We start from the raw sequence: 47,377 nt of genomic DNA on the forward strand, positions 1-47,377 counted from the left end.
TCAGGCGCTTTTCTTAGATGTATTCCTTACGGGTCAAAAAAATTTCTTTCATCAAATTATATCCTCCATGTAAAATCTTTATTGCTAAATATATAATATATAAATTTGGATGGTATTAAAAATATGAGGCTTATGAAAGGAGTTTTAAACATGATTACCGAAAGGATGCAAAAAGAGCTCAATGATCAGGTGAGAAAGGAGTTTTACTCCGCATATCTTTATTTATCTATAGGTGCCTACTTCACTTCAATTAATCTTGAAGGCTTTGCAAACTGGTTTCGGATTCAGGCACAGGAGGAAAGAGATCACGCTATGATGTTTTTTGATTATATAAACAGAGTGGGGGGAAGGGTGCAATTAGGTGCAATTGACGCTCCGGACTTTGATTTTGAGTCCATTGAGCAGGCCCTTCGGCTCACCCTTGAGCACGAACAGCTTGTGACAAGATCGATTTATAATATAGTTGATGTGGCTATTGAAGAAAAGGATCATAAGACAAATCAGTTCCTGCAGTGGTTTGTAAATGAGCAGACAGAGGAAGAAGCAAGCGCTGACGCCAATCTTAAAAAGGTTCAGTTGGTGGGAAATGACGGAAGGGGAATACTCATGCTGGATGGGGAAATGGCTCAGAGAGTGTATACTCCTCCCACAGCGGCAGTATAAGGGCATCTAAAATTAAAGGCTGCCGTATTTAACGCCTGTTTTTGCGGCAGCTCCTTTTAATTATAAATAAATTTTATAAGGGGGATTCTTATGTCTTGCTATAACGTGATGGCAGTGCTTGTAAATCACAGGTCTAAAAAGGCGGTGGAAATGCAGGAGGTTTTGACTAAGCATGGCTGTAAAATAAAAATGAGGCTGGGGCTGCACGAGGCCGGAGATGTATGTTCAGAAGACGGGCTGGTAGTTTTACAGTTGTGTGGAAGTGATGAGGAAATTAAGGATCTGGAAAATGAATTAAACAGTATTGAGGGTCTGAAGGCTAAAACAATTACATTATAAAAAATGGGCTGCACTCGGTTTGAAGCGCAGCCCATTTTTTATTGTCACGGAATAATTACCGTCATCGTATAGCCTTTTATTAAGATGTTTGTTCATGAAATGTGGTTAAATATATGTAAAGGTTTAATTAAGTCTGTTGTTCTTATTTCCAAATTTGTTACAATACAGATGGGCTGCGTTGAAACACAACAGTTATTTAATAAATTAACATTCCTGCAGGGAGTGAAATGGAGGTAATCTTGAATGAAAAAATTTAAAAAGCTCAGTATCGTATTATCCCTTATGCTCGCTCTTTCCGTGATGATATCAAGCGTGGCATCGGCGGAAGAAATTTATGTGGTTAAATCAGGAGACGTACTATGGAAAATCGCAGAAAAATATGATGTGGATTGGAAGGAGCTAAGTGAATACAACAAGCTGAAGGATCCACATTTAATTTATCCTGAGCAAAAAATTAAAATTCCGAAAGACAGCTCTTCTAAAGGGGAAGCCGCTAAGTCGGTCGACATAATATCCTTCAATGATTTTCATGGGAATGTGGCGGAGGATGTGAGCCAGACGGGAAAAAACTTAGGAATGGCTAAGCTGGTGGCGGCCGCAAAGAGGGCTGTTTCTGAAAACCCCAATACAATTATTGTGTCGGGGGGAGATAATTATCAGGGCACGGCTATTTCAAACCTTACCTATGGGTCGCCGGTATCGGAAATGATGAAGGCTATGAATGTGTTTGCCTCGTCTGTGGGAAATCATGAGCTTGACTGGGGTACAGACAAAATTGAGCAATGGGCAAAGGACGGAAGCTTTTCCTTTGTCGCGTGCAATATATATGACAGCACAAGCGGACAGCCTGTAAAATGGGCAAGCCCATATATGATTGCCGATAAGGGCGGGGTAAAGATTGCATTTATAGGGCTGGCTCATCCCGATACTCCCTCGCTGACTAAAGCCGAATATGTATCGGAAATTGAATTCAGAGATCCTGCCCAATCAGCTCAGGAATGGATAGATTACTTACGGCAGGGAAAGGCGCCGGAGGGTAAGCCGGATGTAATTATTGCCCTCACTCACCTCGATTGTGAGCAGGATGCCCAAACAGGAGAAATTACGGGAATCGCGGCGGAGCTGTGCAAAAAGGTCAGCGGCCTTGACGGAGTTATTTCGGCTCACAGTCATATGACGGTTTCCGGGAAGGTTAACGGTGTGCCGGTTGTTCAGGCATATTATAACGGACGCACGCTGGCAAAGCTGTCTGTTGTCCTTGGCCCGGATGGAAAGGTTAAGGAGGTTGTTCCTTCTTTAAATGAGCTTTACAAAACGAAAAATGATATAACTCCCGATGCCTATGCCGCTTCGGTTTACCAGAAGTACAATAATGAGCTGGCTCCTATTCTTGGAGAAAAGCTCGGCACCGCCTCTGCGGAATTTACTCACGACAGAAGCACAAAGGGGACCGTCACCCTTTTGGGGAAATGGGCGTGCGATGTCATGAGAGTAAAAACGGGTGTGCAGGTGGCTATTCAAAACGGAGGCGGACTGAGAAGGTCTATGGCTGCGGGAGACATAACAATGGGTGACCTGTACGAGATTATGCCGTTTGACAATTATCTTGTAACCATGGAGCTTCCCGGAGCGGACTTAAAGAAGGCAATTGACCATGGTATAAATAACCAGTCGATTACAGACGGGCAATTTTCAGGGCTTAAGGTAATATATGATCCGGAAAGGGAGCAGGGAAGCAGCATTGTAAGCATAACCCTTGAGGATGGTACACCCATAGAGGACAAAGCATATTATACGGTGGTTATAAATGATTTCATGCTTACCGGCGGGGATAAATACGATTTTTCCGCAGCAAGAAATGTAAAGAATACATATATGCCTGTAAGGGATGCGCTTGTAGATGCCGTAAAGGAGTCAAAGACCATTGCTCCCGAACAGCCCGACTATATCAAGCAGGCGGAAAAGGCAGCCGCCGCGTTTAAGCCTGCGGCATAGGCGGCTTGAAAATGTAGTATAGGACACGATAAAGATTTTACATGGAGGATATAGTTTGATGGAAGAAATTTTTTTGACCCGTAAGGAATACATCTAAGAAAAGTGCCTGATGACAGACCCGTGAGACATTTCCCCGCAAGGCACCTTTTCGTTGCTATTAAAAATTTCTGTAAGCAATTATATCCTCTATGTTTGTAAAATCTTTATCGCTACATGTATAGTACAAAATGCGGCCGTAAATATTTATGCTGAGGCATAAATATTTACGGCCCTATGCTTGCAAAAAATAACGAGTCCTAAAAAGAGGGCTTGTTATTTTTTCTGCGCTCCCTCCTTCACTGCTATGCCAAAAAGTATGGCTCCTATTAAGAACATGAGGGCTATAGACGCGACACCGGCTTTGGAGCTTCCGCTGATTTGTGTGGACACACCCATAACGGTAGTTCCCATAAAGGCCGCACCCTTGCCGAAGATATCAAAAAATCCGAAATATTCGTTGGATTTTTCCTTAGGAATAATTTTGGCAAAATATGAACGCGACAGCGCTTGAATTGCTCCCTGAAAAACGGCTACACACACTGCCAGAAACCAGAATTCCCATGCCCTGTCAAGCTGAAGAGCAAAAATTGATATCAGAAAGTAGCCTATGATGCATATGCCAATCAACCATTCCGTGGGGAGCTTTTTAGAAAGCCTTCCGAAGAGGATAGAGCAGGGGAAGGCTACAACCTGTGTCAAAAGCAGTGCCAGAAGCAAATTGTTGTCACTTATTCCAACGTCTTTTCCGTATGAGGTTGCCATGCTTATAATTGTATAAACTCCATCTATATAAAAGAAAAACGCCAGAAGGAACAGGAAGATTTTTTTATTTTGGCGTATGCTTCCAAGGGATGAAGCTATGCGCTTCAGACCGTCTGTTAAGGGATTGCCGAGCTTTTCAACAAAATAGACCTGCTTGTAATTTTTAATAAGGGGGACAGATACCGCCACCCACCATACTGCGGTAATAATAAGCGCTAGGCTTGTGGCGGCAACGGAGCCGATGCCAAGCCGGCCGGAAAACAGAATGAGTGCAAGTCCGGCAGTAAAAGGTATGCAGCTTCCTATATATCCCCATGCATATCCGTGAGAGGACACATTGTCCATTCTTTTGTCGGTAGTGATGTCTGTAAGCATGGAATCATAGAAAACAAGACTTGTTGAATATCCTACCTTTGCGATTACAAAGACGACAAGGAAGGCCATCCAGGAGTATGGGAATGAAAGAGCGATGCACCCTGCCGCACCAAGTATTAAAGAGGCAGTGAAAAGAGGCTTTTTATAGCCGTTTGTGTCTGCAACGGCACCTAATACCGGCCCTAGAAGTGCAACAATTACAGTAGCTATGGAGGAAGCATACCCCCAGTATGCTGTCGAGTCCCAAAGAGGCACTCCGGCCTCACTTGCCATGTTCTTAAAATAAATAGGAAGAATAGTAGATACCATCATTATAAATGCTGAGTTTCCAACATCGTATAATATCCAGTGTTTTTCCAGTCTGGTCAGCTTGCTCATCATTTCACCTCATCCAAAATTATGGGAGAAGTATTCATTGAGCCCAGAGTTTTTTTCTATGCCGTAATAGTATTCGGATACAAGCTCTGCTGCCAGTGAAACCGACTCATTATAAAGGGCATAAAGCTTGTGGTTGGTATTGTCGCATCTTAAATCCGGCGTTTTATCCATAATCATTTCACCTATGGAGCTGTTATTTCCCGTGATTTTCATAAGACCCTTTACAATAAAGCGTACAATGTTTTGGGGATATGCAAGCAATGCTATGTAACGTCTCATAGAAACAATGCTTTTGTAAATTTGTTCACGGGTAATATTGACGTACAGATTTTCAATATGTGTCGCCAGACTCCGATCAGGCACGATATTCTCTCCGGGATTGAATTTAAGAGGATCCAGCCCAGCCTTCAGCATCAGGCTGCGGTCAAATTCCGTTTCGATTTTACTATGCGACAGGGTTGTGGCTTTAATTACCTCTTCAATGTACGGATGACACCTGCTGTCCAGCACAAAATGGCATATAAACCCCAGTATATAGACGAGGGATTTTTCATCCCCTGACTTGCGGATTGTCTTTGCCGCATGTTCCAGAAAGAACGAAGCAGGTTCCTTATGTATGCGGTGGCCTGTTCTGTTTACCGGGTTTTTTATAAGGGGGCTATAATAAAATAGTATATCCGGGCCGTGCAGCCCTATATGATATGCTGTCTCGTGCTGTGCTGCAATATTTTGAATGTCATGCGGCAGTTGTGACAATACTTTTTTTCCGAATGTGTAATGGGCATAGGTAGACGGCATGAATATTTCCCCATTCAATAATTAATTATAATGTGCTTTATGATATCATTTTTATGTTAAAGCAAGTTAATATCTTTGTTAAGTTTTAAAAATTAAGACAATAAAAAAATGCGGTTGCTTTGCCGTCTGTCATGTATATGTTCCCATAGCTTTAAAATTGGTGAGAACAAAAAACACATCTACCGTGCAAGCGGAAGGGATGCCCTTTGAGAGCCTTTAATAGGCAATCATAAGGACCCTTGTTGCTTGTCGCATGGTGAGATGAACAAAGGGAATGCTGTTGTGTATCTTAGCTATAGGCCTTTGACCTTATAAAACATATAATTGATTAATGTCCTGTAAAAACAAATTAAATAATATAAATCGTCTTTTGCTGCCTTTGAGCTGGATTTAAATAGTATTCTGCTATTAAAATATCTAACTCCCTGCTGATATTTAATATGTTTTCACTTTGCAAATTTTCAGGTATGGCAAGACTATTCAGCAGACTTTGTAAATTATCTATTTTTAGCTTCTTTTTTTCATCTGTCAACGGTTTACCCTCCTCCCCTTACGCCCTGTAACAGAAATTGCTTACCACTGTCTCAAGGCACTTGCCTCTTTTATCACTAACATTCATTAAAGGATTTAAAATATTCATGGGTACATTTTGTACCCATATTATACACTTAACGATTATTAATGTCAATAAAACTGCACCATAATCTTACAATCATACATAACAATGCAGACTATTTTATATATTTTAAAGGGAGAAGAAAAAATTAATGCTGTAATTATATGCTATATTATTTCTTTTTATAGGAAAGCCGGTTTTTTATAACATCAAAAAATCTATGGCCGAGGTCTGATACGGAAAACAGCTCCAACAGTACGCCAAGGCACAACGAAACAGCATACATATTAAGATTAAAGTATATGAGAGCCAATGTTACCGGCAGCCATACAAACAGATATATAAAAGACAGGGTTTTAAACCTTCTTTTTTCTGCGACATCTGTTATAGGCTTGTTGGGGGTATCTCTGGGAGCGTATTTGTTTACTGTGAGAAGGCCTGCAATAAAGGTTGCTCCCGCAAGCACAGCCATATGAAGCTGGCTCCAATACATATGTGTGTAACCTGCCAGCAGCCCAGCAAGCACAAACAGCACCATGGAAACGACAATGCATTTTCCGTAGCTGTCCATATGATATCCTCCCGCCAGCACTCTAAGCGCTGCAAAGCAAAGAGATATAAGTATAAGAGGATAAAGTATGCCGAGAAGAAGTCCTGTTGCTACAAGAATAATAATCTTAAAAACAGAGCCAAGAACAATTTGAAAGCCATAATAATATACCGCTCTTTTTTGATGATTTTCATTTAATGCCAAGGTTAGATTATTGGCACAGGCGTAAGAGCATTTTTGAATAATTCTCATAATTATCACTCCTTAGATTAAAGTATACATCATTTTACCGCATATTACCACATGTTTTTGTAATAATTATAATTTATTCCCAATTAAACCCTTCTTGACAATGTCGATGTGCTGTGATAATATTGTCATTGGAAAATAAGTCTTTAGACCTTTTAACATGTCCAGAGAGGCTGAAAGGGTAACAATTAAAAACGGATTAAGCGTAGATTTATAGCTTATTATCTACTTGTAATTGTTATGTTGAGTTTCTTGCCTCTTGGTAAGAAGCTTTTTTGGTTTTCAGGACATTTTATTTGTAACGTCGCCTGTGCTTTTAAAATATTCTATACGGAGTGAGAATTATGCCGGATAAAGCTGAAATAATGGATGAAAATGGTATAATGAGAGCTGTCACAAGAATATCCCATGAGATTATTGAAAAGAATAAGGGTGTGGAGAATGTCGTAATAATCGGAATACAAAGACGAGGAGTCCCACTTGCCAGAATGATAGCGCGAAAAATAAAGGATGTTGAGGGCAATGCCGTGCCTGTGGGCATACTGGATATTACTTTATACAGGGACGACTTGAGTACTTTGTCCGAGCATCCTATTATTAACGGTACTGAAATTGACTTTTCAATAACCGGCAAAAAGGTTATTCTTGTGGATGATGTTATTTTTACCGGGAGAACCATAAGGGCTGCCATTGATGCAATAATGGATATCGGAAGGCCCAGAATGATGCAGCTTGCAATTCTTATTGACAGGGGCCACAGAGAGCTGCCTATAAGACCTGACTATGTGGGGAAAAATGTACCTACATCAAAGAATGAAATTGTCCATGTCAAGCTTATGGATGTAGACGGAATAAACACTGTTACAATCAGTGATATGAAGTAATAAGAGTAGTAAGCATATATCTTTGTAATGGAAACGGAAGGGATTACAAAATGACGAGAGAAAAGATTATTAAGAAGATACTTTTACACATAAAAAAATACTCCTGTTTCTCTATTCTATTTTTATTTCCTTCTAAAACCAATATTGACAACTGTCTATTTTTAAAAAGTAAGGAAGCATATTCCTTACTTTTTTTAAAAGTTTAAGCAGTCTGGCAGCTTGATAGCTGTCTTAAGTAAATTTTTTAACAAACTAAGTAAAAAGGTGGGGTGTACGGTGATATTAAAATCAAAGGATGTACTGGGGCTTAAGGATATGACGGCGGAAGAGATAGGCTACATTCTGGAAACTGCTAAGACAATGAAATATATTCTTGCTTCAAAGAACAAAAAGACGCCGCATTTGCAGGGTAAGTCAATAATCACCTTATTTTATGAAAACAGTACCAGGACAAGACTGTCGTTTGAGCTGGCCTCTAAATACATGAGCGCCAGCGCGGCAAACATATCCGCATCCGGGAGCAGTGTGGCAAAGGGCGAATCTCTCATAGATACCGGAAAAACAATAGACATGATGGGAGCCGACGTAATTGTTATAAGACATTCCATGTCCGGTGCTCCGCATCTTCTCGCACAGAATGTGAATGCTTCTGTAATTAACGCGGGAGACGGTATGAACGAGCACCCCACTCAGGCACTTCTTGATATGTTTACCATACTTGAGAAAAAGGGCACGCTGAAAAACTTGAAAATAGCCATAATAGGGGATATATACCACAGCAGGGTTGCAAGAAGCAATATATGGGGATTGGTTAAAATGGGAGCGGAGGTCAGCGTTGCAGGCCCCGCGACACTGATGCCCCCCGGAATAGAGAACCTCGGAATAAGGGTATACAGCACAATACAGGAGGCGCTTATAGACGCCGATGTTGTAATGGGGCTCCGAATACAGCTTGAGAGGCAAAAGAAGGCCCTGTTCCCTACGGTAAGGGAATATGCTAGGTTCTTCGGTCTGGACGACAAGCGTCTTAAGTTTGCCAAGGAGGATGCTCTGGTAATGCACCCCGGCCCCGTCAACAGGGGTGTGGAATTGTCCTCTAAGGTAGTGGACTGTGATCAGTCCGTTATTAATGAGCAGGTAACCAATGGGGTGGCGGTCAGAATGGCACTTTTATATCTTTTAACAAGGAGGGGCAGCGGTGAGAATCTTAATTAAAAATGGACATGTTATAGGCAGCAGTCAAAAGAAAAGCGGAATACTGGATGTGGTTATAGAAAACGGCAGAATTACCGAAATAGGAAAGGATCTGCAGGAGCAGCCCAATTGTGACTTGATTGACGCCACGGGAAAGTATATCCTTCCGGGGCTTGTGGATGCACACTGCCATTTGAGGGATCCCGGCTTTGAGTATAAGGAGGACATTGAGAGCGGAACGAGGAGCGCTGCTATGGGAGGCTTCACCTCTGTTGCGTGTATGCCCAACACAAATCCTGTAATAGATAATCAGGCTATGGTTAAATATGTAATAAACAAGGGCAAGCACGAGGCTCTGGTAAATGTATACCCCATAGGGGCAATATCCAAAGGGCAAAAGGGCGAGGAGCTGTCTGAAATAGGCGAGCTTAAATTTGCGGGGGCTGTTGCGGTGTCGGATGACGGTAAGCCTGTAAGGAGTGCAGCCTTAATGAAGAAGGTGCTTCAGTACGCATCCATGTTTGACATGACGGTCATTTCACATTGCGAGGATCTTGAGCTTGCCGATGAGGGTGTTATGAATGAGGGCTACCAGTCTACTGTGATGGGGCTTAAGGGAATTCCTTCTGCGGCGGAGGAGGTAATGGTGTCGAGGGACTTAATCCTGGCCGAATACACAAAGACACCCATACACTTAGCGCATATCAGCACCGAGCTGTCGGTTGACCTCATAAGAAATGCAAAGAAACGCGGTGTAAAGGTTACCGCCGAGACCTGTCCTCACTATTTTTCCATAACAGAGGAGGCATGCAGCGGCTTTAATACCTATGCAAAGGTCAATCCCCCTCTAAGGACGCAAAAGGATGTTGATGCGGTGATTGACGGGCTTCGGGACGGAACCATAGATATAATAGCCACCGATCACGCCCCCCATCACTATGACGAAAAAAATGTTGAGTTTAATGCCGCGTTAAACGGAATGGTAGGGTTTGAAACGGCTCTTCCTCTTGCAATAACAAATCTTGTGAGGCCTGGTCATATTACTATGGAGAAGCTCGTGGAAAAAATGTGCGTCAACCCTTCCAAGATACTGGGTCTCAATAAGGGAGTTCTTGACATAGGAAGGCCCGCTGATATTGTGATTGTTGATGTGGAAGAGGAATACACCGTTGACATACAGAAATTCCAATCAAAGGCAAAGAACTCTCCGTTTGACGGATACCGCCTCTACGGAACAGTCAATTGTACTATTGTTAACGGAAAAATTGTTGTCAGAGAAAAGGTGCTGCTATAGCTGTTAAATTGCTTTAGTCCGCAGATAAACCTAAAAGGGAGTGCTTTAAATGTTTATAGATGAGCTTATTGACAAAATAAAGGAGAAAAACAACCCTACCGTTGTGGGCTTAGATCCAAGAATAGAATATGTGCCTTCGGTCATAAGGGCTTGTGCTTTTCATGAGCATGGAGAAAATATTAAGGGGGCAGCGGAGGCAATATGGATTTTTAACAGAAGAATAATAGATTCGGTGCATGACGTTGTACCTGCCGTGAAGCCCCAGCTTGCGTATTATGAAATGTATGGCGTTGAAGGCCTGCGGGTGTTTGACAGGACGGTGAAGTACGCAAAGGAAAAAGGACTTTTGGTAATTGCCGACGGGAAAAGAAACGACATAGGAAGCACGGCAGAGGCGTATTCCACAGCCTTTTTGGGCAAAACGCAGGTTGACGGAGGGGTTTTTGAGGAGGCCTTCGGAGCAGATGCACTGACTGTGAACCCATACTTGGGATGCGACGGTATCAGTCCCTTTATAGAGGACTGTAAAAAATATGAAAAGGGTATTTTCATACTTGTAAAAACATCCAATAAGTCCTCGGGGCAGCTTCAGGACATTGTGGCTCAGGATGGGAGAAGCATATATGAAATCGTAGCCGGGCATGTAGCCGAGTGGGGGCAAGGCGTGATGGGAAAATATGGCTACAGCAGCGTAGGGGCGGTAGTGGGCGCCACTTACCCCGAGCAGGCAAAGATTTTAAGAGGAATTATGAAAAATTCATACATCCTTGTTCCGGGATACGGGGCTCAGGGAGGAACAGCCGGAGATATTGCAAATTCGTTTAACAAGGACGGGCTTGGGGCAATAGTAAACGCGTCCAGAAGCATAATGTGCGCTTATAAATCCGATATATGGAAGGACAGGTACGGGGAGGATCGCTTTGACGAGGCGTGCAGAGCGGAGGCAATAAGGATGAGAGAAGATATAAACAGCGCAATTTAGGTGTTTATCTGATAATCTTGCTTATCTTACATAAGAAGGATTATCTTAAAGGGAGGAATTTGGATGAAAGCGGTTTTAGCTTTAGAGGACGGTACAATTTTTTACGGAAACAGCTTTGGGATAACAGGGGAAATAATAGGGGAAATAGTTTTTAATACGGGGATGACAGGATATCAGGAGGTTTTGACGGATCCGTCGTACTGCGGACAAATTGTAACAATGACTTATCCTCTTATAGGGAATTACGGTGTTAATTTAGAGGATATAGAGTCCAGCAAGCCTCAGGTAAGGGGTTTTATTGTAAGGGAGCTGTGCAGAACACCAAGCAACTGGAGATCGATAGAGTCATTAAATGAATATCTTAAAAGAAATAACATAATAGGGATAGAAGGAATAGATACCAGAGCCCTCACGAGGATACTGAGGGATAAGGGTACAATGAAGGGCATAATATCAACTTATGAGAACTTTGATCTGGAAAGCAGATTGGAAGAAATAAAGCAGTATACTATAAAAGACCCCGTGCATCAGGTGACGGCAAGGGAAGTAATTCACTACGAAGGAAAAGGCCTTAAGGTGGCTCTTTTGGACTATGGCATAAAACAGAATATAATCCGTTCACTGCTTAAAAGAGGCTGTGAGGTATACGTTTTCCCGGCATGGTCCTCCGCCGAGGACATACTCTCCGTCAATCCCGACGGTATAATGCTTTCAAACGGGCCGGGAGATCCTAAAGACTGTATTTCCGAGATAGAAACAATAAAAGCCTTGATGGGAAAGAAGCCCATTTTCGGTATTTGCCTGGGGCACCAGCTTACCGCCCTCGCAAACAACGCCGACACCGAGAAGCTTAAATACGGACATAGAGGCTGTAACCATCCTGTGAAGGATTTGGAAAAGGATTTGACATATATTACATCGCAGAATCATGGGTACACTATAATTGAGGATTCAATGGACAACAGCAGGATGGAGGTAAGCCACAGGAATATGAATGACGGCACTATTGAAGGGGTAAGGTACAAGGACGTTCCTTTATTTACGGTGCAGTTCCACCCCGAGGCATCGCCGGGGCCTACCGACACGGCTTATTTGTTCGACGGATTTATTGATATGATGAAAAAGCACAAGCAGAGCTAACAATATGTAATTGATATAAATGGGGGATGGATTAAAATGCCAAAGCGCAAGGATGTAAAAAAGGTACTGGTTATAGGCTCAGGGCCTATTATAATAGGTCAGGCTGCCGAATTTGACTATGCGGGAACACAAGCCTGTCAGGCTTTAAAGGAAGAAAATATCGAGGTGGTACTGGTAAACAGCAACCCTGCAACCATTATGACCGATACTAATATAGCGGATAAGGTATATATAGAGCCTCTTAAGGCCGAGGTGGTAAAGAAGATAATCGCCCAAGAGAAGCCCGACAGCATTCTGCCGACGCTTGGGGGGCAGACGGGGCTTAATCTGGCAATGGAGCTTTCCGAATCGGGATTTTTAAAGGAGCAGGGTGTCAAGCTGCTTGGAACCGCTACCGAGGCAATAAAAATGGCGGAGGACAGGCAGGACTTTAAGGACACTATGGAGCGAATAGGTGAGCCTTGCATTGCAAGCAAGGTTGTCAACACGATAGAAGATGCTCTGGACTTTGCGGATGAAATAGGCTACCCCGTAATAGTGCGCCCCGCGTATACGCTTGGCGGCTCGGGAGGGGGAATAGTTTATACCAAGGACGAGCTTCACGAAATAGGCACAAACGGCTTGCGTCTCAGCAGGGTTACGCAGGTATTGATTGAGAAGTGTATATCAGGGTGGAAGGAAATAGAATATGAGGTCATGAGGGACAGCAAGGGAAACGTAATCACGGTGTGCAATATGGAAAATGTTGACCCTGTGGGTGTGCATACGGGGGACAGCATTGTTGTGGCTCCCTCCCAGACGCTTGCCGACAAAGAATACCAAATGCTGCGCTCTGCTTCTCTTAAAATAATATCGGCGCTTGGAATAGAGGGGGGCTGCAATGTGCAGTTTGCACTGCATCCCACAAGCTTTGAGTATGCCGTTATAGAGGTAAACCCAAGGGTAAGCCGTTCATCCGCTCTGGCATCGAAGGCTACCGGCTATCCAATAGCCAAGGTTGCCACAAAAATAGCGATAGGCTATGGCTTGGATGAAATAAGGAACGCCGTCACAGGCAAAACATACGCCTGCTTTGAGCCCACTCTGGACTATGTTGTGGTTAAGATACCCAAGTGGCCCTTCGATAAGTTTGTAAAGGCTAAAAGGACTCTGGGGACGCAGATGAAGGCCACGGGTGAGGTAATGGCAATAAGCAGCTCCTTTGAAGCGGCTCTTATGAAGGCAATACGCTCTCTTGAGCTGGGGCTGTTCACGCTCCAGCAGGATTTATACAGCAAGCTGGACGGGGATGAGATATTCCGAAGGCTTAACGACGTTAATGACGAAAGGATTTTTGTAATAGCGGAAGCCATAAGAAGGAGCGTATCAATTGAAGAAATACATGAAATAACCAAGATAGATGACTTTTTCCTTTGCAAGCTAAAGGAGCTTGTGCTTATGGAGGAAAAGCTGAAGGCCCTCACACTGGAAAATGTGACGCCTGAAATTTTAAGAAAGGCAAAGAAGCTTGGGTTTACCGATGCCGTTATTGCCGGCTTTATAGGGTGCGACAAAAGAGATATCCGCATGAGAAGGAAGGACTTTGGCATAAATGCCGTATATAAGATGGTAGATACCTGTGCGGCGGAGTTTGAGGCTGTTACACCCTACTATTATTCAACCTATGACAGCTTCTGTGAGGTTAAGGAGTCGGATCGCAAAAAGGTGCTGGTTATAGGCTCGGGGCCTATAAGAATAGGGCAGGGGATAGAATTCGACTACTGCTCGGTGCATTCGGTCTGGGCTCTTAAGGAGGCTGGCTACGAGACAATAATTGCAAACAATAATCCCGAAACGGTGAGCACTGATTTCGATACCTCCGACAGGCTGTATTTTGAGCCTTTAACCGCTGAGGATGTTGAAAACATAGTGGAAACCGAAAAGCCTGCGGGAGCAATTGTACAGTTCGGAGGCCAGACTGCTATTAAGCTCACCAAGGCGTTAAGCGAGATGGGAGTAAAAATATTCGGAACCGAGCCTAAGTATGTGGACGCGGCGGAGGACAGGGAGAAATTTGACGAAATACTTCAGCAGCTTGACATACCGAGGCCCAGAGGAAGGACGGTGTTTACCCTTCCGGAGGCGCTGGACGCTGCCGGCGAGCTGGGGTATCCCGTGCTTGTAAGACCCTCCTATGTTCTTGGAGGTCAGGGAATGGAAATTGCATACAATGATAATGACGTTGCTGAGTTTATGGAAATAATAAACCGTGTCAAGCAGGAGCATCCCATACTGATTGACAAGTATATGGTGGGAAAGGAAATAGAGGTAGACGCCATATGCGACGGTGAAAACATACTTATACCGGGAATTATGGAGCATCTTGAAAGAGCGGGCGTACACTCGGGAGACAGTATTTCGGTATACCCCACTCAGACTATAGAGGATAAAATAAAGAGGGTTATAGTTGACTATACAGAAAGGCTTGCAAAGGCACTTCATGTGGTAGGTCTGGTCAACATACAGTACGTGCTGTCCAACGACGAGGTTTATGTTATAGAGGTAAATCCGCGCTCAAGCCGTACCGTCCCGTATATAAGCAAGGTTACGGGAATACCCATGGTGAATATTGCCACCAAGCTTATGATGGGTAAAAAGCTGAGTGACTTTAAATACGGCACAGGCTTATACAAAGAGGCCGATTACGTGGCTGTGAAGGTTCCTGTGTTTTCCTTTGAAAAGCTGCATGATGTTGACACCAGCTTAGGGCCTGAAATGAAGTCTACGGGAGAGGTGCTCGGCATAGCAAAAACTGTGGCGGAGGCTCTGTACAAGGGAATAACAGGTTCGGGAATAAAGCTGCCCCAAAAAGGCGGGGGAATTCTAATGACCGTCAGAGACACCGATAAGCCGGAGCTTATTGAAATAGCGGAAAAGTTTGAAAAGCTGGGCTTTGAGCTGTGGGCAACCGGCAAAACGGCAAAAATGCTCAACACTCAGGGAATAGCGACAAATGCTGTAAAGAAGATTGATGACGGCTCTCCCAACATTATTGACCTCATTGACTCAGGCAAAATAAGCTTGGTTATAAATACCCCCACTAAGGGCAGAAAGCCCGAGCGGGACGGATTTAAAATAAGGAGAAAGGCGGTGGAGATGTCCATTCCCTGCCTTACGTCACTGGATACTGCAAATGCGGTAATTGAATGTCTCAAGCTTGGCAAGGAGCCGGGGGATCTGGACATTGTAAATTTAAGCGTATTTGATATATAAAATAATAAAATTTGGAGGGGACAATGGCTAAGGCTTTAAAGGAGGAAATAGAAAGCATTGACAGGTTGGCTCCCGGCATTTTTAAAATGACGTTAAAGAGTAAATATGTGGCGGAGAACGCACTTCCGGGGCAGTTTGTGAACATTAAATGCAGTGAGGGGATAAATGCCCTCTTAAGGCGTCCCGTAAGCATTTGCGATATAGATCAAAGCAGAGGCACCTTTGACATAGTATTTCAGGTAAAGGGACTGGGGACGGAGTATCTTTCGCGAAGCCGTCCAGGCGACTTGCTTGACATAATTGCGCCGCTGGGAACATCCTTTGACCTGTCGCCCGAATATAAAAGGATTGCCGTTGTGGGCGGGGGCATAGGCATATTCCCCCTGCTGTACCTTTTAAAGAGCGTGAAGCACGCGGAAAAAACGGCATTTTTAGGCTTCAGGAGCAAGGAGCATATAGTTCTTGAGGATGAGTTTAAGAGTGCGGCAGACAGGCTTTTGATATCTACCGATGACGGAAGCTTAGGACATAAAGGGGTTATTACCGGCCTTCTGGATGGGGAGCTTTCCGGGCAGCCGGTTGATATAATATACACCTGCGGGCCGCTTCCGATGCTGAAGGAGACAATAAGGGAAGCGGATAAATACCGGGTAAAATGTCAGGTTTCCTTAGAGCAGAGAATGGGGTGCGGAATAGGGGCGTGCCTTGTATGCGCCTGCAAAACAAAGCATGGGGATGAATGGCAATATAGCCATGTTTGCAAGGACGGGCCGGTCTTTTGGAGCAGTGACGTTATACTGGATTAACAGTCAATTAATAAAACCTTTAAAGAGGAGGAAGCTATGGCAAATCTTAGCGTGGAAATAGCCGGCATAAAGCTTAAAAATCCTGTTATAGCCGCTTCGGGTACCTTTGGCTTCGGACGGGAATATTTCAGTTTTATGGATTTGAATAAGCTGGGGGGTATTTCGGTAAAGGGCTTGACGTTAAAGCCGAGGCAGGGGAATAAGCCTCCGAGGATTGCCGAAACGCCTGCGGGGATTTTAAACAGCGTAGGGCTTCAGAACCCCGGAGTTGAGTTCTTTATAAAGGAGGAGCTTCCCTTTCTAAAGCAGTTTGACATTGCCGTTATAGCCAACATTGCGGGAAGCACCATTGAGGATTACTGCGAAATGGCGGAAATACTGAGCGGCACCGATGTAGACGCGATAGAAATGAATATATCCTGCCCCAACGTTAAGGAGGGGTGCCTTGTGTTCGGCACAAGCAAGGGAGGCACAAGCATTTTAACGAGGAAGGTAAGGGAGTGCTGCAAAAAGCCTCTTATTGTAAAGCTTTCTCCCAATGTAACCGATGTGAGAGACATTGCTCTTGCCGCAGAGGAGGGCGGAGCGGATGCCGTTTCGCTCATAAACACCCTTTTGGGGATGGCGGTTGACATACACAAGAAGCGTCCCATACTGGCAAATAACATGGGAGGACTGTCCGGCCCCGCAGTAAAGCCTATCGCCGTGAGAATGACGTACGAGGTTTCACAGGCGGTCGGTATTCCCGTTATAGGCATGGGCGGCATAAGCAGCGGAGAGGACGCAGTTGAATTCCTCCTTTCGGGGGCATCTGCCGTCATGGTGGGTACGGCGAATTTTGTCAACCCGTCGGTGTGCGAGGATGTGAGCCGGGGAATAGAGGAGTATCTGGAAAGGTATAATTATAAGAGTGTCGAAGACATAATAGGTAATCTGGAGATGAATATTTAATTTTTGTGCGGAGGAGGGGATATTATCAAAACGAGACTTTTTTTTGTACGCCATGCGGAGGCGGAGGGGAATGCATCAAGGCGCTTTCACGGCTGGACCGACGGAGACATCACGGAAAAAGGCCATCGCCAGTCCGAGAGGGTGGCGGAGAGGCTGAGGGACGTTCCCATAGATGTTATATATTGCAGCAGCTTAAAGAGGACACTTAGCACATGCCAATACATTGCAAAGGCGAAGGGGCTTCCCATAATAAAGACCGATAAGCTTAAGGAAATAAACGGAGGGGATTGGGAGGGCGAAAGATGGGAGGAGCTTCCCGGAACATGGCCCAAGGAATATGACACATGGGAAAACAAGCCTCATATTCATACCATGCCAAATGGGGAAAGCATGGAGGCTTTTCAGGAAAGGCTGCTTTCGGAGGTTGAGTATATAGTAAAAAACAACGAAGGAAAAAACATATGCATCGTAACACATGGTACTGCGATAAAGGCAATGCTGTGCTCCTTCAGGAGCTGCAGCCTTGAGGAAATGGTTAACATCCCTTGGTTTGACAACACCTCTGTTACGGTAATAGATTATCAAGACGGCAAATTCAGTATAGTCTTGGAGGGTGATATCTCACACCTTGATAAGGAGCTCAGTACGCTTGAGAATCAGGAGTGGTGGAAGAAGTATATGGAGAGCTTTAATAAGGATAAGGGTTCTTTATAGTCATTCAAGACGCTTTTTAAGGAGGGAAATTATGAGCAATGCAAATGAAAGGCTTGCGGCGTGGCTGTTTGAAACCAACGCTGTGAGGGTATGCCCGGAAAACAGGCCCTTTTGGTATACCTCGGGGACTATAGGGCCTTATTACATAAACACTCATTTTTTATACGGAAGCGAAGAAAAGGCAAATGTTCTCCTTTCACTGATTGACGCAAGCAAGGGCGAAGTATATTCCTGCCCGTCTAAGGTGCTGGAGGCCACCTTGGGGAATTATGCCTCAGATGCTGTTTATAAGGGCCTTATAGATGAAATGTGCAGATTTATTAAAGAAAATATAGACTTAAACGAGGTTGACTATATATCGGGAGGCGAAAGAAGGGACTGGTTTTTTTCGCTCATCATTGCAGAGCTGCTTGAGAAGCCTCATATAACAATATATAAGGATTTGACATCGGTAATATGCCGCGGGGGAGAAAGCAAAAAAGCCTGCGGCTTAAGCGGAAAAAAGGTGCTTCATATAGCCGATCTTATAACAGAAGCCTCAAGCTATGAAAGAGCATGGATTCCAGCCATCTCAAATGCAGGGGGAGAGATGAAGTGGAGTGTTGTGGTAGTAGACAGAAAGCAGGGGGGAGAGGCTGTGCTTTCCGGGCATGGGGTGAAATCCTTTGCAATGGTGGGTATAGACCGCCCGCTTTTTGAAAAGGTTATAGCTATGGGTCTTATAAACATCGAGCAGTATAATATGATTATAGAATACATCGCGGATCCGGCAGGGTTTGTAGACGAGTTTTTCCGGCAGCACCCCGAGTTTCTGGAAAACGCATTAAATTCTGATTCAAAAACCCGTGAGAGGGCAATGCTGTATATGCAAAAGAGGAAATAGCACCGGCGGCATTAATTTGTATTCTGGGAAATAATACAATGTTATTTGGTTAATGCTATAATAGACATGTAGACTTATATGCTGGGAATGTATTTATATCAAGGAAAATGCAGGGCTTGATGTGTTTCTTATTAAAAAACAAAGGGGGATAAAAAATGCTGTTCAAAAAAAGCCTTTTAAAAAAAGCATGTATGCTTCTAACCTTAGTTATGATAATAACTTTTAGCAGTATCGGTGCGTTTGCCGTTACCGATACTAAAACGGTGACTGAAAATACATATGTTCAATACGCCGGGACTGATGTGCAGGCTGACCAGTTCATCAACCAAATATTTCCCAATATATCGAAGACGAGGAACTATAATGACGGGGTATACAGCGGTACACTTAATTATTCCAGATATTACGTCTCAAGCAAAACGCTGATACAGGGTACAAGCAATATATACATATGGAGCTGGGCTTTTGTTTATACAGGAGAGGTTACGGCGGAGCTTCCCGATACAAAAACTGTCACAGAGCTTCAACACATGGCATATGGAGGCCGTGACGGAGAGGCTGCCACCTTCTTGAGTTCAATTCTTGCAGTCAGGCCCCAAACGATAAATTACAACGACGGCACATACAGCGGCACGCTGAGTTATACAAGATATTACCTTGAAAGCAAGACGCTGATACAGGGCACCTCTGATGTATATATATGGAAGTGGGCTTTCGTTTATGAGGGTACTGTTACCTATACCGGCTAGTGGTTTTTAACAGCATCTGACTCTGCATTTTCGGTTTTATTAAAGGCAAAAAATGATCATTGCAACGGGCTGTTGCGATGATCGTTTTTTTGTGCGTGCTACCTGTTGACAAAGTAAAGGCGGTATAAAATGTAGACGTTTGAGTGACAATATGATATAATAAAGCCATTAAGTAACCGAGGTGATGATATGAAATTTTATACGGTGAGAGATTTACGGACACACCCGCGTGAAGTTTGGGAGAAGCTTTCTGAAGTTCATGAGGTGATTATAACTAATAATGGTAAACCAAGTGCATTAATGATTGAGATAGACGATGAAAGCTTTGAAGACATGCTGGCGAGTGTGCGCCAGTCTGTGGCTATGAGAGCGGTGAACAAGCTGCGTCTTGCTTCAATAAGGAGCGGAAAAGCGGAAATTACTTCGGAGGAAATAGATGCCGAAATATCCCAAGTGCGTAAGGAGAAACGCAAATGATTAAGGCGGCAATAGATACCAACATACTTGTTTCCGCACTTCTGTCACCGTCTGGAAGTCCGGCCAAGGTGATTGACTGCGTATTAAACGGAAATGTTATAATGTGTTATGACAGCCGCATAATAGCGGAATATCAGGAGGTGCTTGTGCGGCCTAAATTTGGCTTTGAAAAGAAGCTGGTCAGGCAGTTGATTGATTTTATTCTCCATTCGGGAATTTCGGTTGTTCCCATACCCATATTGGACGCATTTGAGGACGAGGATGACAAGATGTTTTATGAGGTTGCCAAAACTGCCAAAGCATATGTGGTGACAGGAAATGAAAAGCATTTTCCAAGTGATCCTATAGTAATTACACCACAGAAGTTTTTAAGCGTTGTTATATAAATTAAGATGCAATAAAGATTTTACAAACATGGAGGATATAATTGCTTACATCAAGTTATATCCTCCATGTAAAATCTTTATCGCTACATATATAGGATGCAAACTATCTAAAAAGGATGTAAAATAATTTCCGGAAGGATAATTTCCCCGGAATACGTGACCGCGCTATAATTTAGGCTAACTAAAGTCACAAGCGTCTTCTACAGGTATACATGCTTCTGTAGTTAGAGTAGAAATTATTCTGGAGGATATTATTTTACATCCTCCGTTATCCGATATGCAAAAGCTTAAAGTATATAATAATAGTTTTTAGTGGACATTTTTTTATAGCGCAATTATAAACGCCGGAGAGGGTCTTAAAATATGAGCGAAAGACAAACAGTATGTGTGCCGCAGGAGGAAATATTAAAGCAAAAGGAATTTATCAACAGTATTAAGGAGCTTAACCTCGGAAGATTGAAGAAGTATTCGGTGACAACCTTTGGCTGCCAGATGAATGAGAATGACTCAGAAAGGCTTGCGGGAATGCTTTCCGACATGGGGTATACTGAGACTGAAAGTCAGAAGGACAGCGACGTAATAATATATAACACCTGCTGCGTAAGGGAAAATGCCGAGCTCAAGGTGTACGGGCACTTAGGAGCGTTAAAAAGGCTTAAGGAGGAAAGGCCTGAAATAACCATAGCGGTGTGCGGGTGCATGATGCAGCAAAAAGAGGTTGTAGAGCATATAAAGAGAAAATACAGACATGTAGATATCATTTTTGGAACCCATAACCTGTATAAATTCCCCGAGCTTTTGTACGGCTCGCTCAATTCACATGACCGCATAATAGACATATGGGAGACGACAGGGGCTGTTGCAGAGGGTATGCCTATACAGAGAAAGCAGGGCGTAAAGGCTTTTGTAACGGTTATGTACGGATGTAACAATTACTGCTCCTATTGCATTGTGCCTTATGTAAGAGGGAGAGAGAGAAGCAGAAGTATTTCAGATATAGTTAATGAGGTAAGCATGTTAGGACAACATGGCTGCAAGGAGGTAACTCTGTTGGGGCAGAATGTCAACTCCTTTGGAAAGGATGCGGGGCAGCATTTAAGCTTTGCAAAGCTTTTAAGCGAGGTTAACGGGGTTCCCGGGATAGAAAGAATCAGGTTTATGACCTCTCACCCCAAGGATTTGACAGATGAGCTTATTTATGCAATAAGGGATTGTGACAAGGTATGCCCTCACCTTCATCTCCCGGTGCAGTCGGGCAGCACGAGGATATTAAACGAGATGAACAGGAAATATTCTAAGGAGCATTATCTCGGTCTTGTGGAAAAGGTCAGGAGCGCCATCCCCGAAATAGCCTTTACGACGGATATAATTGTCGGGTTTCCCGGAGAAACGGAAGAGGATTTTAATGAAACTCTGGACATACTTGAGAGGGTGAGGTTTGATTCTGCGTACACCTTTCTTTATTCAAAAAGGACAGGCACTCCGGCAGCCAAAAATGCGGTGCAGATTCCGGAGGAGGTCAAGAAGCTACGGTTTGAAAGGCTTGTTGAGGTTCAAAACCGCATAAGCAGGGAAATTAACCTAAGCTATATGGGTACCGAGACGGAGGTACTGGTAGAGGGCCTCAGTAAAAGCAGTGATGCCGCCTTTACAGGCAGAACGGGAACAAACAAGGTGGTTAATTTTAAGGGAAGCAGTGAGATGGAGGGAAGTGTTGTTACGGTAAAAATAGAAGAGGTTCATACATGGTCTCTTGAAGGGAAGGTTATAAGGTGACAAGCGCTGTGCTTTGCCTTATAAATTGTTTTATGGTAGAATTTGAATTATAGCAGAAGGAGAAAAGGATGGATATTATTGAAAAGGCCAGAGAGCTTGGGCTTATGATTGCTGATTCCGAGCAGATGAGCAGATTGACAAGGGCCGAAGAGAGCATGGAGACGGATGAAAGAGCCAGAGCCCTTATGAGAGACTATAAGCTCCTTCAGACAGAGGCTGCAAGAGCCTTAAGGGAGGACGGAGTAAAGCCGTCGGCGAAAGGCATAAATGAAAGGCTTGAGGAAAAACAGAGAGAGATAAACAGCTATGGGATTACAAAAAACTACATTGAGGCGAAAAATGAGTTTGACAGGCTCATGAGCACCATAAACAGCGTAATGATATATGCAATAACAGGGGAGGAGCCATGCTCCACAGGCGGCTGCGGCTCATGCGGGGGATGCGGGCAGCATTCTTCGCAGCAAAATTAAACTTGAAATTTTCTGAAAGAGGTTGGCGGATATGGCAGTATTGACACCGATGATGCAGCAGTATTTTGATATTAAAAACCAGTATAAGGATTGCATACTTTTTTTCAGGCTTGGCGATTTCTACGAAATGTTTTTTAAGGATGCCGAGGTGGCCTCTAAGGAACTGGAAATTACTCTTACGGGAAGGGACTGCGGCATGGATGAAAGGGCTCCGATGTGCGGGGTGCCCTTTCATTCTGCCGAGTCGTACATAGCAAAGCTGATAAATAAAGGCTTTAAGGTGGCAATATGTGAGCAGGTTGAGGACCCCGCCGCCGCAAAGGGAATTGTGAAAAGGGACGTCATAAGGGTTGTGACGCCGGGAACTGTAATAGATGCGTCAATGCTGGACGATAAAAAAAACAACTACCTTATGTCAATATATAAGAGGGGGCCATTTTTCGGAATTGCAGCGGTTGACATATCTACCGGCGAGTTTAGGGCAGCCGGGATAGACCGGGGAAATACGTCGGGAAAGCTAATTGATGAAATCGCAAGGTTTTGCCCTTCGGAGATTATTGCAAACAGCGAGTTTTTGGGAGATGCTGCCTGTGTTGCCTCTATAGTCTCAAGATTTAATTCTTACATAACCCCCTTTGAAGATATTTATTTTGAAGGTGAGGCGGCGTATAAAAAAATAACCGGCAAATTTGAAGACCTTTGTGCCTCTGTGCGGCAGCCTGATATTTCATTGAATGCGTCGGGCGCACTTTTAGAGTACCTTGAGCAGACACAGAAGGTTAATCTGGGACATATTCAGTCTATAAGCATGTATTCGGTTGAGGAATACATGAGCATTGATGCGTCTACCAGAAGGAATTTAGAGCTTACCGAAACAATGAGGGATAAGTCACGGAAGGGCAGCCTGCTGTGGGTGCTGGACAGAACCATGACCTCAATGGGAGGCAGAAATATAAGAAAGTGGATAGAACAGCCGCTGATAAACATAAGGGATATAAATGACAGGCTTGACGCGGTTGAGGAAATGAAGGACAAATTCATGCTGCGTATGGAAATACGCGAGCTGCTCAAAAGGGTGTATGACATTGAGCGGCTTATGGGGAAAATTATTCTGGGAAATGTAAATTGCAGAGATATGATTTCGCTTAAGAACTCCATAGGACAAATACCCCATATCAAGGGGGTTATAAAGGGCTGCAAAGCTGAACTGAACCTTCGCGGCTACGAGCGGCTTGATACTCTCGAGGATATATTTGATCTGATTGAGAGGGCAATAATTGAGGAGCCTCCCGTTTCACTTAAGGACGGAGGACTCATTAAGCAGGGATATAATGAGGAGGTTGACAGGCTAAGAAGGGCCACCACCGAGGGAAGGGACTGGATTGCGGCCTTGGAGACCTCCGAGCGTGACAGGACGGGGATAAAAAACCTTAAGGTAGGGTTTAACAAGGTTTTTGGATTTTATATAGAGGTAACGAAGTCATACTTTTCTCTTGTTCCCGAAAGCTATATAAGAAAGCAGACACTGGCAAACTGTGAAAGGTATATTACCCCCGAGTTGAAGGAAATTGAGGAAAGCATATTGGGGGCGGAGGAAAAGGTTATTGTTCTTGAATATCAATTGTTTGCCGATATAAAAAATATTATTGCGCTTCACGTGGGCAGAATAAAGGATACCGCAAGGGCAATTGCGGAAATAGACGTAATATGCTCTCTTGCGGAGGTAGCGGACAGGGAAGGCTATTTTAGGCCCGAAATGACGGCGGAGGGAGTAATAGATATAAAGGACGGCAGGCATCCTGTCGTTGAAAAAATGATGGCTCAAAGCCCTGCATTCCAGCAGTCCTCCTTTGTGCCCAACGACACGCTTCTCGACACCTGTGACAACAGGCTTGCCGTTATTACAGGCCCTAACATGGCGGGAAAATCAACCTATATGAGACAGGTTGCCATAATTGTTCTAATGGCTCAGATGGGGAGCTTCGTGCCTGCGTCAGGCGCGCAGATAGGAATTGCCGACCGAATATTTACGAGGGTGGGAGCCTCCGACGATCTCGCAGCAGGGCAAAGCACCTTTATGGTAGAGATGTCTGAGGTAGCAAACATATTAAAAAACGCTTCTCCCAAAAGCCTTCTCATACTTGACGAAATAGGGAGGGGTACCAGCACCTTTGACGGACTTAGTATAGCGTGGTCGGTTATCGAATTTATAAGTGACCGTGAGAGGCTGGGCTGCAGAACTCTGTTTGCAACCCATTATCATGAACTTACCGAGCTTGAGGGCAAAATAACGGGTATAAAAAATTATTGTATATCCGTCAGGGAAAATGGAGAGGACATAATATTTTTAAGGAAAATAATCCGGGGCGGTGCCGACGGAAGCTACGGCATACAGGTTGCAAGGCTTGCGGGGGTTCCTCAGCGCATAATAGACAGGGCTAAGGAGATTTTAGGAGAGCTTGAGGACGCCGATATAAGTAAAAGGAGCGCAAAGCAGAGAAAGGCAAAAAAGGCCATAGAGGGGCAAATGGACTTATTCTCCTTCAACACAAGGTCAAAATGCTGTGATGAAGTAATAAGTGAGCTGAAGGCGTTAAGCGTGCATGAGCTGACTCCCGTTGAAGCCTTAAATGTGCTGTACGGGCTGCATCAGAAGATAAAAAACAGCTAGGTGATTCACTAATGGGCAAAGGAGGTGGTGTAAACTGGGAAATATAGTTGTGCTGGATGAGGGCACCGCAAACAAAATAGCCGCGGGAGAGGTTGTTGAAAGGCCTGCCTCGGTTGTAAAGGAGCTTGTTGAGAATTCTATAGATGCGGGGGCTTCCTCCGTTTCGGTAGAAATAAAAAACGGAGGGATCACCTTTATAAGGGTGTCGGATAACGGCTCGGGCATTGAGGAGGATGATGCCGAGATTGCTTTTGAGCGCCATGCCACAAGCAAGATCAGAAGCTCGGGTGACCTTGAGGCAATAGCGACGTTGGGCTTCAGGGGAGAAGCGCTTGCAAGCATAGCGTCGGTTTCTTCGGTGGAGCTTATTACGCGAGTGCGTAAAAACCCCCACGGTATTTGCGTAAAAATACAGGGAGGATCTGTCATGGAGATTAAAGAGACAGGGTGTGCCGTAGGAACGGTGTTTACCGTGAGGGATCTCTTTTACAATACCCCTGCCAGATTCAAATTTTTAAAGAAGGACAGCACTGAGGCAGGCTACATATCGGATATGGTAAGCCGTATTGCACTTGCAAGACCCCATATATCCATGAGGCTTATAAGCAACGGCGCCACCGTGCTGCATACTCCGGGAAATAACGATCTTTTGAGCGCCATATTCAGTATTTACGGAAAGGATATTGCAAGGCAGACGCTTAAAATTGACTATGAGGACGAAAGGGTAAGAATTGAGGGCTACGCCGGCAAACCCGAGATTGCACGCTCCACGAGAAATTACCAGTCTATATTTATAAACGGAAGGTATATAAAAAGCAAATTGGTTTCGTCTGCGATAGACGAGGCGTACAAAACCTTTTTAATGAAAAACAAGTTTCCGTTTGCGGCTATAAATATTAAAATTAATCCTCTTTTGGTAGATGTAAATGTTCACCCTGCTAAAATGGAAATAAGATTTTCAGAGGAAAAAGAAATTTTCAGGAGTATTTTTCATGCAGTAAGTGATGCTCTTGCAGCAAAATCCCTCGTAAAGGAGGCACATGTCGGCTATGACGTAAAGGATTCCGGCACAATTGATAACAGCAGTGCCCCCGGCTTTAAATATGTGCAGCAAAGAATTGACGCGGTGCCGTATAATACCCCTCAAAAGTATAAAAGCTTTGAGGCAGAGAGTACAAAGCACGCTATGCCGGAAATTACTTCTGAAAGCAATAAGGATAAATACATTCCCCAAGTAGGGGAAGAGGAGCCTCAAAGGGAGGAGCCGCAATATCAAGATGTTCAGTATGAATCCAAAGCTTCCGGTGAATTTTGCGGCATAGCCGAGGCTTATGATGAGGCTGAAGAGAATGACGCCGAAAGGCTTGAAACGGATGCCGCAAGGCTTGCCAGGGATGCCGTAATTATAGGACAGGCATTTAATACATATATAATTCTTGAGCTGTATAATGAGCTGATTATTCTCGATCAGCATGCCGCTCATGAAAGAATAATGTATGAGGGCTTAAGAAGGAAATATATTAATCGTGACGCTATTTGCCAGCAGCTCATATCTCCTGTTGTTATAGAGCTCACAAATCAGGAAATAAAATTCCTTGAGGAGACGGCAGAATTTCTTGAGAGCTTGGGTTTTATTTATGAAAGCTTTGGCAATAATACAATTATGCTAAGGTCTATACCCTACGGCGATATCGGTATTTCTGCAAAAGAGGCCTTCATAGAGGTTTTGGATAAAATTATAAGCTCGGCAGGCTCTGGCCTTGATAAAAATTCTTACGGCGCGGCAGCCGAGGAGGCTTTGTACACCATAGCCTGCAAGGCCGCTGTCAAGGCCAATAAGAGGCTGGACAGTGCGGAAATAAGGAGCCTTTTGGAGGATTTGGCCAAGCTTGATAATCCTTACACCTGCCCGCATGGCAGGCCCACAATTGTAAAGCTTACGAAGCATGAGCTTGAAAAAATGTTTAAAAGAATTGTATGAGCTCTATAATCACTATCTATAGATTTTGGGGGTATAGGGGTGGAATGTGTAATAATCATTGCGGGGCCGACGGCATCCGGAAAGACAGGGCTTGCTGTTGAGCTGGCAAAGGATATAGACGGAGAGGTTATTTCCGCAGACTCAATGCAAATATACAAGCATATGGACATAGGCACTGCAAAGCCGTCCGCAGAGGAAATGGGGGGGATAAAGCATTACCTGATAGACGAAATATTTCCCAATGAGCCGTTCAGCGTCGCCTCATATAAGGAGCTTGCGCTCAAGTACATAAGTGAAGTGCTTAAAAAGGGCAAAACGCCTGTTGTTGCGGGAGGCACGGGGCTTTACATAAACTCGCTGGCATATAACCTGAATTTCTCTGAGACAGTCACCGATTGGGAGCTGCGAGAAAGGTTAAGCCGGGAAGCTGAGACTAAAGGAAACATTTTTTTGCACGAAAGGCTGAAAAAAATTGATCCCGAGGCGGCCAAAGAAATTCATCCCAATAATGTAAAAAGGGTTATACGAGCCATTGAGGTATACCAGCATACTAAAAAGACTATTTCTCAGCACAAGGATATGTCAAGGAGCATACCTCCCGAGTATAGGTTTATTATAATAGGACTCATGCTCGATAGACAGGAGCTTTATGAGAGGATTGACAAAAGAGTTGACATAATGATCGAAAAGGGGATTGTAGAAGAGGTAAAAGGGCTTATTAATATGGGGTATGATAAAAGCACAATAGCAATGCAGGCCATAGGGTACAAGGAAATATTATCACATATTAAAGGGGAAATTTCCTTTGAGGAGGCTGTTTATGCAATAAAAAAGGGCACCAGAAATTATGCAAAGAGACAGATGACATGGTTTAAAAGGCTGGAAAATGTGCATTGGGTAGAGGTGGGTAGACATAAAAGCATATGTGAAATAGTAAAAAATATAAAATATCATATTGCGTCATATGGGATTTTCTTGTAGAATATGAGTGAGGTTCCGATTAGTTTTATAAGGGCTGACTTTACTTATAGATAAAAGACGAGATAGAGGAGGATTTTTTGTGGTTAAAAACAACATTAATTTGCAGGACGTTTTTTTAAATCAGGTTCGAAAGGAACACATAGCGGTAACCATTTATCTTACCAACGGTTTCCAGTTAAAAGGCATGGTAAAGGGATTTGACAACTTTACGGTAGTGCTTGATACCGATGGGAGGCAGCAGCTGGTATATAAGCATGCAATATCTACAATAAGCCCCATAAAAGCTGTAAATCTTATATTTAATGAAAACAAGGAATAAGTATACATAAAATAAAAGGGCCCTTACAGGAAGGGCCCTTTTATTTTAAAGCCTTCTGAATACGCCTATTACCTTTCCGAGAATAGACAAATCATTTTTGACTATGATTGGATCTAAAAATTGATTCTGAGGCTGAAGCCTGACATAGTCTCTCTCCTTGTAAAAGGTCTTGACAGTGGCCTCATCGCCTATGAGAGCAACCACAATATCACCGTTATTTGCAGTGGACTGCTGTTTTACAAGCACAAGGTCTTTATCAAGTATTCCCGCGTCAATCATGCTGTCCCCCTGAACCTTAAGCATAAATGCCGATGAATTCTGGACAAAGTCTGCGGGAAGGGGGAATGTGTCTTCAATGTTTTCCACTGCAAGAATAGGCTGACCTGCGGTAACCTTTCCTACAATCGGCACATCCTGCATCTCCTTCATTGAATAGTATCCGTTTTCCCTTTTGGGACTGCGTCCATAAGGATTGACTACCTTAAGAGCCCTGGGTTTTGTCGGGTCCTTACGTATCAAGCCCTCCTTTTCAAGCTTCTCCAAATATCCGTGTACAGTTGATGTTGATTTAAAACCAACTGCGCGGCATATCTCACGAACAGAAGGAGGATAACCCTTTTCTTCTACTTCACTGTTCACAAAGTCAAGGATTTTTTGTTGTTTTTCAGTAAGCTTTTTTTGCATAATCCGAGCCTCCTCTAATATATATAAATACATTATAGCATACCGAAAGAAAAAATCAAACTTGTGTTCGAAAAAAATATATAAAATATTGACAATGAACGTACGTTCGATATATAATTATTCCATAAGGAACAAACGTTCAGTGGGGAGGGGTCGGAGTGAAAAAAACATATGTATTGAAAAATAAAGGAAGGTTTGCTATCATAATGGGTTTATTAACAGCGATACTTCTTGTGCTTATATTTGCAGGGAGAGCCTACAGCTACAAAGCTCCCGAGTATCGCACAGTTTCACTGAAGCAGGGAGATACCCTGTGGGAGCTGGCGCTAAAGTACAACAAGGAGGGAGATATAAGAAGCTACATATATGAGGTGCAGCAGCTTAACAATATGGAATCAAGCGATATAAAAGCGGGAGAAAAGCTCATAATCCCCATTAAAAATTAAAGATTTAAAAAATTAAAACTATATATTTAGCGATAAAGATTTTACATGGAGGATATAATTTGATGGAAGAAAATTTTTTGACCCGTAAGGAATACATCTAAGAAAAGCGCCTGATGACAGACCCGTGAGACATTTCCCCGCAAGGCGTCTTTTCGTTGTAGTTAAAAATTTCTGTAAGCAATTATATCCTCTATGTTTGTAAAATCTTTATCGCGTCCTATATAAAAAGTTAAAAAATAAAATTAGAAAAAGGAGCATTTAAAGCTTTGTAAATTGCTGATTATATAGAAAATTGCAATATAGAAAAATACAATAGCCCCTGCGGCCAAATCCATTCAGGGACTATTCTAAAAATTTTATCTTTAGTTCTGCGTGCTTATCGAATTCATCTTTAGTAATTTTACTTTCGTCACGTAATATAGTGAGCAGTTTTAGCATAAGTTTGCAACAATCTTTTAAACTGTCCGTGCTAATCACCACCTAATAATATGCTATCATTAAGAACAAAATACGTAAATGGTACATTTGTACTAGCAAATAAACTTTGCTGTAATCCATTAGAACCATGCTAAATAGAACTTGGTTTAAATTTACAGTATAACAGGATGGGGCCAGATGCTTGTGCTATTACCATTGCTGAATTATTGCCTACTTAAGAATTTTGTTTTTTCTATAGAATGTTTTATATATTCCTCCTGCGTTATTTTTCCTTCGTGTGCAAGTTGCTCCAATAATTTTAATATTATTTCACAGCATTTTTCCAATTCATTTTTCATATTAATAATACCACCACCTGAAGTAATTATACATTATACTTATGTTAAAAATTTGTTGAATTTTAACATAAGTGTATATATTTTCGGATTTTTATATGATAAAAGCTTTTAAACAGTGCCTTTAAATACAAAAAATAATATATGAAAATTTTTAAATGCCGGGCAATAATTGATAAGAATTTGTCTTAAGATGCCTGTATTATCTTGAGCTGAGCGCTTGGGAAATATAAAATAGACATATGCAACTGTAATGAAAAGAATTATGCTTTGACTGTAAAAGAAAAAATAAAAGGGGCGGTGTGACTAATAAATTTTTACCTCAGTTCCAACAGGGATGGTCTCATAAACCTCCTTAGCGTCACTGCTGTACATACGCACGCACCCTCCCGATACCTCCTGTCCTATTGACCAGGGCTTGTCGGTGCCGTGAATTCCGTATATACCCCATGGAACGCTGAGTTGCATGAAATAGCCTCCAAACTGCTCTCCCCACAGCCCTTTCATAATAATGCTCCAGTTTCCTAAGGGTGTTGGCGTGGACGGCTTTCCTACCGCTACGGGATACTGTTTTTTTACCTTTCCGTCTTCCAATAGCTTTAATATGCGGTTCTTTGTGTTGATTTCAATGGAATACATATTAACCTCCTCGTTTAGTATATAGTATTCAATAAAATCATATATGTTCATAATTGAATTTTAATCTGGATTATATTTCTGTAAAATGCATATATATAATATGGGAGTGATTTTTATGATCGGTGTTTTTAAGGTAGACGGGAAATTCAGTTTAAAAAAGCTTATTGCGAGCATACTGATTAGTGAGGGTGTCGGTATTGCAAGTTCTGTATTTTCAATGGGAAGTGCCGGTATATATAAGAAATTGGCACAGCCTTGGTTTGCACCCCCGGCATGGATTTTTCCGCCTGTATGGGGTTTGCTTTTTCTTCTTATAGGTATAGCGGCCTATAGGATTTGGATGCTTGGAACAGACAGGAAAGATGTGCGGAATGCGCTGTTATATTATGGAATACAATTAATTTTTAATTTTCTGTGGCCCATCATTTTTTTTACAGCAGGTCTTAGAGGATTAGCCTTTGTGGAAATAATTATACTGCTTGCCGCTATTATAATTACTACAATAAAATTCTTCAAGCTTGATAAAACGGCAGGATATTTAATGCTGCCCTATGTTTTATGGGTGGCCTTTGCCTCCATTTTGAACTATTCTTTATGGCAGTTAAACAGGTAGAAAACATATGGCACAAAGTAGGGGCAGACCTGCGTGTCTGCCCTTAAATTGCATGAAAACACGGAATACGCAGGAATTCATGGGCAGACACATAGGTCTGCCCCTACCATAAATAATATAATGGTTTAAAACAATTGTTAGCTGTGCAAATATTTCTTTGATCTTCTCTATTTGATCTTCTCTATAGGAAAATCTTTTTTTATCTTCATAAAATCCACACATTAATATGCTAAGGTCTACATGAATAAAACTTTACTGCTTTAAAGGTTTATTTTAATGACGGGAGGGTATTAATAGTATGAATTTAATGCGCAGAGTCCTGCATATAAAAGGGATGACTTGCACAGGCTGTGAAGCACGGATTGAAAATTATTTAAAAAGGCTTGACGGCATTATTGAGGTTAACGCAATGTTTTCCAGCTCAAATGTGTATATAACTTATAACCCTAAAAGAATAAATATGGAAAAGGTTATTGAAGCAATAGAAAATATGGGTTATACTGTTAAAAACAAAGCTGTGGGTAGCACTGCTGAAAAGACTGTCGGCAAGCGTGTGGATTCCGGCAGAATGCCTGTTAATCAGATAGTGGGTATATTTATTATAATTCTTGCACTGTATGTGATAATAAAGAATACCGCAGGCTTTAATTTTATACCTCAGATTGATCAGTCCATGGGATACGGGATACTGTTTGTCATGGGGCTTTTAACATCTCTGCACTGTATAGCGATGTGCGGAGGAATAAACCTTTCGCAGAGCGTTGGGTACAAAACTGATGATGTTCCCGGTAAGAAGATGGCAAGGCTAAGGCCGGGAATTATGTATAATGCGGGAAGGGTCGTATCATATACGGCTGTGGGAGCCGTTGTGGGTGCGGTCGGTTCGGCGATAGGCTTCTCCGGTGCCGCAAAGGGAACGGTCGCAATTTTGTCGGGAGCGCTGATGGTTGTAATGGGGCTTAATATGCTTAACATATTCCCGTGGCTGAAAAGACTGATGCCAAGGATGCCAAAATCATTGGGCAAAATTATTTATGCCGGCGGAGGAAGTCGCGGTCCGTTTTATGTAGGGCTTTTAAATGGATTAATGCCGTGCGGGCCCTTGCAGTCAATGCAAATATATGCTTTGGGCACGGGAAGTGCGTTGACGGGCGCATTGTCAATGCTTCTGTTCAGCTTAGGGACAATTCCTTTGATGCTTGGCTTTAGTGCTGTAAGCTCATTGCTCAGCAGCAGGTTTACACACAGGATGATGAAGGTGAGTGCGGCTTTGGTGCTGATACTGGGGCTTGTAATGATTGACAGGGGGCTTAACCTGTCAGGAGTAAATTTTGCTGCCTTTGCATCTCCTGCAAGCCAAACCACTGTCGCAGAGGTGCGGGGAGGCATACAGACGGTGACCTCCAAAGTAAAGCCGGGAGCGTACGAGCCTATAGTAGTGCAGAAGGGTATTCCCGTCAGGTGGACTATCACGGCTGCGCCGTCAGACTTGAACGGCTGCAATAATGCCGTTGTTGTCCCTCGATATGGAATTGAAAAAAGGCTTGTTCCGGGAGACAATATAATAGAATTTACTCCCACAGAGGAGGAAACAATAAAATATACCTGCTGGATGGGTATGATCAGCAGCACAATAAGTGTTGTTGACGATATAGGCAGCGAGGATATGACAAAGCTTAAAGAACAAATAAATGAGTATGTACCTGCCCCGCAAGGGGGCTGCTGTGCAGGATAGGCAGAGTATGTGCTATTAATATATAAGGGAGTGAGATTAGCGATATGGAACGAAAAGAAACCTTAAAAATAACAGGGATGTCCTGTGCGGCGTGCGCCGCCAGAATAGAAAAGGCATTAAACAGGCTGGAAGGAGTAAGGGAAGCGAATGTAAACCTTGCGGTGGAAAAGGCGGTCGTGACGTTCGACGACAGCTTAACACCTGCGGAGGCTTTAGAGGAGACGGTAAATAAGCTGGGGTATAACGCTATAAAAGAGAGGGAATTACAGCAGGGGACTGTCTCCTTAAAGCTTAGGGGAATGACGTGCGCCGCATGTGCTTCCAGAATAGAAAAACGCTTAAGCCGACTGGAGGGAGTATCCAAAGCCTCTGTAAACCTTGCCTCTGAAAAGGCTTCTGTGGAATATGACAGCAAGGCAGTAAAGGTATCTGATATCATAAAGGCGGTTGAAGCTCTTGGATATAAGGCTGAAAGGGCGGAGGAAGCCGGTGCCGACAGGGAAAAGGAGCAAAGAGAAAGGGAAATAAAAAGGCTTAGATTTGAGCTTATATTGTCCGCGGTATTGAGCTCGCCGCTTATTTTGGCTATGCTGCTTACTCTTGTCAGAATTGATTTTGCATTCCTGCACAATGCTTACTTTCAGTTGATTGTAGCCACCCCTGTGCAGTTTATTATAGGGGCGAGATTTTATAAAAATGCTTACCATGCCCTGAGAGCTAAAAGTGCAAATATGGATGTTCTTATTGCCATGGGTACTTCAGCGGCATATTTTTTCAGCATATACAATGCATTTTTCCAGCCTGCCCAAGAGGGGATGATGATGAAGGAGCTTTATTTTGAAGCCGCTGCCGTAATAATTACGCTTATATTGCTTGGGAAATATCTGGAGGCAGTAGCCAAGGGCAAAACCTCCGAGGCCATTAAAAAGCTGATGGGGCTTCAGGCCAAAACGGCAAGAGTTATAAGAAATGGGGTAGAAGACGACATAGCTATAGAGGATGTTGAGGTGGGAGATATAGTTGTAGTCAGGCCGGGAGAGAAGGTGCCTGTGGATGGGAAAATAATCGAGGGTACCTCCTCTATTGATGAATCCATGCTGACGGGGGAAAGCCTTCCCGCCGAGAAAAAGCCCGGAGATATCGTTACCGGCGCAACAATAAACAGGTTTGGAGCATTTAAGTTTGAGGCTGTAAAGGTAGGACGGGATACGGTGCTTTCACAAATAATTAAAATGGTTGAGGATGCTCAGGGCTCAAAGGCTCCCATACAAAAAATCGCCGATAAGGTATCCGGCGTGTTTGTGCCTGTTGTCGCGGCAATAGCACTTATTACCTTCCTCATATGGTATTTAATTGTGGGAGACGCTTCATCTGGGATAATAAGTGCGGTTGCCATACTGGTAATTGCTTGTCCGTGTGCGCTCGGGCTTGCCACTCCCACTGCTATAATGGTGGGGACGGGAAAGGGTGCTGAAAACGGGATACTCATTAAGGGGGGCGAGCACCTTGAAACGGCATATAAGCTGAATACAGTTGTTTTTGACAAAACGGGAACCATAACCAAGGGTAAGCCTGAGGTTACTGATATAGTGGCTCTGGGTGAAATGCAAGCAGCGGATGTGCTAAGGCTTGCGGCCACGGCAGAAAAAAAGTCCGAGCACCCTTTGGGAGCCGCCATATATGAAAGGGGAAAAAGGGATTTTGGAGAGATAAGTGATCCCGATATGTTTGAAGCCATACCCGGAAGAGGGGTAAGCGCTGTAGTCGATAACAGGAGTGTATATATAGGCACAAGGAAATTAATGAATGAAAAAGGAATAGACTTGGGAAATATAGAGGAGATTGTGTTAAAGCTTGAGGATGAGGGCAAAACAGCCATGCTGATGTCGGTTGACGGAAGACCCGAGGCGGTAATCGCAGTTGCCGATACACTGAAGGAGAGCTCAAAGGAAGCTATTAGAGAGCTTCAAAGGATGGGCATGGAGGTTTACATGATAACGGGGGACAATAAGCGTACCGCGAGGGCTATAGCAAGTCAGGTGGGCATACAAAATGTGCTTGCTGAGGTATTGCCTGAAAACAAGGCGCAGGAAGTGGAAAAGCTTAAAAATAACGGAAGGGTTGTCGCTATGGTGGGGGACGGTATTAATGATGCTCCTGCTCTTGCCACAGCGCATATCGGAATGGCAATAGGCACCGGCACCGATGTTGCGATAGAAGCTGCCGATATAACGCTTATGAGGGGAGATTTAAGCGCCATTCCCGCAGCAATCAGACTGTCCAGAAAAACCATGAGTAAGATTAAGCAGAATCTTTTCTGGGCATTTTTCTACAATGTCATAGGGATACCTTTTGCGGCTTTAGGATTGTTAAACCCTATGATAGCGGGAGGAGCAATGGCGTTCAGCTCGGTGTCGGTTGTAACAAATTCCTTAAGTCTGAGGCGTTTTAGCCCTGTTAAGAAAAATGAGGGAAGAAAATAAAAAAAATTTAAGGATGAGGTGTTATATTATGAATAAGGAAATATCGGTTTTAACTGTGGAGGGAATGTCCTGCAGTCATTGTGAAAGCAGTGTCAAAAAGGCGGTAGGGGCTCTTTATGGGGTCAATGGCACAAGTGTCGATCTCAAAAGCAAAAAGGTTACGGTGGAATATGATTCCGACGCCGTGAACTTAGACAGCATTAAAAAGGCTATTGAGGATCAGGGCTATGACATAGTGTAAATATCAGCAGTTCTATTTTTTCGCAGCGACGGGCTTATTATAGGAGATGAAATGAATAACAATACTAAAAGAATACTTGTCGTTGACGACGAGCAAAAAATAGTTGAGGTGTTAAAATCCTATCTTGAAAATGCTAATTACGTTGTAAGCACTGCATTTAGCGGATATGAGGCTCTTTTGGCATTTGAGAAGCATTCTCCGTCTCTGGTTATATTGGATTTGATGCTTCCTGACATGCCGGGAGAAGAGGTGTGCAAAATATTACGCAAAAGATCCAGGGTTCCAATAATTATGCTTACTGCAAAAATACAGGAGGAGGATATTTTAAGGGGGCTGGATATAGGTGCGGACGATTACGTCACAAAGCCGTTCAGCCCCAAGCAGCTTGTGGCAAGGGTCGCAGCGCATTTAAGAAGGGTTGGGGACGAGACGGGGCCTCTTTCCAACATAATATCCTTTGGAGAGGATCTTGTAATAGATACTGCAAGATACGAGATCAAAAAGAGAGGGCATGTTATAAATCTCACTCCCAACGAATACAAGCTGCTTATGACAATGATAAAATATCCTTCAAAAACATTTACAAGAGAAGAGCTGGTTGACATGGTGCTGGGGCAGGACTACGACGGCTATGACAGAACAATAGACACTCATATAAAAAACATACGGCAAAAAATTGAGACTGACTCAAAAGCGCCGGAGTATATATTGACGGTTCATGGAGTGGGCTATAAGTTTGGTGGTGGATAGCTATGAAATTCGGACTGAAAAGCAAGCTTTCGGTATCTTATGTGCTTGTTGCCATTGCTTGTGTTGCTCTCCTCAGCTACCTTACCAATTTTCTTTTGGAAAGGCATTTTACCGCCTATGTTATACAGAAGCAGGAGAGGGAGAACAATGAAATTGTGTCCCTGCTTGTGCAGCAGTACAGGAACAGCGGAGTGTGGGATGCCGGTATCATTGAAAATGTAGGAGTTAGCGCGCTTGAGCGCGGCATGATAATAAAGGTGACGGCGTCGGACGGGACAGTAATATGGGACGCGGCGGTTCATAACAGCGGATGGTGCCGTCGGATGCTGGATAACATGGCACATAACATGCTTAGCAGGTATCCCGGTTGGGAAGGCAATTACACCACAAAAACCTATCCTGTTTTTTCAAGAGAGGCTGAAGCGGGCAAGGTGGAAATAGGATATTATGGGCCGTATTACTACACTGACAATGATCTTGCGTTCATAAGCACTCTTAACAATCTTCTTATTTATGTCGGAATATTTTCACTGGTTTTTGCGCTTGTGATAGGACAGGTGATGGCGCGCAGGCTCAGCAAGCCTATTATAAGAGTAATTGATACCGCGAGGATGATTTCTAAAGGACATTTTGGTGACAGCTCTGTCGCGGAAATATCGGCAGAGGGCTCAACTACAAAGGAAATCTCACAGCTTATTACCGCGATAAAGGACCTTGCGGAAACCTTGGAAAAGCAGGAATTATTAAGGAAGCGTCTTACCGCCGATGTAGCTCACGAGCTGCGCACACCGATTGCAACCCTCCAGAGCCACATGGAGGCAATGATCGACGGCATATGGCAGCCCGACATTGAAAGACTTAAAAGCTGCCATGAGGAAGCGATCAGAATAGGCGGGCTTGTTGACGATCTGGAAAGGCTGGCAAGATATGAGAGTGAAGGATTGGTGCTCAATAGGACTGAGTTTGATATATACCCGCTTATAGAGCATATACTTAAAAATTTTGAAAGCGGGTTTTTCAGTAAGAATATAGCCCTTGCTTTATATGGAAAAGGTGAGCTTGTCTTTGCAGACAGGGACAAAATAAGCCAGCTTATAATAAATCTTTTGTCAAATGCATTAAAGTATACTCCCGAGGGAGGAAGCGTTGAGATACGCCTGTGCGGAGACGGGGATGACGTTAAAATTACGGTGAAGGATAACGGTGCGGGAATACACGAGGAGGATTTGCCTTATATTTTTGAACGCTTTTACCGCGCAGATAAGTCAAGAAACAGAGCTACCGGAGGCTCGGGGATAGGCCTGAGCATCGCTAAGGCAATTGCCGAAGCACACGGAGGCAGCATAGAGGTAAAAAGTGAAGCGGGTGCAGGCTCGGAATTTACATTAAAGCTTCCCCGCAAGCCGCATTAATCAATGTATGTCGCTGACGGCTTTAATTTTGAAGAGGCTTATCAGTCCCTGCGCCGCAACGGCGTATACAATCATTGCTACTATGGTGGAGGGCTCTAAAACAAACGGACCCGCGCCATCGCCTGTAAAGGTGCCGAATATCCCTGTAAAAGGCGATATGAGAGCTTGGCTTGAGGAATAGAGAAAGGTGACAAAGCTGCTTTTAGTGCTCGCGCCCAGCAATTTAAAAACAAGCCGGAAGCCCAGCAGTATTTCAATTATTCCTAAAACATAATAAATAATGTTTCGGGTTTGAATGAACCATACAGGTATTTTACGGCTGTCATGAGTGCCGCTTCTTAAGGAGGGGTGAATTTCCTCCTGTGATTGTTTTTTGTCCTTATTGTCTTTATAGTCCATAGGTCACCCTTGTTTCTTTGAATATTTGTTTTTACGGCTCTATGTATGCATAGGCATTTTGCATGGTGCCGTATATAATTAATTATGCTGCAAAAGACAGCATTTTATTCTTTTCTCTGATTGGCAATTTGACTTTTTGAAGTTGTCTTAGTAATTTGTAGATTTATTATGGACATTCAGGTATAATATATTATGTTTATGCTGATTATACAGCATTTAACAATAAACGGCATTTTAATTACTGTGAATCGTATTATTATTTTATATTAAATTGTTTGGAGGATGAATATGAACAGCTTTGACAATGTTTCGGTGGTAAAAAAAGCAAATGTGTATTTTGGAGGGAAGGTTACAAGCCGTGCGGTTTTGTTCCCCAACGGAGAAAAAAAGACACTGGGTATAATGATGCCCGGAGAGTACGAATTTGGAACGGAAGACAAGGAGATAATGGAAATTATGGCTGGAGAGCTTGACGTAATGCTCCCCGGAGGCGAAAATTGGATTACCGTAAAAGGGGGACAGTCCTTCGAGGTTGCAGCCAATTCAAAATTTAAGCTTGTGGTAAAGGAATTGGCTGATTATTGCTGCTCATACATAAAGTAGCACTTATATAGTTTGGTCGTTAGTATGTGGGATAGAGGGGGATGTAAAATAATATCACGGTCACGCATTCCGGGGAAATTATTATTCCGGATATTATTTTACATCCTTTTAGGTATATGCTAATTTATATGAAGGGGAACAATACAATGAAGCAGGTGATGAACTTGAATTTAGATCAAAAATTTAATGTGCTGAGGCTGAACATAGAAAGAATGGGAAGCCTTGCGGTTGCCTTTTCGGGAGGGGTTGACAGCACCTTTCTTTTAAAGGTGGCTCATGATATTCTCGGTTCCCGTGCCATCGCGGTTACTGCGCGTTCCTCCACATATCCCGAGAGGGAGTTTCGGGAGGCTGTCGATTTTGTGAAGGGTCTTGGGGCAAAGCATGTTGTAATAGTTTCTGAAGAGCTTGATATAGAAGGCTTTTCTGACAATCCTGTGAACAGGTGCTATTTTTGCAAAAAGGAGCTCTTTACAAAAATAAACAACGTTGCAAGAGAGAATAATATAGAGCATGTAGCGGACGGCTCGAATGTCGATGATCTCGGGGATTACAGGCCGGGAATGGCCGCCGTTGAGGAGCTTGGGGTGACAAGCCCCTTAAGAGAGGCGGGCCTGACAAAAGAGGATATAAGGGTATTATCAAAGGATATGGGGCTTCCCACATGGGATAAGCCGGCGTTTGCATGTCTTTCATCCAGATTTCCGTACGGACAGAAAATTACCAGAGAAAAGCTGGGTATGATAGACAGGGCGGAGCAGCTTTTGCTGGATTTGGGATTTAAGCAGGTGCGCGTGCGCCACCACGGAGAGGTTGCCAGAATAGAGGTGTCCTCAGAGGAAAGAAGTAAATTTTTCAGCATTGATTTGATGGACAGAATATATACAAGCTTCAAGGAAATAGGCTTTAGCTATACCGCGCTTGATCTTAAGGGCTATAGGACGGGGAGCATGAATGAAACGCTGAAGGCCGGCAAATAGAGCTTTAAAGGAGGAGCAGCTTATATAATGAGGATAGGAATAATCGGTGCGGGGAGGCTTGGGACTGCTCTGGCGGTCGCCATGAGCAGAGAGGGGCATGTTCCCGCTGCCGTATACTCTAAAAGACATGCTTCCTCAGAGCTTCTTTGTGAAAGACTTGGTATTGGGTGTGTGAACAGCCTTTTGTATGCAGTTGCAAGCTCGGATACAATTTTTATCGCCGTACCCGACAGCCAAATTGAGGATGTGGTGCAAAATATTATTGACTGCACCGAGGATAGCGATATAAGGGGCAGGGTCTTTTTTCACTGCAGCGGGGCTGCGGATTCATCAGTGCTGGAGCCGCTGAGGCTAAAGGGGGGGCATACCGCGTCGCTTCATCCCTTACAGACCTTTGCCGACAGAGAGAACGGCTGGAAGGGGCTGTACAACATTTATTTCGGCTATGAGGGTGATATAAACGCCCAAGGTGCCGCCGGGGAAGTTGTGAATGCCTTAAAGGGCAGCATGATACATATAGGCAGGGATGATAAGGCCCTGTATCATGCCGCTGCATGTATATTGTCCAATTATACGGTGGCTCTTTCATGGGCGGCGGGGGAAATCTTTAATAAAATAGGCATAGACTCCGCCACAGGAGTAAAGGCTTTAATGCCTCTTTTAGAGAAAACGGTAAAAAATATTGAGGATCTGGGCAGCATGGCAGCGTTAACGGGGCCTGTATCGAGAGGTGACTGGGGCACGGTGCAGAGGCATATCGATGCAATGCAAAAAAGCCTGCCCGACATAAGCCGGATATACCGGGTGCTTGGAGAGCTTACGCTGGACATGGCTGTAAAAAGGGGAGATATAAGCCCCGAGGCCTCCCGTATTATGAGGGGTTTGTTAAGTGACAAAACAAAGGGCTGCATGAGGTGCAGTGATGTGGAGGAGAAGGATGGATTCTGATAGCTTAAAGCATCTGCTTGAAAATGTGAAAAACGGTGCAACCGATGTAGACGAGGCGGTGGCGCAGCTCAGGAAGCTGCCGTTTGAGGATATCGGCTTTGCAAAGGTGGATCATCACCGCAATATAAGAAACGGATATCCCGAGGTTATTTATTGTCAGGGCAAGACGGTAGAGCAGGTAAAGGCCATTGTTTCCAGAATGCTTGAATCAAATACCAATATTATGGCGACAAGAGCGGGAAATGAAATATATGAAGGGATTTCCGAGATTACTCCAGATGCGGTATACTATGAAGCGGCAAGGATAGTTGTCGTGAAAAGGCGCAGCATACAGGCGTCGGAAAAGGTTATTGCAATCATAACGGCAGGCACATCGGATATACCTGTTGCAGAGGAGGCGGCTGTTACGGCCGAAACCATGGGGAACAAGGTAAACCGGCTGTATGATGTGGGAGTTGCGGGAATACACAGGCTGTTTGCCAGCGCAGGAGTAATTATGGAGGCAAATGTGCTGGTGGTTGTGGCAGGCATGGAAGGGGCTCTTGCAAGCGTGGTAGGCGGAATGGTGGACAAGCCGGTAATAGCGGTACCTACAAGCGTGGGCTACGGAGCAAACTTCGGGGGCCTTTCGGCGCTCCTCACAATGCTTAATAGCTGTGCCAGCGGAATAGCTGTGGTAAATATAGACAATGGTTTTGGGGCAGGATATATGGCAAGCATGATAAATAAGCTGTAAGCAGTGTAATAGCGGAGGTATAGAGGTATTATGAAGGTATTATATTTTGACTGTTTTTCGGGCATAAGCGGAGACATGACGCTTGGTGCCTTAATTGATCTGGGTGTGGATGAAGGGGCTTTGAAAAATGAGCTTGGCAAGCTTAACTTGCATGGATATGATATCTCAGTGTCCACAAAGCTGTTAAACGGTATTGCCGGAAAGGATGTACACGTTCATACAGGGGAGCACGGGCACAGGCATTCTCATAGTCATGAGCACTCTCATAGCCATGAGCACTCTCATGGAAAACATGAGGACGATGCCTGTCATCACCATAAAGGGCATGAACATTCCCACGGAGAAAGGAATCTTAAAAGCATTGTCGAAATGATAGATTCAAGCGGCCTTAAGGACAGTGTAAAGGACTTTAGCAAAAAGGTTTTCTGCGAAATTGCCGTTGCTGAGGCCAAGGTACACAACAAGGACATCAATGAGGTGCACTTCCATGAGGTGGGGGCGGTAGACTCAATCATAGACATTGTAGGATGTGCCGTGTGTCTGGATATGCTGGGGGTTGAAAGGGTATATTCCTCGCCTCTGCATGACGGAAACGGCTTCATACAATGCCAGCACGGAACTATCCCGGTGCCTGTTCCCGCAGTCATGCAAATGCTTAAAAACAGCAATATACCGGTTATTTCCGAGGATGTAAGCACAGAGCTGGTTACCCCCACGGGAATGGGAATAATAAAATGCCTGTCGGCAGGCTTCGGCAGGATGCCCGCCATGTCAGTGAACGGTGTGGGCTATGGAATGGGAAAGAGAGATACCGGCGGCTTCAATGCGTTAAGGGTGGTTATGGGCACCCTGTATACAGAGGAAGGGGCTAACGATGAGGAGATAGTGGTGCTGGAAACCAATATGGACGATATCAGCTCCGAAGTTTTGGGCTATACCTTAGAAAGTCTAATTGACAACGGAGCTTTGGATGTGTTTTTCACCCCCATTTATATGAAGAAGAACCGTCCTGCCTATATGCTTACGGTATTGTCCCGGCCGGAGGAGGAGCAAAAGCTTTGTGACATCATACTGGCGGAGACCACCACCCTTGGAATACGCAAAAGCAATGTAAGACGATGCTTTATGGAAAGGGAAACGGTAAGGGTTCACACCGAGCACGGGGATGTAAGAGTAAAAACGGCATATAGGGGAGAGGTTAAAAAGGCGGCACCGGAATATGAGGACTGCAAAGAGATAGCCCGAAGAACGGGGATGCCTGTCAGAGAGGTATATGAGCTTGTGCTTCGCGGGCTCAGTTAAGTGAACACTGTATGCTGTATTATAAATTTTCAGACTATTTAAAAAGCAAATATGGCAGCAAGGTATACAAGCTGCCGTTGAATATTCCTGCCACATGTCCCAACCGGGACGGAAGGCTCGGAACGGAAGGCTGTATTTTCTGCGGCGGGGAGGGTGCGGGCTTTGAAATCCTGCCTGCCTCCTTAAGCATAAGCGAGCAGATTAAAAGGAACTCACAGTATATAAAGGATGGATATAAGGCCGAAAGGTTTATTTCCTATTTTCAGAATTACACAAACACCTATCTTCCGTTAAATACCTTTCGGCAGCTTATAGAGGAGGCTTGTGCGGAGGGGGTTGTGGCGGTATACATATCCACAAGGCCGGACTGCATAAAAAACGAATACCTTGAGTTTCTTAAGTCGTTTAAGGAGGAGCGAGGGGTTGACATAGTTATCGAGCTTGGGCTTCAGACCGTCAACTACCGCACCCTGAGGCTTCTTAAAAGAGGCCATTTGCTTGCTGAATTCATAGATGCCGCAGTCAGGATAAATTTTTACGGCCTTGAGGTATGTGCCCACTATATAACGGATATTCCGATGGATACGCTTGAGGATGTTACGGAAGGGGCCAGAATTATATCGGCTCTTAAGGTAAAACAGGTAAAATGCCATTCCCTGTATATTCTAAAAGGCACCGAGCTTGGAGAAATGTATATAAAAGGAGAGCTTGTGCCTGTTAAAATGGAGGATTTTATAGACAGGACAATTGCCTTCCTTGAATACCTTGATCCATCCATAGTAGTGCAGAGGCTTATAGGCCGTGCGCCTGAGAGCAGAAGCCTTTTTTGCGGCTGGGACACAAGCTGGTGGAAAATAAGAGACGCTATAGAGCAAAAAATGGAGGCGGAGGGAAGGTTTCAGGGGCGAAAATTCAATTATCTCAATGGAGAAGCGTGCATGAAGGAATTTTAAGCACGCAATTTTAAATTATTTTTGCGTTGTACGGTAAAGTTATATATAATAATAAATTATAATTAATGCAGATGAGGGGTTGTTATTTTGAAGAATGAATTGATTCTTGTCCTTGATTTCGGTGCGCAGTATAACCAACTGATAGCCAGAAGGGTAAGGGAAGCAAATGTATACTGTGAGGTTGTTCCCTGTACTACTTCTATTGATAAAATTAAAGCCATGAACCCCAAGGGAATTATATTCACGGGCGGTCAGGCCTCGGTATTGGATGCCGACGCGCCCTTCTGCCACGAGGGGGTATTCGATCTTGGTATTCCCATTCTGGGGATATGCTATGGTATGCAGCTTATGAGCGTAATGCTGGGAGGCGGTGTAAAAAGGGCCCAGCAGAGGGAATATGGAAAGATTGACATTAAATTTGAGGAAGCAAGCTCGCTTTTTAGAGGCATTGAGCCCGACACCACGTGCTGGATGAGCCACACCTACCATGTGGACACGCTTCCTGAGGGCTTTAAGAGCGCGGCGTATTCCGGAAATTGCCCCATTGCCGCTATGGAGGATGCTGCGAGGAATTTCTATGGCGTTCAGTTTCATCCGGAGGTTGAGCATACTCCCAAGGGAAGGGATGTATTAAAAAATTTCCTGTTTAACATATGCGGCTGTTCGGGGGATTGGAAAATGTCGTCCTTCGCAAAGGAGTCAATACAATCTATAAAGGAAAAGATAGGAGATAAAAAGGTTCTGTGTGCGCTCTCCGGCGGAGTTGATTCATCGGTGGCGGCCGTCATGATTCACAAGGCTGTGGGAAAGCAGCTTACCTGCATATTTGTTGACCACGGGCTGCTGAGAAAGCATGAGGGGGATCAGGTAGAGGAGGTATTCAGGAAGCAATTTGATATAAACCTTATAAGGGTAAACGCACAGGACAGGTTTTTATCGAGGCTTGAAGGAGTGTCCGATCCCGAGACAAAGAGGAAGATAATAGGAGAAGAGTTCATAAGGGTATTTGAGGATGAGGCAAAAAAAATAGGAACTGTGGATTTCCTTGTGCAGGGCACAATATACCCTGATGTAATTGAAAGCGGAGCGGGAAATGCGGCGGTCATAAAAAGCCATCATAATGTGGGGGGGCTGCCCGATCATGTTGACTTTAAGGAGATAATAGAGCCGCTCAGAAACCTGTTTAAGGATGAGGTAAGACGGGTGGGGGAGGAGCTTGAAATTCCCCATGAGCTGGTATGGAGGCAGCCGTTTCCGGGGCCTGGGCTTGCGATAAGGATAATAGGTGATGTGACAAGAGAAAAGCTTGAGATACTTCAGGATTCCGATCACATATTCAGAGAGGAAATTGCAGCCTGCGGTATGGAGAGGCAAATAAACCAATATTTTACTGTGCTGACGGGAATGAGAAGCGTGGGAGTAATGGGGGATGAGCGCACCTATGACTACACTCTGGCGCTGAGAGCGGTTACCACCACCGACTTCATGACGGCGGACTGGGCGAGGATACCGTATGATACATTGGAGAAGGTGTCCAACAGGATAGTAAATGAGGTTAAGCACATAAACAGGATAGTCTATGACATAACCAGCAAGCCTCCCGCGACCATAGAGTGGGAGTAAGTATTAAAAGGCAGGCAGGTGACAAGGAACGCCAGACTGTGTGAAAAGTAAAATAATATATGACATTAATACTAATATATGATATAATTTTACTATAAAAGAGAATGAAAAGAGTGAAATTATGGGATATATAGAAGGTCAGGATAGAAGCCAGATAATTCTTTTTCCTGAGAGTATAGATGACTATATAAGTGAGGACAGTTCTGTACGTGTTATAGATGAGTATGTAGAACAGCTTAATATGAACTTGTTGGGATTTAAAAAAGCAGTATGCAGCAATATGGGCAGGCATCCATATAATCCAAAGGATTTGCTTAAGCTTTACCTTTATGTCTACCTTAACAGAATACGTTCATCACGTAGGCTTGAGAATGAAGCAGCAAGAAATATTGAAGTTATGTGGCTTCTTAAAAAACTTAAGCCTGATTTTAAAACAATTGCCGATTTTAGAAAGGATAACAAAAAGTCTTTAAAATCTGTATTCAGAGAATTTACTAAGCTCTGCGATGAATGGGGTCTGTTTGGTAAGGAACTTGTAGCCATAGATGGATCTAAGTTTCGTGCATGTAATTCTAAAAAAAATAATTACAATATGAAAAAGCTGGATAGACATATCAAATATATAGAAGAGAAAATTGATAAATATATGCAGGAACTGGACAAAGGTGATGCTTCCGAAGCCCATGACAGGAAACCTACTGCTGCCGAGATCAAGGAAAGGCTTAAGGAACTTAATGAACGCAAGAAAGAATATGAAGAATATAAAAAAGAGCTTGAGGAGACAGGTGAAAATGAGATATCAACCACAGACCCGGATGCCAGACTCATGTGCAACAATAATAGCAATGTTGACGTAAGCTACAATGTCCAAACAACAGTAGATGCCAAGCATAAATTAATTGCAGACTTTAAGGTTACGCAAAAGCCCAATGACCTAGGCGAACTGGACAATATGGCACTTAGGTCAAAGAAGCTGTTTGGAGGAAGTAAGTTTGAGGTGCTGGCGGATAAGGGCTATTATAAGGCAGAAGACCTAAAAAAATGTGTAGACAATGGAATTACCCCATATGTAGCTAAACAATCATATTCAAATGGTACAGGGGATAGAGAATTTTACTCTGACAAATTTAAATATAATAAGGATGAAAATGTGTATATATGCCCTGCAAAAAAAGAGCTTTTTTATGCAAGGCAAAGAAAGCAAAAAGGTAAGATTACAGGTTATGATTATAGGAATTATGATGCTTGTGGCGGATGTGAATTTAAGGCTCGATGTACCAAAAGTGAAAAAGGAAGAATCATATTCCGGCATGTAGACCAAGATTTCCTTGACACTATTGATTTACAGACGGAGAAAAACTTTGATAAGTACAGACTTCGGCA

The 47,377-nt window shown here is 43.6% G+C and carries 45 protein-coding genes; 37 read left to right on the forward strand and 8 right to left on the reverse strand.

Annotated features, from left to right (window positions below; genetic code table 11):
- The first annotated feature begins 150 nt into the window (after positions 1 to 150).
- The 3 genes from DFR58_RS18515 (at position 151) to DFR58_RS18525 (ending at position 2,997) form a co-directional block, all read left to right on the forward strand.
- On the forward strand, positions 151 to 663 hold the full coding sequence (locus DFR58_RS18515; RefSeq protein ID WP_114299509.1) for a ferritin: 513 nt from the start codon (positions 151 to 153) through the stop codon (positions 661 to 663).
- A 90-nt stretch (positions 664 to 753) separates the two neighbouring features.
- The gene (locus DFR58_RS18520; RefSeq protein WP_114299511.1) at positions 754 to 1,002 is read left to right on the forward strand and encodes a CPF_0552 family protein; all 249 of its coding nucleotides are present in this window, start codon (positions 754 to 756) and stop codon (positions 1,000 to 1,002) included.
- A gap of 243 nt (positions 1,003 to 1,245) precedes the next feature.
- Positions 1,246 to 2,997: a 5'-nucleotidase C-terminal domain-containing protein gene (locus DFR58_RS18525; protein ID WP_114299513.1), complete on the forward strand. Its 1,752-nt coding sequence runs from the start codon at positions 1,246 to 1,248 to the stop codon at positions 2,995 to 2,997.
- A 312-nt stretch (positions 2,998 to 3,309) separates the two neighbouring features.
- On the opposite strand, the gene DFR58_RS18530 is transcribed toward DFR58_RS18525, so the two are convergent.
- The 4 genes from DFR58_RS18530 to DFR58_RS18545 all read right to left on the reverse strand — a co-directional run bounded on the left by DFR58_RS18530 (position 3,310) and on the right by DFR58_RS18545 (position 6,767).
- Positions 3,310 to 4,554 (reverse strand): MFS transporter, encoded by a 1,245-nt coding sequence (locus DFR58_RS18530; RefSeq protein WP_114299515.1) that lies wholly within the window; start codon positions 4,552 to 4,554, stop codon positions 3,310 to 3,312.
- Positions 4,555 to 4,560: 6 nt separating this feature from the next.
- Entirely contained in the window at positions 4,561 to 5,349 is a 789-nt protein-coding gene (locus DFR58_RS18535; RefSeq protein WP_114299517.1) for a zinc dependent phospholipase C family protein, read from the reverse strand.
- A gap of 349 nt (positions 5,350 to 5,698) precedes the next feature.
- Positions 5,699 to 5,881: an aspartyl-phosphate phosphatase Spo0E family protein gene (locus tag DFR58_RS18540; protein ID WP_114299519.1), complete on the reverse strand. Its 183-nt coding sequence runs from the start codon at positions 5,879 to 5,881 to the stop codon at positions 5,699 to 5,701.
- 256 nt (positions 5,882 to 6,137) lie between these two features.
- Entirely contained in the window at positions 6,138 to 6,767 is a 630-nt protein-coding gene (locus DFR58_RS18545) for an accessory gene regulator ArgB-like protein (protein WP_114299521.1), read from the reverse strand.
- 341 nt (positions 6,768 to 7,108) lie between these two features.
- Here DFR58_RS18545 and pyrR point away from each other — a divergent pair, with 341 nt between their 5' ends.
- From pyrR to hfq, 19 genes are all read left to right on the forward strand, one after another.
- Positions 7,109 to 7,648, forward strand: a complete 540-nt coding sequence (pyrR, locus tag DFR58_RS18550; protein ID WP_114299523.1) for a bifunctional pyr operon transcriptional regulator/uracil phosphoribosyltransferase PyrR — start codon at positions 7,109 to 7,111, stop codon at positions 7,646 to 7,648.
- 276 nt (positions 7,649 to 7,924) lie between these two features.
- A complete protein-coding gene (locus tag DFR58_RS18555; protein ID WP_114299525.1) occupies positions 7,925 to 8,863 on the forward strand; it encodes an aspartate carbamoyltransferase catalytic subunit in 939 nt (312 codons plus the stop codon).
- On the forward strand, positions 8,847 to 10,136 hold the full coding sequence (locus DFR58_RS18560; protein ID WP_114299527.1) for a dihydroorotase: 1,290 nt from the start codon (positions 8,847 to 8,849) through the stop codon (positions 10,134 to 10,136). The genes DFR58_RS18555 and DFR58_RS18560 overlap by 17 nt, the downstream gene beginning before the upstream one ends.
- A 49-nt stretch (positions 10,137 to 10,185) precedes the next feature.
- Positions 10,186 to 11,118 (forward strand): orotidine-5'-phosphate decarboxylase, encoded by a 933-nt coding sequence (pyrF, locus tag DFR58_RS18565; protein WP_114299529.1) that lies wholly within the window; start codon positions 10,186 to 10,188, stop codon positions 11,116 to 11,118.
- Between the two features lie 63 nt (positions 11,119 to 11,181).
- A complete protein-coding gene (locus DFR58_RS18570; RefSeq protein WP_114299531.1) occupies positions 11,182 to 12,258 on the forward strand; it encodes a carbamoyl phosphate synthase small subunit in 1,077 nt (358 codons plus the stop codon).
- A 36-nt stretch (positions 12,259 to 12,294) separates the two neighbouring features.
- Entirely contained in the window at positions 12,295 to 15,510 is a 3,216-nt protein-coding gene (gene carB, locus DFR58_RS18575) for a carbamoyl-phosphate synthase large subunit (RefSeq protein WP_114299533.1), read from the forward strand.
- A 23-nt stretch (positions 15,511 to 15,533) separates the two neighbouring features.
- Positions 15,534 to 16,316 carry a dihydroorotate dehydrogenase electron transfer subunit gene (locus DFR58_RS18580; protein ID WP_114299535.1) on the forward strand — a complete coding sequence of 261 codons (783 nt, stop codon included), beginning with the start codon at positions 15,534 to 15,536 and terminating at the stop codon, positions 16,314 to 16,316.
- Between the two features lie 36 nt (positions 16,317 to 16,352).
- Positions 16,353 to 17,267: a dihydroorotate dehydrogenase gene (locus tag DFR58_RS18585; RefSeq protein ID WP_114299537.1), complete on the forward strand. Its 915-nt coding sequence runs from the start codon at positions 16,353 to 16,355 to the stop codon at positions 17,265 to 17,267.
- A gap of 3 nt (positions 17,268 to 17,270) precedes the next feature.
- On the forward strand, positions 17,271 to 17,981 hold the full coding sequence (locus tag DFR58_RS18590) for a histidine phosphatase family protein (RefSeq protein WP_479722752.1): 711 nt from the start codon (positions 17,271 to 17,273) through the stop codon (positions 17,979 to 17,981).
- 31 nt (positions 17,982 to 18,012) lie between these two features.
- On the forward strand, positions 18,013 to 18,864 hold the full coding sequence (locus DFR58_RS18595; protein WP_114299539.1) for an orotate phosphoribosyltransferase: 852 nt from the start codon (positions 18,013 to 18,015) through the stop codon (positions 18,862 to 18,864).
- 155 nt (positions 18,865 to 19,019) lie between these two features.
- A complete protein-coding gene (locus DFR58_RS18600; RefSeq protein ID WP_114299541.1) occupies positions 19,020 to 19,613 on the forward strand; it encodes a hypothetical protein in 594 nt (197 codons plus the stop codon).
- 189 nt (positions 19,614 to 19,802) lie between these two features.
- Positions 19,803 to 20,090 (forward strand): type II toxin-antitoxin system Phd/YefM family antitoxin, encoded by a 288-nt coding sequence (locus DFR58_RS18605; protein WP_114299543.1) that lies wholly within the window; start codon positions 19,803 to 19,805, stop codon positions 20,088 to 20,090.
- Positions 20,087 to 20,476, forward strand: a complete 390-nt coding sequence (locus DFR58_RS18610; RefSeq protein ID WP_114299545.1) for a putative toxin-antitoxin system toxin component, PIN family — start codon at positions 20,087 to 20,089, stop codon at positions 20,474 to 20,476. Before DFR58_RS18605 ends, DFR58_RS18610 begins: the two co-directional genes overlap by 4 nt.
- A gap of 363 nt (positions 20,477 to 20,839) precedes the next feature.
- Entirely contained in the window at positions 20,840 to 22,252 is a 1,413-nt protein-coding gene (miaB, locus tag DFR58_RS18615) for a tRNA (N6-isopentenyl adenosine(37)-C2)-methylthiotransferase MiaB (RefSeq protein ID WP_114299547.1), read from the forward strand.
- Between the two features lie 68 nt (positions 22,253 to 22,320).
- On the forward strand, positions 22,321 to 22,722 hold the full coding sequence (locus DFR58_RS18620; protein ID WP_114299549.1) for a YlbF/YmcA family competence regulator: 402 nt from the start codon (positions 22,321 to 22,323) through the stop codon (positions 22,720 to 22,722).
- Between the two features lie 31 nt (positions 22,723 to 22,753).
- Positions 22,754 to 25,393 (forward strand): DNA mismatch repair protein MutS, encoded by a 2,640-nt coding sequence (gene mutS, locus DFR58_RS18625; RefSeq protein ID WP_114299551.1) that lies wholly within the window; start codon positions 22,754 to 22,756, stop codon positions 25,391 to 25,393.
- 49 nt (positions 25,394 to 25,442) lie between these two features.
- Complete coding sequence (mutL, locus tag DFR58_RS18630; RefSeq protein WP_242987724.1) at positions 25,443 to 27,374, forward strand: DNA mismatch repair endonuclease MutL; 1,932 nt, start codon at positions 25,443 to 25,445, stop codon at positions 27,372 to 27,374.
- Positions 27,375 to 27,413: 39 nt separating this feature from the next.
- Positions 27,414 to 28,355 (forward strand): tRNA (adenosine(37)-N6)-dimethylallyltransferase MiaA, encoded by a 942-nt coding sequence (gene miaA, locus DFR58_RS18635; protein ID WP_114299555.1) that lies wholly within the window; start codon positions 27,414 to 27,416, stop codon positions 28,353 to 28,355.
- 79 nt (positions 28,356 to 28,434) lie between these two features.
- Positions 28,435 to 28,674: an RNA chaperone Hfq gene (gene hfq / locus DFR58_RS18640; RefSeq protein WP_114299557.1), complete on the forward strand. Its 240-nt coding sequence runs from the start codon at positions 28,435 to 28,437 to the stop codon at positions 28,672 to 28,674.
- 45 nt (positions 28,675 to 28,719) lie between these two features.
- Here hfq and lexA read toward each other — a convergent pair whose 3' ends face one another.
- Positions 28,720 to 29,358 (reverse strand): transcriptional repressor LexA, encoded by a 639-nt coding sequence (gene lexA / locus DFR58_RS18645; protein ID WP_114299559.1) that lies wholly within the window; start codon positions 29,356 to 29,358, stop codon positions 28,720 to 28,722.
- Between the two features lie 158 nt (positions 29,359 to 29,516).
- Between lexA and yneA the strand changes: the two genes are divergently transcribed.
- Positions 29,517 to 29,804, forward strand: a complete 288-nt coding sequence (gene yneA / locus DFR58_RS18650; RefSeq protein WP_114299561.1) for a cell division suppressor protein YneA — start codon at positions 29,517 to 29,519, stop codon at positions 29,802 to 29,804.
- A 641-nt stretch (positions 29,805 to 30,445) separates the two neighbouring features.
- Here yneA and DFR58_RS22550 read toward each other — a convergent pair.
- Both DFR58_RS22550 and DFR58_RS18655 read right to left on the reverse strand, forming a co-directional pair.
- Positions 30,446 to 30,580: a hypothetical protein gene (locus tag DFR58_RS22550; protein WP_278278825.1), complete on the reverse strand. Its 135-nt coding sequence runs from the start codon at positions 30,578 to 30,580 to the stop codon at positions 30,446 to 30,448.
- Between the two features lie 303 nt (positions 30,581 to 30,883).
- On the reverse strand, positions 30,884 to 31,267 hold the full coding sequence (locus DFR58_RS18655) for a L,D-transpeptidase (protein WP_114299563.1): 384 nt from the start codon (positions 31,265 to 31,267) through the stop codon (positions 30,884 to 30,886).
- A 64-nt stretch (positions 31,268 to 31,331) separates the two neighbouring features.
- On the opposite strand from DFR58_RS18655, the gene DFR58_RS18660 reads away from it, so the two are divergent.
- The 6 genes from DFR58_RS18660 to DFR58_RS18685 all read left to right on the forward strand — a co-directional run bounded on the left by DFR58_RS18660 (position 31,332) and on the right by DFR58_RS18685 (position 38,450).
- Positions 31,332 to 31,829, forward strand: coding sequence for a TspO/MBR family protein (locus tag DFR58_RS18660; RefSeq protein ID WP_114299566.1), 498 nt, complete (start codon positions 31,332 to 31,334; stop codon positions 31,827 to 31,829).
- A gap of 298 nt (positions 31,830 to 32,127) precedes the next feature.
- Positions 32,128 to 33,564: an urease accessory protein UreH domain-containing protein gene (locus DFR58_RS18665; protein WP_242987725.1), complete on the forward strand. Its 1,437-nt coding sequence runs from the start codon at positions 32,128 to 32,130 to the stop codon at positions 33,562 to 33,564.
- A gap of 44 nt (positions 33,565 to 33,608) precedes the next feature.
- Positions 33,609 to 36,047 carry a heavy metal translocating P-type ATPase gene (locus DFR58_RS18670; RefSeq protein ID WP_114299568.1) on the forward strand — a complete coding sequence of 813 codons (2,439 nt, stop codon included), beginning with the start codon at positions 33,609 to 33,611 and terminating at the stop codon, positions 36,045 to 36,047.
- Between the two features lie 28 nt (positions 36,048 to 36,075).
- Entirely contained in the window at positions 36,076 to 36,288 is a 213-nt protein-coding gene (copZ, locus tag DFR58_RS18675; protein ID WP_114299570.1) for a copper chaperone CopZ, read from the forward strand.
- Positions 36,289 to 36,339: 51 nt separating this feature from the next.
- The gene (locus tag DFR58_RS18680; RefSeq protein WP_114299572.1) at positions 36,340 to 37,038 is read left to right on the forward strand and encodes a response regulator transcription factor; all 699 of its coding nucleotides are present in this window, start codon (positions 36,340 to 36,342) and stop codon (positions 37,036 to 37,038) included.
- 2 nt (positions 37,039 to 37,040) lie between these two features.
- On the forward strand, positions 37,041 to 38,450 hold the full coding sequence (locus tag DFR58_RS18685) for a sensor histidine kinase (RefSeq protein ID WP_114299574.1): 1,410 nt from the start codon (positions 37,041 to 37,043) through the stop codon (positions 38,448 to 38,450).
- Here the strand turns inward: DFR58_RS18685 and DFR58_RS18690 are convergent, their stop codons facing one another.
- Entirely contained in the window at positions 38,451 to 38,849 is a 399-nt protein-coding gene (locus DFR58_RS18690) for a YggT family protein (RefSeq protein ID WP_242987726.1), read from the reverse strand.
- Between the two features lie 288 nt (positions 38,850 to 39,137).
- Here DFR58_RS18690 and ppnP point away from each other — a divergent pair, with 288 nt between their 5' ends.
- The 8 genes from ppnP to DFR58_RS18730 form a co-directional block, all read left to right on the forward strand.
- Positions 39,138 to 39,452, forward strand: a complete 315-nt coding sequence (ppnP, locus tag DFR58_RS18695; RefSeq protein ID WP_114299576.1) for a pyrimidine/purine nucleoside phosphorylase — start codon at positions 39,138 to 39,140, stop codon at positions 39,450 to 39,452.
- A 146-nt stretch (positions 39,453 to 39,598) separates the two neighbouring features.
- Positions 39,599 to 40,432, forward strand: a complete 834-nt coding sequence (gene larE / locus DFR58_RS18700) for an ATP-dependent sacrificial sulfur transferase LarE (protein ID WP_423230848.1) — start codon at positions 39,599 to 39,601, stop codon at positions 40,430 to 40,432.
- Between the two features lie 27 nt (positions 40,433 to 40,459).
- A complete protein-coding gene (locus DFR58_RS18705) occupies positions 40,460 to 41,380 on the forward strand; it encodes a Rossmann-like and DUF2520 domain-containing protein (RefSeq protein ID WP_114299578.1) in 921 nt (306 codons plus the stop codon).
- Positions 41,370 to 42,116: a nickel pincer cofactor biosynthesis protein LarB gene (larB, locus tag DFR58_RS18710; protein WP_114299579.1), complete on the forward strand. Its 747-nt coding sequence runs from the start codon at positions 41,370 to 41,372 to the stop codon at positions 42,114 to 42,116. Before DFR58_RS18705 ends, larB begins: the two co-directional genes overlap by 11 nt.
- Before the next feature lie 30 nt (positions 42,117 to 42,146).
- Positions 42,147 to 43,418, forward strand: coding sequence for a nickel pincer cofactor biosynthesis protein LarC (gene larC / locus DFR58_RS18715; RefSeq protein ID WP_114299581.1), 1,272 nt, complete (start codon positions 42,147 to 42,149; stop codon positions 43,416 to 43,418).
- Between the two features lie 11 nt (positions 43,419 to 43,429).
- On the forward strand, positions 43,430 to 44,371 hold the full coding sequence (gene mnmL, locus DFR58_RS18720) for a tRNA modification radical SAM protein MnmL/YtqA (RefSeq protein ID WP_114299583.1): 942 nt from the start codon (positions 43,430 to 43,432) through the stop codon (positions 44,369 to 44,371).
- Positions 44,372 to 44,458: 87 nt separating this feature from the next.
- Positions 44,459 to 45,994 carry a glutamine-hydrolyzing GMP synthase gene (guaA, locus tag DFR58_RS18725; protein ID WP_114299585.1) on the forward strand — a complete coding sequence of 512 codons (1,536 nt, stop codon included), beginning with the start codon at positions 44,459 to 44,461 and terminating at the stop codon, positions 45,992 to 45,994.
- 121 nt (positions 45,995 to 46,115) lie between these two features.
- On the forward strand, positions 46,116 to 47,377 hold a 1,262-nt coding region (locus tag DFR58_RS18730; protein ID WP_114299587.1), incomplete at its 3' end, for an IS1182 family transposase.

The sequence above is a fragment of the Anaerobacterium chartisolvens genome (assembly GCF_003337415.1).
GTDB lineage: Bacteria > Bacillota > Clostridia > Acetivibrionales > DSM-27016 > Anaerobacterium > Anaerobacterium chartisolvens.

Bases quoted from the DNA above. Each gene is read 5' to 3' on its own strand.
- DFR58_RS18515 (WP_114299509.1), top strand. From the start codon at position 151: ATGATTACCGAAAGGATGCAAAAAGAGCTCAATGATCAGGTGAGAAAG.
- DFR58_RS18520 (WP_114299511.1), top strand. From the start codon at position 754: ATGTCTTGCTATAACGTGATGGCAGTGCTTGTAAATCACAGGTCTAAA.
- DFR58_RS18525 (WP_114299513.1), top strand. From the start codon at position 1,246: ATGAAAAAATTTAAAAAGCTCAGTATCGTATTATCCCTTATGCTCGCT.
- DFR58_RS18530 (WP_114299515.1), bottom strand. From the start codon at position 4,554: ATGATGAGCAAGCTGACCAGACTGGAAAAACACTGGATATTATACGAT.
- DFR58_RS18535 (WP_114299517.1), bottom strand. From the start codon at position 5,349: ATGCCGTCTACCTATGCCCATTACACATTCGGAAAAAAAGTATTGTCA.
- DFR58_RS18545 (WP_114299521.1), bottom strand. From the start codon at position 6,767: ATGAGAATTATTCAAAAATGCTCTTACGCCTGTGCCAATAATCTAACC.
- pyrR (WP_114299523.1), top strand. From the start codon at position 7,109: ATGCCGGATAAAGCTGAAATAATGGATGAAAATGGTATAATGAGAGCT.
- pyrF (WP_114299529.1), top strand. From the start codon at position 10,186: ATGTTTATAGATGAGCTTATTGACAAAATAAAGGAGAAAAACAACCCT.
- DFR58_RS18570 (WP_114299531.1), top strand. From the start codon at position 11,182: ATGAAAGCGGTTTTAGCTTTAGAGGACGGTACAATTTTTTACGGAAAC.
- carB (WP_114299533.1), top strand. From the start codon at position 12,295: ATGCCAAAGCGCAAGGATGTAAAAAAGGTACTGGTTATAGGCTCAGGG.
- DFR58_RS18580 (WP_114299535.1), top strand. From the start codon at position 15,534: ATGGCTAAGGCTTTAAAGGAGGAAATAGAAAGCATTGACAGGTTGGCT.
- DFR58_RS18585 (WP_114299537.1), top strand. From the start codon at position 16,353: ATGGCAAATCTTAGCGTGGAAATAGCCGGCATAAAGCTTAAAAATCCT.
- DFR58_RS18595 (WP_114299539.1), top strand. From the start codon at position 18,013: ATGAGCAATGCAAATGAAAGGCTTGCGGCGTGGCTGTTTGAAACCAAC.
- DFR58_RS18600 (WP_114299541.1), top strand. From the start codon at position 19,020: ATGCTGTTCAAAAAAAGCCTTTTAAAAAAAGCATGTATGCTTCTAACC.
- DFR58_RS18605 (WP_114299543.1), top strand. From the start codon at position 19,803: ATGAAATTTTATACGGTGAGAGATTTACGGACACACCCGCGTGAAGTT.
- DFR58_RS18610 (WP_114299545.1), top strand. From the start codon at position 20,087: ATGATTAAGGCGGCAATAGATACCAACATACTTGTTTCCGCACTTCTG.
- miaB (WP_114299547.1), top strand. From the start codon at position 20,840: ATGAGCGAAAGACAAACAGTATGTGTGCCGCAGGAGGAAATATTAAAG.
- DFR58_RS18620 (WP_114299549.1), top strand. From the start codon at position 22,321: ATGGATATTATTGAAAAGGCCAGAGAGCTTGGGCTTATGATTGCTGAT.
- mutS (WP_114299551.1), top strand. From the start codon at position 22,754: ATGGCAGTATTGACACCGATGATGCAGCAGTATTTTGATATTAAAAAC.
- lexA (WP_114299559.1), bottom strand. From the start codon at position 29,358: ATGCAAAAAAAGCTTACTGAAAAACAACAAAAAATCCTTGACTTTGTG.
- DFR58_RS22550 (WP_278278825.1), bottom strand. From the start codon at position 30,580: ATGAAAAATGAATTGGAAAAATGCTGTGAAATAATATTAAAATTATTG.
- DFR58_RS18655 (WP_114299563.1), bottom strand. From the start codon at position 31,267: ATGAACATATATGATTTTATTGAATACTATATACTAAACGAGGAGGTT.
- DFR58_RS18660 (WP_114299566.1), top strand. From the start codon at position 31,332: ATGATCGGTGTTTTTAAGGTAGACGGGAAATTCAGTTTAAAAAAGCTT.
- DFR58_RS18665 (WP_242987725.1), top strand. From the start codon at position 32,128: ATGAATTTAATGCGCAGAGTCCTGCATATAAAAGGGATGACTTGCACA.
- DFR58_RS18670 (WP_114299568.1), top strand. From the start codon at position 33,609: ATGGAACGAAAAGAAACCTTAAAAATAACAGGGATGTCCTGTGCGGCG.
- copZ (WP_114299570.1), top strand. From the start codon at position 36,076: ATGAATAAGGAAATATCGGTTTTAACTGTGGAGGGAATGTCCTGCAGT.
- DFR58_RS18680 (WP_114299572.1), top strand. From the start codon at position 36,340: ATGAATAACAATACTAAAAGAATACTTGTCGTTGACGACGAGCAAAAA.
- DFR58_RS18685 (WP_114299574.1), top strand. From the start codon at position 37,041: ATGAAATTCGGACTGAAAAGCAAGCTTTCGGTATCTTATGTGCTTGTT.
- DFR58_RS18690 (WP_242987726.1), bottom strand. From the start codon at position 38,849: ATGGACTATAAAGACAATAAGGACAAAAAACAATCACAGGAGGAAATT.
- ppnP (WP_114299576.1), top strand. From the start codon at position 39,138: ATGAACAGCTTTGACAATGTTTCGGTGGTAAAAAAAGCAAATGTGTAT.
- larE (WP_423230848.1), top strand. From the start codon at position 39,599: ATGAAGCAGGTGATGAACTTGAATTTAGATCAAAAATTTAATGTGCTG.
- DFR58_RS18705 (WP_114299578.1), top strand. From the start codon at position 40,460: ATGAGGATAGGAATAATCGGTGCGGGGAGGCTTGGGACTGCTCTGGCG.
- larB (WP_114299579.1), top strand. From the start codon at position 41,370: ATGGATTCTGATAGCTTAAAGCATCTGCTTGAAAATGTGAAAAACGGT.
- larC (WP_114299581.1), top strand. From the start codon at position 42,147: ATGAAGGTATTATATTTTGACTGTTTTTCGGGCATAAGCGGAGACATG.
- mnmL (WP_114299583.1), top strand. From the start codon at position 43,430: ATGCTGTATTATAAATTTTCAGACTATTTAAAAAGCAAATATGGCAGC.